Origin of the sequence: Bizionia gelidisalsuginis, from assembly GCF_008086185.1 — a bacterium.
GTDB classification, from domain to species: Bacteria; Bacteroidota; Bacteroidia; order Flavobacteriales; family Flavobacteriaceae; genus Bizionia; species Bizionia saleffrena.
This window is the reverse complement of record NZ_VSKN01000017.1, coordinates 1-57,671: the sequence shown is the minus strand read 5'-3', so window position 1 is coordinate 57,671 and position 57,671 is coordinate 1. Positions and strand designations below refer to the sequence as shown.

The 57,671-nt window shown below is 35.2% G+C and carries 62 protein-coding genes and 1 tRNA gene (1 of these 63 running past the window's edge); 42 read left to right on the top strand and 21 right to left on the bottom strand.

Annotated features, from left to right (window positions below; translation table 11 throughout):
- The 7 genes from ruvC to ES677_RS11705 all read left to right on the top strand — a co-directional run.
- On the top strand, positions 1-335 hold the 3' portion of the coding sequence (gene ruvC / locus ES677_RS11730) for a crossover junction endodeoxyribonuclease RuvC (RefSeq protein WP_148381359.1). 220 nt of this gene lie to the left of the window's left edge; 335 of the gene's 555 nt are visible here — the last part of the coding sequence; its start codon lies off the left edge, out of view; it ends in the stop codon at positions 333-335.
- A 117-nt stretch (positions 336-452) separates the two neighbouring features.
- Positions 453-1,583 (top strand): radical SAM family heme chaperone HemW, encoded by a 1,131-nt coding sequence (gene hemW / locus ES677_RS11725; protein WP_148381358.1) that lies wholly within the window; start codon positions 453-455, stop codon positions 1,581-1,583.
- Positions 1,583-2,329, top strand: a complete 747-nt coding sequence (locus tag ES677_RS11720) for a cyclase family protein (RefSeq protein WP_211357878.1) — start codon at positions 1,583-1,585, stop codon at positions 2,327-2,329. The genes hemW and ES677_RS11720 overlap by 1 nt, the downstream gene beginning before the upstream one ends.
- Positions 2,330-3,024: 695 nt before the next feature.
- Positions 3,025-3,330, top strand: a complete 306-nt coding sequence (locus tag ES677_RS15320; RefSeq protein ID WP_170235064.1) for a hypothetical protein — start codon at positions 3,025-3,027, stop codon at positions 3,328-3,330.
- Positions 3,288-3,641 (top strand): T9SS type A sorting domain-containing protein, encoded by a 354-nt coding sequence (locus ES677_RS11715; RefSeq protein WP_170235063.1) that lies wholly within the window; start codon positions 3,288-3,290, stop codon positions 3,639-3,641. The genes ES677_RS15320 and ES677_RS11715 overlap by 43 nt, the downstream gene beginning before the upstream one ends.
- 47 nt (positions 3,642-3,688) lie before the next feature.
- Complete coding sequence (locus ES677_RS11710; protein WP_148368529.1) at positions 3,689-4,054, top strand: MmcQ/YjbR family DNA-binding protein; 366 nt, start codon at positions 3,689-3,691, stop codon at positions 4,052-4,054.
- A gap of 63 nt (positions 4,055-4,117) precedes the next feature.
- Positions 4,118-4,696 carry a PhnA domain-containing protein gene (locus ES677_RS11705; RefSeq protein ID WP_148368528.1) on the top strand — a complete coding sequence of 193 codons (579 nt, stop codon included), beginning with the start codon at positions 4,118-4,120 and terminating at the stop codon, positions 4,694-4,696.
- Between the two features lie 106 nt (positions 4,697-4,802).
- Here the strand turns inward: ES677_RS11705 and ES677_RS11700 are convergent, their stop codons facing one another.
- From ES677_RS11700 to ES677_RS11690, 3 genes are all read right to left on the bottom strand, one after another.
- Positions 4,803-6,653, bottom strand: coding sequence for a M56 family metallopeptidase (locus ES677_RS11700; RefSeq protein WP_148381356.1), 1,851 nt, complete (start codon positions 6,651-6,653; stop codon positions 4,803-4,805).
- Between the two features lie 9 nt (positions 6,654-6,662).
- On the bottom strand, positions 6,663-7,028 hold the full coding sequence (locus tag ES677_RS11695) for a BlaI/MecI/CopY family transcriptional regulator (RefSeq protein ID WP_211357877.1): 366 nt from the start codon (positions 7,026-7,028) through the stop codon (positions 6,663-6,665).
- Between the two features lie 259 nt (positions 7,029-7,287).
- The gene (locus ES677_RS11690; RefSeq protein ID WP_148381355.1) at positions 7,288-8,676 is read right to left on the bottom strand and encodes a dipeptidase; all 1,389 of its coding nucleotides are present in this window, start codon (positions 8,674-8,676) and stop codon (positions 7,288-7,290) included.
- 198 nt (positions 8,677-8,874) lie between these two features.
- Here ES677_RS11690 and ES677_RS11685 point away from each other — a divergent pair.
- The 3 genes from ES677_RS11685 (at position 8,875) to ES677_RS11675 (ending at position 12,240) form a co-directional block, all read left to right on the top strand.
- Positions 8,875-8,956: transfer RNA gene (locus tag ES677_RS11685), tRNA-Leu, on the top strand.
- A gap of 385 nt (positions 8,957-9,341) precedes the next feature.
- Complete coding sequence (locus ES677_RS11680) at positions 9,342-11,138, top strand: ParB/RepB/Spo0J family partition protein (RefSeq protein WP_148381354.1); 1,797 nt, start codon at positions 9,342-9,344, stop codon at positions 11,136-11,138.
- A gap of 265 nt (positions 11,139-11,403) precedes the next feature.
- The gene (locus tag ES677_RS11675) at positions 11,404-12,240 is read left to right on the top strand and encodes a DUF932 domain-containing protein (protein ID WP_148381353.1); all 837 of its coding nucleotides are present in this window, start codon (positions 11,404-11,406) and stop codon (positions 12,238-12,240) included.
- A 73-nt stretch (positions 12,241-12,313) separates the two neighbouring features.
- Here the strand turns inward: ES677_RS11675 and ES677_RS11670 are convergent, their stop codons facing one another.
- Positions 12,314-13,375, bottom strand: coding sequence for a DUF4238 domain-containing protein (locus ES677_RS11670; protein ID WP_148381352.1), 1,062 nt, complete (start codon positions 13,373-13,375; stop codon positions 12,314-12,316).
- Between the two features lie 141 nt (positions 13,376-13,516).
- Here ES677_RS11670 and ES677_RS11665 point away from each other — a divergent pair, with 141 nt between their 5' ends.
- The 29 genes from ES677_RS11665 (at position 13,517) to ES677_RS11525 (ending at position 40,328) form a co-directional block, all read left to right on the top strand.
- A complete protein-coding gene (locus ES677_RS11665; protein WP_148381351.1) occupies positions 13,517-14,287 on the top strand; it encodes a DUF6577 family protein in 771 nt (256 codons plus the stop codon).
- Positions 14,288-14,560: 273 nt separating this feature from the next.
- The gene (locus ES677_RS15810) at positions 14,561-14,689 is read left to right on the top strand and encodes a hypothetical protein (RefSeq protein ID WP_262712724.1); all 129 of its coding nucleotides are present in this window, start codon (positions 14,561-14,563) and stop codon (positions 14,687-14,689) included.
- A 359-nt stretch (positions 14,690-15,048) separates the two neighbouring features.
- Positions 15,049-15,507: a hypothetical protein gene (locus tag ES677_RS11655; RefSeq protein ID WP_148381350.1), complete on the top strand. Its 459-nt coding sequence runs from the start codon at positions 15,049-15,051 to the stop codon at positions 15,505-15,507.
- A 20-nt stretch (positions 15,508-15,527) separates the two neighbouring features.
- Positions 15,528-15,749 (top strand): hypothetical protein, encoded by a 222-nt coding sequence (locus tag ES677_RS11650; RefSeq protein ID WP_148381349.1) that lies wholly within the window; start codon positions 15,528-15,530, stop codon positions 15,747-15,749.
- The gene (locus ES677_RS11645; RefSeq protein WP_246124515.1) at positions 15,742-16,119 is read left to right on the top strand and encodes an arsenate reductase family protein; all 378 of its coding nucleotides are present in this window, start codon (positions 15,742-15,744) and stop codon (positions 16,117-16,119) included. Before ES677_RS11650 ends, ES677_RS11645 begins: the two co-directional genes overlap by 8 nt.
- A gap of 88 nt (positions 16,120-16,207) precedes the next feature.
- Positions 16,208-16,594, top strand: coding sequence for a hypothetical protein (locus ES677_RS11640; protein ID WP_148381348.1), 387 nt, complete (start codon positions 16,208-16,210; stop codon positions 16,592-16,594).
- Between the two features lie 3 nt (positions 16,595-16,597).
- On the top strand, positions 16,598-17,881 hold the full coding sequence (locus ES677_RS11635) for an MgtC/SapB family protein (protein WP_148381347.1): 1,284 nt from the start codon (positions 16,598-16,600) through the stop codon (positions 17,879-17,881).
- Between the two features lie 300 nt (positions 17,882-18,181).
- Positions 18,182-18,691: a ferritin gene (locus ES677_RS11630; protein WP_148381346.1), complete on the top strand. Its 510-nt coding sequence runs from the start codon at positions 18,182-18,184 to the stop codon at positions 18,689-18,691.
- A 65-nt stretch (positions 18,692-18,756) separates the two neighbouring features.
- Entirely contained in the window at positions 18,757-20,457 is a 1,701-nt protein-coding gene (locus ES677_RS11625; protein WP_148381345.1) for an alpha-keto acid decarboxylase family protein, read from the top strand.
- Between the two features lie 68 nt (positions 20,458-20,525).
- On the top strand, positions 20,526-21,854 hold the full coding sequence (locus ES677_RS11620; RefSeq protein WP_148381344.1) for an MFS transporter: 1,329 nt from the start codon (positions 20,526-20,528) through the stop codon (positions 21,852-21,854).
- Between the two features lie 46 nt (positions 21,855-21,900).
- Positions 21,901-23,082: a porin gene (locus ES677_RS11615; RefSeq protein ID WP_148381343.1), complete on the top strand. Its 1,182-nt coding sequence runs from the start codon at positions 21,901-21,903 to the stop codon at positions 23,080-23,082.
- Between the two features lie 257 nt (positions 23,083-23,339).
- Positions 23,340-24,158, top strand: a complete 819-nt coding sequence (locus ES677_RS11610) for a DUF1269 domain-containing protein (RefSeq protein WP_148381342.1) — start codon at positions 23,340-23,342, stop codon at positions 24,156-24,158.
- 36 nt (positions 24,159-24,194) lie between these two features.
- The gene (locus tag ES677_RS11605) at positions 24,195-24,905 is read left to right on the top strand and encodes a 2,3-bisphosphoglycerate-dependent phosphoglycerate mutase (RefSeq protein ID WP_148381341.1); all 711 of its coding nucleotides are present in this window, start codon (positions 24,195-24,197) and stop codon (positions 24,903-24,905) included.
- 13 nt (positions 24,906-24,918) lie between these two features.
- A complete protein-coding gene (locus tag ES677_RS11600; protein WP_148381340.1) occupies positions 24,919-25,419 on the top strand; it encodes a hypothetical protein in 501 nt (166 codons plus the stop codon).
- Between the two features lie 20 nt (positions 25,420-25,439).
- A complete protein-coding gene (locus tag ES677_RS11595; protein WP_148381339.1) occupies positions 25,440-26,009 on the top strand; it encodes an HdeD family acid-resistance protein in 570 nt (189 codons plus the stop codon).
- A 171-nt stretch (positions 26,010-26,180) separates the two neighbouring features.
- The gene (locus ES677_RS11590) at positions 26,181-27,446 is read left to right on the top strand and encodes an NAD(P)/FAD-dependent oxidoreductase (RefSeq protein ID WP_148381338.1); all 1,266 of its coding nucleotides are present in this window, start codon (positions 26,181-26,183) and stop codon (positions 27,444-27,446) included.
- Positions 27,447-27,469: 23 nt separating this feature from the next.
- Entirely contained in the window at positions 27,470-28,108 is a 639-nt protein-coding gene (locus ES677_RS11585; protein ID WP_148381337.1) for a DUF2238 domain-containing protein, read from the top strand.
- 36 nt (positions 28,109-28,144) lie between these two features.
- Positions 28,145-28,603 carry a TspO/MBR family protein gene (locus ES677_RS11580; protein WP_148381336.1) on the top strand — a complete coding sequence of 153 codons (459 nt, stop codon included), beginning with the start codon at positions 28,145-28,147 and terminating at the stop codon, positions 28,601-28,603.
- 107 nt (positions 28,604-28,710) lie between these two features.
- Positions 28,711-29,379: a BON domain-containing protein gene (locus ES677_RS11575; RefSeq protein ID WP_148381335.1), complete on the top strand. Its 669-nt coding sequence runs from the start codon at positions 28,711-28,713 to the stop codon at positions 29,377-29,379.
- A gap of 186 nt (positions 29,380-29,565) precedes the next feature.
- Positions 29,566-30,219, top strand: a complete 654-nt coding sequence (locus ES677_RS11570) for a BON domain-containing protein (protein WP_148381334.1) — start codon at positions 29,566-29,568, stop codon at positions 30,217-30,219.
- 172 nt (positions 30,220-30,391) lie between these two features.
- Positions 30,392-31,060: a BON domain-containing protein gene (locus ES677_RS11565; protein WP_148381333.1), complete on the top strand. Its 669-nt coding sequence runs from the start codon at positions 30,392-30,394 to the stop codon at positions 31,058-31,060.
- A 12-nt stretch (positions 31,061-31,072) separates the two neighbouring features.
- The gene (locus ES677_RS11560; RefSeq protein ID WP_148381332.1) at positions 31,073-31,705 is read left to right on the top strand and encodes an NAD(P)H-dependent oxidoreductase; all 633 of its coding nucleotides are present in this window, start codon (positions 31,073-31,075) and stop codon (positions 31,703-31,705) included.
- 42 nt (positions 31,706-31,747) lie between these two features.
- A complete protein-coding gene (locus tag ES677_RS11555; RefSeq protein WP_148381331.1) occupies positions 31,748-32,647 on the top strand; it encodes a 3-hydroxyacyl-CoA dehydrogenase in 900 nt (299 codons plus the stop codon).
- A gap of 94 nt (positions 32,648-32,741) precedes the next feature.
- Positions 32,742-33,797, top strand: coding sequence for an ArsO family NAD(P)H-dependent flavin-containing monooxygenase (locus ES677_RS11550; RefSeq protein WP_148381330.1), 1,056 nt, complete (start codon positions 32,742-32,744; stop codon positions 33,795-33,797).
- Between the two features lie 324 nt (positions 33,798-34,121).
- On the top strand, positions 34,122-36,632 hold the full coding sequence (locus tag ES677_RS11545) for a cation-translocating P-type ATPase (protein WP_148381329.1): 2,511 nt from the start codon (positions 34,122-34,124) through the stop codon (positions 36,630-36,632).
- Between the two features lie 84 nt (positions 36,633-36,716).
- Positions 36,717-37,370 carry a BON domain-containing protein gene (locus ES677_RS11540; RefSeq protein ID WP_148381328.1) on the top strand — a complete coding sequence of 218 codons (654 nt, stop codon included), beginning with the start codon at positions 36,717-36,719 and terminating at the stop codon, positions 37,368-37,370.
- An 85-nt stretch (positions 37,371-37,455) separates the two neighbouring features.
- Complete coding sequence (locus ES677_RS11535) at positions 37,456-38,076, top strand: MarC family protein (protein ID WP_148381327.1); 621 nt, start codon at positions 37,456-37,458, stop codon at positions 38,074-38,076.
- Positions 38,073-39,395: an APC family permease gene (locus ES677_RS11530; protein WP_148381326.1), complete on the top strand. Its 1,323-nt coding sequence runs from the start codon at positions 38,073-38,075 to the stop codon at positions 39,393-39,395. The genes ES677_RS11535 and ES677_RS11530 overlap by 4 nt, the downstream gene beginning before the upstream one ends.
- A 51-nt stretch (positions 39,396-39,446) precedes the next feature.
- Positions 39,447-40,328 carry an NmrA family NAD(P)-binding protein gene (locus tag ES677_RS11525; RefSeq protein WP_148381325.1) on the top strand — a complete coding sequence of 294 codons (882 nt, stop codon included), beginning with the start codon at positions 39,447-39,449 and terminating at the stop codon, positions 40,326-40,328.
- A 45-nt stretch (positions 40,329-40,373) separates the two neighbouring features.
- Here the strand turns inward: ES677_RS11525 and ES677_RS11520 are convergent, their stop codons facing one another.
- The 6 genes from ES677_RS11520 to ES677_RS11495 form a co-directional block, all read right to left on the bottom strand.
- Complete coding sequence (locus tag ES677_RS11520) at positions 40,374-40,733, bottom strand: hypothetical protein (protein ID WP_148381324.1); 360 nt, start codon at positions 40,731-40,733, stop codon at positions 40,374-40,376.
- A gap of 36 nt (positions 40,734-40,769) precedes the next feature.
- On the bottom strand, positions 40,770-41,069 hold the full coding sequence (gene trxA, locus ES677_RS11515; RefSeq protein WP_148381323.1) for a thioredoxin: 300 nt from the start codon (positions 41,067-41,069) through the stop codon (positions 40,770-40,772).
- A gap of 72 nt (positions 41,070-41,141) precedes the next feature.
- Positions 41,142-41,552, bottom strand: coding sequence for a hypothetical protein (locus ES677_RS11510; RefSeq protein ID WP_148381322.1), 411 nt, complete (start codon positions 41,550-41,552; stop codon positions 41,142-41,144).
- A 42-nt stretch (positions 41,553-41,594) separates the two neighbouring features.
- Positions 41,595-41,864 (bottom strand): heavy-metal-associated domain-containing protein, encoded by a 270-nt coding sequence (locus ES677_RS11505; RefSeq protein ID WP_148381321.1) that lies wholly within the window; start codon positions 41,862-41,864, stop codon positions 41,595-41,597.
- Between the two features lie 12 nt (positions 41,865-41,876).
- Positions 41,877-42,824: a DnaJ C-terminal domain-containing protein gene (locus ES677_RS11500; protein ID WP_148381320.1), complete on the bottom strand. Its 948-nt coding sequence runs from the start codon at positions 42,822-42,824 to the stop codon at positions 41,877-41,879.
- A gap of 15 nt (positions 42,825-42,839) precedes the next feature.
- On the bottom strand, positions 42,840-43,610 hold the full coding sequence (locus tag ES677_RS11495; protein ID WP_148381319.1) for an RNA polymerase sigma factor: 771 nt from the start codon (positions 43,608-43,610) through the stop codon (positions 42,840-42,842).
- 172 nt (positions 43,611-43,782) lie between these two features.
- Here ES677_RS11495 and ES677_RS11490 point away from each other — a divergent pair, with 172 nt between their 5' ends.
- Positions 43,783-44,433, top strand: coding sequence for a BON domain-containing protein (locus ES677_RS11490; RefSeq protein ID WP_148381318.1), 651 nt, complete (start codon positions 43,783-43,785; stop codon positions 44,431-44,433).
- 207 nt (positions 44,434-44,640) lie between these two features.
- Here ES677_RS11490 and ES677_RS11485 read toward each other — a convergent pair whose 3' ends face one another.
- The 8 genes from ES677_RS11485 to ES677_RS11455 form a co-directional block, all read right to left on the bottom strand.
- Positions 44,641-45,093 carry a hypothetical protein gene (locus ES677_RS11485; protein WP_148381317.1) on the bottom strand — a complete coding sequence of 151 codons (453 nt, stop codon included), beginning with the start codon at positions 45,091-45,093 and terminating at the stop codon, positions 44,641-44,643.
- 90 nt (positions 45,094-45,183) lie between these two features.
- Entirely contained in the window at positions 45,184-46,254 is a 1,071-nt protein-coding gene (locus ES677_RS11480) for a response regulator (protein WP_148381316.1), read from the bottom strand.
- Entirely contained in the window at positions 46,232-48,607 is a 2,376-nt protein-coding gene (locus ES677_RS11475) for a PAS domain-containing sensor histidine kinase (RefSeq protein WP_148381315.1), read from the bottom strand. Before ES677_RS11475 ends, ES677_RS11480 begins: the two co-directional genes overlap by 23 nt.
- 41 nt (positions 48,608-48,648) lie before the next feature.
- Positions 48,649-49,710 (bottom strand): mechanosensitive ion channel family protein, encoded by a 1,062-nt coding sequence (locus ES677_RS11470; protein WP_148381314.1) that lies wholly within the window; start codon positions 49,708-49,710, stop codon positions 48,649-48,651.
- Between the two features lie 137 nt (positions 49,711-49,847).
- Positions 49,848-50,612, bottom strand: a complete 765-nt coding sequence (locus tag ES677_RS11465; RefSeq protein WP_148381313.1) for a patatin-like phospholipase family protein — start codon at positions 50,610-50,612, stop codon at positions 49,848-49,850.
- Positions 50,613-50,677: 65 nt separating this feature from the next.
- On the bottom strand, positions 50,678-51,232 hold the full coding sequence (locus tag ES677_RS15680) for a phospholipase D-like domain-containing protein (protein WP_246124513.1): 555 nt from the start codon (positions 51,230-51,232) through the stop codon (positions 50,678-50,680).
- Positions 51,233-51,235: 3 nt separating this feature from the next.
- Entirely contained in the window at positions 51,236-52,114 is an 879-nt protein-coding gene (locus tag ES677_RS15675) for a phospholipase D-like domain-containing protein (RefSeq protein WP_246124511.1), read from the bottom strand.
- 24 nt (positions 52,115-52,138) lie between these two features.
- Positions 52,139-53,392, bottom strand: a complete 1,254-nt coding sequence (locus ES677_RS11455) for a cation:proton antiporter (protein WP_148381312.1) — start codon at positions 53,390-53,392, stop codon at positions 52,139-52,141.
- A gap of 318 nt (positions 53,393-53,710) precedes the next feature.
- Between ES677_RS11455 and ES677_RS11450 the strand changes: the two genes are divergently transcribed.
- Both ES677_RS11450 and ES677_RS11445 read left to right on the top strand, forming a co-directional pair.
- Positions 53,711-54,430 (top strand): peroxiredoxin, encoded by a 720-nt coding sequence (locus ES677_RS11450; protein ID WP_148381311.1) that lies wholly within the window; start codon positions 53,711-53,713, stop codon positions 54,428-54,430.
- Positions 54,431-54,435: 5 nt separating this feature from the next.
- Complete coding sequence (locus ES677_RS11445; protein WP_317130613.1) at positions 54,436-55,161, top strand: superoxide dismutase; 726 nt, start codon at positions 54,436-54,438, stop codon at positions 55,159-55,161.
- Between the two features lie 110 nt (positions 55,162-55,271).
- On the opposite strand, the gene ES677_RS11440 is transcribed toward ES677_RS11445, so the two are convergent.
- The 3 genes from ES677_RS11440 to ES677_RS11430 form a co-directional block, all read right to left on the bottom strand.
- The gene (locus tag ES677_RS11440; protein ID WP_148381310.1) at positions 55,272-55,706 is read right to left on the bottom strand and encodes an Hsp20/alpha crystallin family protein; all 435 of its coding nucleotides are present in this window, start codon (positions 55,704-55,706) and stop codon (positions 55,272-55,274) included.
- A gap of 138 nt (positions 55,707-55,844) precedes the next feature.
- Positions 55,845-57,059: a site-specific integrase gene (locus tag ES677_RS11435; RefSeq protein WP_148381309.1), complete on the bottom strand. Its 1,215-nt coding sequence runs from the start codon at positions 57,057-57,059 to the stop codon at positions 55,845-55,847.
- A 384-nt stretch (positions 57,060-57,443) separates the two neighbouring features.
- A partial coding sequence (locus ES677_RS11430; RefSeq protein ID WP_148381308.1) for a transposase occupies positions 57,444-57,671 on the bottom strand: 228 nt, incomplete at its 5' end.

Here is a 57,671-nt window from a genome sequence, read left to right as displayed (position 1 = left end):
TTTTTGGTAAAAACGTACAGAGTATGCTTAAGTTAGGTCGCGCTCAAGGGGTCGCTATGGCGGCTGGATTATCGCGAGAAGTGCCTATTACCGAGTATGCGCCTAAGAAAATAAAGATGGCGATTACCGGTAACGGAAACGCCAGTAAAGAGCAAGTGGCGAAAATGTTGCAAGGTATGTTAGGATTAAAAACGTTGCCTAAAAATCTAGATTCTATGGATGGTTTAGCCGCAGCCGTCTGTCATTTCTATAATTATGGTCGTGTGGAAATTGGTAAAAGTTATAGCGGTTGGAATGCTTTTGTAAAGCAAAACGAAAAGCGCGTAAAAAAGTAGTCTTAAGCCGATAAACCTCAGAAGTAACTAAAAGTAACAGTCCATTTTGGTCTGTCATTAAAGCATCACTAAAGAATTAATCTTCAGTTGAAGCACAACACACACACACACACACTTATGTCGGGTATTTATATTCATATTCCTTTTTGCAAACAAGCCTGTCACTATTGCGATTTTCATTTTTCGACCTCACTGAAAAAAAAAGGTGAACTGGTGGCGGCTTTAATGCATGAAATCGCAATGCGAAAGACTGAAATGGTTTCGAAACCTGTGGAAACTATTTACTTTGGAGGTGGCACGCCGTCGTTATTAACTAATGCCGAAATAGAAGCGATTATTGCAGCCGTTTATAAAAACTATACCGTTGCGCCCAACCCTGAAATTACACTTGAAGCGAATCCTGACGATTTAACACCGGCACGTATTTTAGAACTAAAAGCGACGCCTATTAACCGTTTAAGTATTGGTATACAATCGTTTTTTGCCGCTGATTTAAAACTGATGAATCGCGCACACAACGCGCAAGAGGCAAGCGATTGTTTAACATTTGCAACACAACATTTCGATAATATTTCGTTGGATTTAATTTACGGAGTTCCGGGCGCAAGCAATGCACAATGGGAAGCCAATATCGATCAAGCTTTAGCTTTTGGTGTGAATCATATTTCGAGTTACGCCTTAACGGTCGAGCCGAAAACGGCTTTGGCGTCTTTTATAAAAAAAGGCGTTATCGAAAATGTAGATGATGAGATGGCACAACAGCAGTTTTTTATTTTAACCGATAAGCTGGAAGCCGCAGATTTTGAACACTATGAATTATCAAACTTTGGAAAGTCGGGCTATTTTAGTCGGAATAATTCTGCGTATTGGCAAGGTAAAACCTATTTAGGTATTGGGCCTTCGGCACATTCTTTTAATGGAGAGCAGCGCAGTTGGAATATAAAAAATAACACCAAATATATTCAGGCAATTACAGAAGACAGATTGCCGCAAGAGGTTGAAACACTAAGTACAACCGATAAATACAATGAGTACGTAATGACGGGACTCCGCACCATATGGGGTGTGTCGTTAGAGAGGATCAGAACAGATTTCGGTGCGACTTTTGAAACTTACCTTTTAAAACAGAGTGATAAGCATATAAAAGAACAATTATTGTATATTGAAAATGAGAAATTAAAAGTAACCAAAAAAGGTAAATTTTTAAGCGATGGCATCGCATCAGATTTATTTAAAATTAATATATAGTGAAGGCAACAATTCAAGTAAATAGTAAAAGGTATAAAGTTGATTTAAATAAACCTCTGGATATTTCTATGCCGCTGCGTGCTTCTAAAAGCAATGCGAATGCGTGGTATGTAGATGCTCCAGAAATAAAACCTGTGGTGGTGAACAAATGGGTAGCGAGTGTGAAAAAAGGGGCTTCTGTCAATTTTAATAACATTAATTTCAATCCCCACGCACACGGCACGCACACCGAATGTGTTGGCCATATTACCGAGAAAGTATATAGCATTAATAAGTGTTTAAAACGGTTCTTTTTTGTGGCAGAACTTATTACCGTAGCCCCCGAGTTACAGGGTAAAGATTATGTCATTGGGAAGCAACAAATTCAGTTTTTATTAAAACGAAAAGTGCCACAAGCTATAGTGATTCGTACTATGCCGAATACAATCGAAAAGAAATCGCGACAGTATTCTAATACCAATTGGGCATATCTTACGGAAGAAGCAGCCGAATATCTGAAGACAAAGAATATACAGCATTTATTAATCGATTTACCAAGCGTGGATAAAGAGAAAGATAATGGCGCATTATTAGCGCATAAAGCCTTTTGGGATTATAACGGGACATTGAGAAAAGAAGCCACTATTACCGAATTTATTTATGTACCCAATACCATTGCTGATGGCGCATATATTTTAAATCTGCAAATAGCCCCTTTTGAAAACGATGCATCGCCCAGTAAACCCGTTTTGTATAAGATAGAATAGGGGAGATTCGTGGTGTTTTACTGTTGGAAGACATTTAATTAACGACTTCCCTAACATTCCATCTTTATGGAAAATAATAGGCGCGATTTTTGACACGAAAACTTGCGGTGCGTTGCTTGAAATTGAGTATAAAAAGGCGTTACTGGGTAGGCAAAACCAAGAACTCTAAGGTGGCGATAAAAGAGTTTTGGAGATATTATAACTTTGTCATTTAAAAGTATAACACCTTTGTTTGCTGCGTTCTTTACTGGCGTAAGGCTTAGGTTAAGAGAATACGTTAGGGAACATTTTAACAAAATGAAAGTTGCAGAATGTTTTGTTATTGCCGTCCACGATTACGAAAACGTGATTTATTTGGACGCTGGTATTGCTTACTTGTAAAACGGATTTTCGAAAGACAGTAATGGCAGGAGTGCGATGGTAGCATTAGGGTTATTTAATCAAAACATTTTAGAATGTCCTTTTGTAACCTATATGAAAAATAGCGTGATTAGAGTTTTAAGTCTAAAAAGCGTCTTGTAACCGAGAAACCGAGTTGTGCACTCATAAAAATAGAGCTTATAATATAAACGTATATTTATTACAGAGGCGCGCTTAACCGTTGTACCATGAAAAACAGAATTGTAATCCTGTTTTTATTCATATGTTTTGCTACGTCTTCTCAAGATCCACAGCTGATAAATAGCACCTGGTATTTGCAAGATGTAATTATTAACGAACAGGAGAATGTGCTGCCTATAAATTATGAGGTATTAACTATTAGTGCCGATTTTACCGATTCAGCCGAATTACAAACTGTTGTTTGCGATGGACTATGCGGCGATATTACGTACTTAGCGTCGCAGTTTACCTTTAACTCTTACGCCTTGACCTTAGGTGGTTGCGAAGCGGCAGTGAATTCAAATTTTCAAAATGTTTATTTCTCAGGTTTTTTGAAAATGATATTACCTCTCCCTTTTTGTATGCTATTACAGATGAAATTAACGGGAGTAAAACTTTAGTTGTAACGAATGCATCGGGAGATGAAGCTATTTATGGGAGTGTGTTATTATCTAGACAAGCGTTTGCAACACCTTTAGTATCTACGTATCCAAACCCAGTTAAAGAGACTCTTTTCGTTACCACGAACCCAAATTCAGGTTATGTTACTATAGCTATATTAAATAATCTAGGGAAACACGTACTGTCTTTAAAAAGTTCTGAATTGAACCAGACAGTGATTAATGTTGAGTCGTTAACAAGTGGACTCTATTTTTTGCGCCTTACAAATGATAACGGAGACGTTGAAGTCAGTAAATTTTTAAAACTATAAATTCATTTTTTTTACTATCTCACATAATATAAAAGCAACTTCTATTTATGAATATCGAAGACATTAGACGTTATTGTCTAGAAAAACCTCAGGTTACGGAGCATTTTCCGTTTGATGCGTCGACTTTAGTCTTTAAAGTTGCGGGTAAAATGTTTCTGTTAACCAGTTTAGAGACTTGGGAAAAAGGCGCTCCTTTTTTAAATTTAAAATGTAATCCCGACTATGCCGAAACGCTAAGAGCAGACTACGAGAGTATAACGCCAGGCTACCATATGAGTAAAAAGCATTGGAATTCGGTATCCCTCAATAACAACGATTTGCAACCGCAATTTATATTTGAGCTTATCGATAATTCCTACGATTTAATACTAAGGGGTCTCACTAAAAAAGTGCGACACGAATTTGGCTTATAGCTTCTAGCTTAGAGGTGTAGCCATTCAATAAATATGCTTACTTTTACCCAATAATATACGACTATGAGTTTAGATAGAGAATTAAGTAAAAGAGCAGATAATAAGTGTGAATTATGTGGCAACACAGAGCATTTAGAAATCTATACGCTAGAACCAATAAAAGATAAAAGTTTAGAACATTCGTTAACGGTTTGTAAAACTTGTTTAACTCAAATTGAAGATCCGGAGCAAACCGAAGCGAACCATTGGAGATGTTTAAACGATAGTATGTGGAGTGAACACCAACCGGTGCAAGCGATGGCTTGGAGAATGTTGTCAAGATTACGAAAAGAAGGTTGGCCTCAAGATTTATTAGACATGATGTATCTTGAAGATGAGGTTTTAAAATTGGCACAAGCTACGGGTGAAGGCGAAGATGACGCTGATAAAATAATACACCGCGATGTTAATGGTGTGATTTTAGAAACAGGAGATTCTGTCGTTTTAATTAAAGATTTAAAAGTAAAAGGCTCAAGTATAGTTGCGAAACAAGGAACTGCGGTGAGACGTATTTCTTTAGATCATGAAAATGCCGAATATATTGAAGGAAAAGTAGACGGGCAACAAATTGTAATTATTACCCAATATGTTAAGAAACTCTAATGGAGTTGTAAATGTCCTTAAATTATAAAACGTCAGTTTGAAGTATTGTTCTTTAAACTGACGTTTATTAATAGAGGCCTCTTCTGTGGTTCTGTTTTTGAGTAGTTTAATTTTTGTCTTCAATCATCTCGCCATTTATAATCGTCATCGCTGTATTTGATAAATGTACCACAGATACCCCGTTATTAGTTTGCGACGACATATTAATATTACGTTGTGCTGTTACAATTTCTATTGCTTTTTCAGCAGTTATTGGGGCGCCGTTAAAGTAAAAAGAGGCGTTTTTATCGGCCATTTCTTTTATGTTTTCTTCTGGCGATTTTAGTTTTGGCATCTCAGGAAAATCCATTTTGTGGTCTCGCCACGTTTTTTTAAATTCACTCACTACCTTATCGTTTTTATATATTTTTGTTAAGTATTGACCTGGCACCACTTTATCGCCAGAAACACGACGAGAACCGTTTACTTCATCGCCTTTATCATCCACTTCTATTCCCCAGCGGTTGTAGTACTTTGTTTTGTTGTTAAGGGTTACGAAATAGTGCTCTTCTCCCTTAATCTTTAAAAAGCCTGTTTTATAATGCGCTGGTGGTGGCGGTGGCGAAATATTAGAAACCGCGCCTTTTTTTACTTTTGGAGGCATCGGTGGTGCAGGCGGTGGAAGAATAGAATGTTCTCCTTTTTTTACTTTTGGTGAAGGTGTGTGATTGGGATCATTTTTATCTACAATAGTGATGATTACGGGCGGAAACACTTTTTTACCAGCCCTGATATCGAAAATCTGTACCATTTTACCAATCATTGCCTCTTCTAGATATTCTTTTGCTACCTTATTTATTGTTCTTGATCTTTTTACTGTCTCTGTCGGTTTTCCGGAAAACTTTATTCTAAAACTCGTTATTTTGTCGTTTGTCGTTGTGCCGATAAGGATGTTTTTGATAGCCTTTTTTGAAAAATTAAAAAGGCATTCGTCACAAGCAATACCGTTTATGGTGATTAAAGTTTCTTGATTTGCATTTAAGCTTGTTGCCTTATTTTCTGTCTTACTATTGATTTGCGCAGTACTCGCCACGGGTACAAGGCTTTCTTTTTTAATCGTTTTGGTACTGCTGAAGCTAAAGAGTAAACCGCCCAATAACGGCAGCATTAAAAGGCTTTTTAGCCATTTTGCGTGTTGTGGTGTTTGTGTTTTCATAACTGTAAATCGTTTTTTGATTAATGAATAGTTTATGGCATTTGCCAACGGGTTATAATGCGCACCTGATGAGAATGCGAGTAATAAGTTTTGATAAGTTAATGCGGGGACGCCGCGTTTTAAAACGCCTGCATCGGCTAGGAATTCGTGATTGAGTTTAATGGCTCTTTTAATACTGTACAACAACGGATTAAACCAAAAGAAGACTAAAAGCAACTCAATGCATAAAATATCGATAGTGTGTTTTTGTAGGGCGTGCGTTTCTTCGTGTAATTTTATTTCTTGAGGAATCCCGTTGTTTTCGAAAGTCGTTTTATTAAAGAAAATATAATTTAAAAAGGTGTGTGGGGTAACGGCATCTTCTACAAGCACATTGGTAATGTGTTTTGTTTTGTGTTTTGGGTTGTTGGCAATACGTTGTCTTATTTTAAACAAGTTGACACTAAACTTTAATCCGAATACCAAAACACCTACTCCGTAGAGTATCCAGAGAATATAGGGGATATAGTTTATAGATTCTATGGTGTTTTGATCTTGAAATCCCACTGCATTTTTTAGCCCTGTAGTGGTGAGTGCAGGAACTATGGTCTCGACAGTTAGATATTCTGTAAAGGTTATAAAAGGAATAGCTATAGACAATGCCAAAGCGCCTAATAAATAAAAGCGTTTAAAGGTGTGCATTGTTTCTTTTTCTAAAACCAATGTATAGAATACGATAAAAATGGCTAGACAGGCTGTAGATTTTAAAAGTAATAGTACCATAATATTTGACTATTTGTTTTGTATTTCGCTATCGATAATGGCGCGTAATTCTTGTAATTCTTGCTTTGATAGGTTTGTTTCTTTGGTAAAAAAAGAAGCAAATTGCGCACTGCTTTCGTTAAAAAAGTTTTTAATTAAGGTGTTTACCTGTTTCGAAAAATAATCTTTCTTTTTAACCAGTGGGTAATATTCTCTAGAATTCCCGAGGCGTTTATAATGTATAAATTTTTTGTCGGTCATTCGTTTTAAAAGGGTTGCTATTGTGGTGGTGGCAGGTTTTGGTTCTGGGTAGGCCTCTAGCAAATCTTTCATAAAGGCGGTGTCTAATCTCCAGAGATGGTTCATTAATTCTTCTTCGGTCTTGGTAAGTTGCATGATTCTACACGTTTAGAATGTTCTCTACAAATGTAGAACAAATAATACTATTCTACAAATGTAGAGTCTGTTTTTTAAGAATTAAACTGCGTTAGGGGTTGAGCGATCTGTTTGAGCTCTCCCGATTTTTTTTCGGGAAGCGAGTCGTGAAGACCCGACCCGATAGGGGAACGCCCAACTTATTATGAAGGATTTTAAACTAAAAGACATAAAAAAAGCCGCTTAAAAATTAAGCGGCTTAGTGTACTAATGTCTGTAATTACTTGTGTAATTCTGTAAAATGTTTAAAGAAAAACGGTATGGTTTCGATACCTTTTAAGTAGTTCCAAACCCCAAAATGTTCGTTTGGTGAGTGTATGGCATCGCTATCTAAACCGAAGCCCATTAAAATAGTTTTACTTTTTAACTCTTGTTCGAAAAGCGCAACAATTGGAATACTACCCCCACTGCGTTGTGGAATTGGGGTTTTTCCGAATGTCGCCTCGTACGCTTTACTGGCTGCTTGGTAGCCCACGCTATCGATTGGCGTAACATAACCTTGCCCCCCGTGATGCGGCGTTACTTTTACTTTAACACCTTCTGGCGCTATGCTTTCGAAGTGTTTTTTAAACAATTCAGTAATGTTTTCCCAATCTTGGTTTGGTACTAAACGCATAGAGATTTTTGCATACGCTTTACTTGCGATAACTGTTTTCGCTCCTTCGCCAGTGTAACCTCCCCAAATACCGTTAACGTCTAGCGTTGGGCGAATAGAGTTACGCTCGTTGGTGGTGTAACCGGCTTCACCATAAACAGCGTCGATATCTAGTGCTTTTTTATAATTGTCTAAAGAAAACGGTGCTTTAGCCATTTGTGAGCGCTCGGCTTTAGAGAGCTCTTCGACATTATCGTAAAACCCAGGAATGGTAATATGATTGTTTTCGTCTTGTAACTGGGCAATCATTTTAGTTAATACATTTATTGGATTTGCTACGGCACCACCATAAAGACCAGAATGTAAATCTCTGTTTGGTCCGGTAACTTCAACTTCTACATAACTTAAGCCACGTAACCCAGTTGTAATAGACGGTACATCTTTAGCGATCATTCCGGTATCACTAATAAGGATAACATCGTTTTTAAGTTTTTCTTGGTTCGTTTTTACAAATTTAGCAAGGTTTACACTCCCCACCTCCTCTTCACCTTCTATCATAAACTTTACGTTACAAGGTAATTGGTTGGTACGCGTCATGAATTCCATCGCCTTAACGTGCATGTACATTTGTCCTTTATCGTCGCAAGCTCCACGAGCGAAAATAGCACCTTCGGGATGTATATCGGTTTTTTTAATAACCGGCTCGAATGGTGGGGACGTCCATAAGTCGATAGGATCTGGTGGTTGCACATCGTAATGACCGTACACTAAAACCGTTGGCAAATTTTTATCTATTATTTTTTCTCCGTAAATAATAGGGTAGCCTTCGGTTTCGCAAAGTTCTACGGTATCGCAACCTGCTTCTTTTAAGCTTTTTAAAACGCTATTTGCTGTGGTAATGACGTCTTTTTTATAAGCAGAATCGGCACTAATAGATGGCATTTTAAGTAATTCGATGAGTTCTGATAAGAATCTATCTTTATGCTCGGCCACATAAGATTTTATATTTTGCATACTATATTTTTTGGATTTACGTAAAAGTACAAAAAGAGATGCAATTTTATTATAAACTCTTGTTTGAATATTGAAACATTTGTTTATATTTGCACTCGCTTACCGAATAGGTAGGTTATCTTTTGCGGGCGTGGTGGAATTGGTAGACACGCTAGACTTAGGATTTAACCTAATAAGTAATGTTAAAATATTGAAAAAGCGGGAGTGGTGGAATTGGTAGACACGCCAGACTTAGGATCTGGTGCCGCGAGGTGTGAGAGTTCGAGTCTCTTCTCCCGCACTTTTTCAACTGCAAATTAGCAGTCTTAAAACCTCTCAGAAATGGGGGGTTTTTTTGTTTAGGTACAACATAGGTACAACATTTTACTTTTTTTCAAGCTTACATTAATATCCTTATCAAAACCTTTCATTTTTCTTTAAATTTTATTTGCGAGTTTAGGAAATAATAAATTCTGCGAAAGAGTAACCCTAACCTTAGTAATAGGGGGAGTTTATTATCATACAATATAACCGCAATTTAAACTCGTAAAATACTTCCATCAAAAGACTACGGCATAAAGCCATCGCTTCTTCCTACGCTTATTTATTCCGTTTCCTTTTGAGCCAAGATTTTATCTTCCGTTTGGTTCCTGCTTAAATATTGTTTAATCTAAAATTTAAGTATTATGACAACAAAAGCTAGTACAACAAGAAGGAACGGTAAAGCAAATGCGACCGTTAAGAAAGAGGTCAAAGAGAAATTGACCCAAAGTGCAATCGGGCTTCAAGTTCAAAATCTGAATATCGAAAAGGTCGTTCCCGACACGATGCAACCCAGAAAGACTTTCAATGAATTACTTCTAACAGAGCTTTCAGAAAGTATCAAAAAATACGGAGTACTTCAACCTATCACAGTCCGAAAGTCTGGATGCGAACACATCATCGTTATGGGAGAACGTCGCTACCGTGCTAGTAAATTGGCAGGTATGAAGACTATACCCAGTATTGTAAGGGATTATGAAAGTAACGACATCTTAGAAGTTCAAATCATCGAGAATCTACAAAGACAGGATGTTGAGCCTACAGAGGAAGCGGATGCGATTGCCTATCTCAGCGAAAAGTATTCAGCTACAGAAATTTCAAAACGATTGGGCAGAAGCGATAACTTTATAAGACAACGCTTAAAATTGGCTGGACTAATTGAGGGTTTTAAGGCCTTCGTCCAAAATGGAGAAATGACTATTTCCTTGGGTGTCGGTGTCGCACTTTTTGAGCCGGAAGAACAGCAAATGATGTTGGAAACGATGGGCAAGGATTTTAGTGCGCATCAGATAAATAGGATGATTAAAGACCAGACCTATGATTTGGAAAATGCGTCTTTTGATGGAGAAGACGAAAAACTGGTAGCAAAAGCTGGAGCTTGTAATGTGTGTCCTTTCAATGCCGCAAATCAAGGTAATCTATTTGGGGACGGTAAAATGGTCTGTACAAAATCAGCTTGCTACGAGACCAAGAAAAGCAAGTCTTTCGTGAACTTGATAGAGAAATCAAAGAAAGAGAATACGCTTCTGATTCCTGAGATTAGAAAGTACTGGGCAGATGACGAAAGTAATCAACTGGTTATATCGCAATTGGAAAAAGCTGGATTGAAAATTTATCTTCTGGATGATGTCGAATTAATTGAAGAACCGATTAAGCCAACAATAGAAACCATTAAGATAGAATACCAGCATTATGATTATTCGGAAGATGAGCTGAATGCTGAACTTGAAGAAGCAATTCAGAGTTATAATGAAGAATTGGAAACATACAATTCAGCAAACAGAAATGGATTCGTAAATGGCATCGTGTTCCATCCTGAAACGCACAGGCACAAGGAAGTGTTTTTAAAGATTGTTGAAAATTCGAAAGACAAATTGACAACATATTCAGCACCATTGGCAGAAAGAAAAATGGCAGATTGTTCCCCTGAAGAACAAATAGTTAAAATCAAAGAAAGGGAAATTCGTAAGATGCAGATTGAGAACAACAAGCAGTTTGAAGAAGTTGTCCAGATGATTAGAGAAACGAAATATATTGATACCAGAAAAGCACTTTCGGTAGATGAAATGGTAGCTTTCTCATTAACGTTATATGAGAACAATGTGGATTATGTTGGACGACAAAGATTTTTCTCAGAATTATTGGGCAATACGTCCAAGATGAAAGATGTGAAAATTGTCGAAAATTTCAAAAAGAAGTTCAAAAAAGAAATCTTTTATAAGCTGATAAGGTACATACTCACAAAGCAAGTGCATTTTGGCGAGAGCAATCACGTAAATAACTTGACAAACATTTCATTCTACAATGCAATGCAAGGATATTATAAAACCAAAATTGCCAAGGTTGAAGAACAATATGCCGAAAAGAGAAACAAGCGCGAAGAACGTTTGAAAGAGCGAATAGAAAGTCTTGAAAAGCAAATTCAGGAATTGAACGATTAACTTTTGTTGTTGGAAGGAAGGGTCAGCATTCGTGCTGGCTCTTCTTTTTTTTAGACAACCCTTCAATTGAAAAAGGTTATAGAACAGGAAAAAATAATCAATCAATAGTAGCGCAAAGGTAAACTCGTAAAATACACCCATCAAAAGACTACGGCATAAAGCCATCGCAACATCCCTCGCTTATTTATTCCGTTTCCTTTTGAGCTGAGATTTTAGCTTCCGTTTGGGTTCTGCTCAAATATTGTTTAATCTAAATTGAAAAGTTATGTATTTACAAAAGTTACAGCAAGATGACATTTTCGTTTCCAATGAAATGAAGTCACTAGAAAGTATTACAGGAATGAAATCCCGAAAGGGACTTGAAAACGCCATTATATCCAATGGCAAAATCGTGAATGTAGTGTCGAAAAGTTACGGACACATTCCGAATGAACTGTTTTTTACTGAAGCAGAGAGAATGCTGGTAGAATCAAACTTGAAGTATCGTAAACGTACTATCAATAAAAACGATAGGTCATTTATTACGGATTTTATTATCGATGATGAAAATCAGTTTTCACTTAAGAATAAAGAAGACCGCATCCTACCAATGCTTCGATTTAAAAATTCTTATGATAGTAGCGAAAAAACCTCTGGTCACTTTGGATTTTATCGTGAGGTATGCACAAATGGGCTTCACATATCTAAAACTGAAGTAGACTTTTCTATAAGACATACTAAAAATGGGCTTAATTTGTTAATGCCCAAATTGAACAGATTATTCGATAAATTCTTGGAAAACGAATATTACGAGGTTACTCAAAAATTCAATGACTTAATAGAGGTTGAAATAACAAATACAGAAAAGTTTGTCGAAGAAGTTCTAGAACGCACCAATTTATTTAAATATGAAAGTGGTCGTAAAAACAAAAAACCTTCTAACAAATCCATAGAGGTTTTACAAATACTTCATAATGAACCGCTTCCAGCCTATGAAAAATCAAATCTTTGGTTGGGTTATAATGCCTTCAATTGGGTACTTCATAATACATTGAAAAAGACATTTAGCCAACAAGAACGATTGGATAAGAAATTATTCGATGAAGTCTATGAAATGGTATAAAGCCATAAGGTTTATCCAGTACCAAAAACTGGATTTTTTATCTCAAACATAAAACTAAAATAAACTAAGGTATTCAATGTTGCCTGTTTTTCCTACTTCGATAACGCTCATCCCTTATTTCCGCAAAATAACCTGAGAGCTTATATGATTTTGCGTGTTGTGATTGTTTTATAAAGGATAAGTTGGGATGAAGCATAAAAGGTGTTTTATGATGTTGAACAATAACAGATTCGGTTTCATTGTCATTTGCTACAGGTTCAAATTGTTTTAATTCTAACTTTTTTTGATTCTGATGCTTTTTCGAACGTTCGAGTATTTTTTCAAATTGAAAGTCAGTCACGTTAGAAGTACTATAAAGAGCCTTATTTGCATAAAGACAAGTTAAATTATTAAAAAACTCAACATCAGTTTCATTTATTTGAATTCTACTAAACTGTTTTCTATTACCCACCTTGTATACTTTAGGGTCGTACATTACCAAAATCAAGTCGGGTGCAAGAGGATAAAATATTTGTAAACCTTTACTAGCCATACCGCAATGTCCATATGGATAATTACGTGATTCTAAAAACTGATTATATTTTGAAACAGGGTTATCGCTTGTTATTAATTTCTTAGAAGTATCATTATAAAGAAGCTTAATTTGCATATCCATCATCATTGGAAGACTATTAAGCAATATGTCTAATGTCTTTTCGATAGCGTCATCATATGCAAAAAAATGAGTGTCAAAATCGAAGTCTTTGAACTTAGGTTCAAATTTCATAACTGTCTTTAATGATTTATCAACCATATCATTAAACTCATCAGCATTTGCCCTGGTACGATATGCTTGTAGAAGTATAAAAAGCCATATCCAATAATAGTCATCAGACTTATTTTTAGGCAAAAATTTTGTCTTAACGACTTCTTTCAGAACAACAGATGTTGTGTCTTCAATATTTCCAAACCATTCTTCTCTTTCTAAATCTTTTCCATAAAAATAATCTTCTTGCGCTTGACCTTCTAAATCTGCATTCTGAATAATTTTACCAGTTCTCTTTAAACAAACCTTTATTTTTTTTTGGTTTTGAGAAGTACTGAAAAATCTCAGATAAAACTTAGGAACATAATGTTGTTTCTTTTTTTCTGGCATAAACTTATTAGTGAATCAACAATTTAATAATCTTATTAGTTTATTTCAAATATTTACCACTTTAATTATTTAGTGGCAATAATTAGATTTCAAATATTTACCACTTTTTTGTATATTTGGCAAAGTTTTGATACGACAGTTATGCCAAAAGTTATTGAAAATAGGCTTATAGAAGCGTTTAAGGGACGTAGTTCGTTTGATAGGGATGAACTATTTCATTTCTATTCGGATTATGAACCAGACTTGAAGGAAAGCACTTTTAGTTGGCGGATATATGACCTAAAGAAAAAGGATATTATTAAGACTATAGGTCGTGGACTTTATGTGATTTCATATAAACCAAAATACAAACCCAATATAGCAGAAAGTACCCTTAAAATAATCCGAAAGATAAATGACAGATATGAGGATATCACATATTGTGTCTGGGAAAACCAATGGCTCAATGAATTTACACAGCACCAGACATCCAATCGAATGATTGTTGTAGAAGTGGAAAAGGAATTTACAGAATCACTTTATTATTATCTCAATGATTCTTTGCGAATGGATTTTTTCTTGAATCCAGATGAAAAAGAAATTGAGTATTACATTTCTGAAAGTGAAGTTCCAGTAGTTATAAAACGTCTAGTTACAAGAGCACCAATAAGTAAACTAAGGGATAAAAAAAATACAGTTCCTGTTGCCACGCTAGAAAAAATAATGGTGGACTTGTTTGCAGATGAAAACCTATTTCATTTTTACCAAGGTTCTGAACTTGTCAATATCTATGAAAAGATTCTTGAACGATACAGCATTAATTTTACAAAACTCTTTAGTTATGCGAAAAGGCGGAAAAAAGAGCAAGAAATAAAGCAATTTATGAATAACCACATACCGAATATTTTAGAGGACATCCACTTGATGCTTTAATACCATTATCTTCAAAATAATCTATACCTTCAATCGTACCGCCCGTTGTAAAAATATGAATCATAAATATTGACTTTTATAAGTGTTTTGTAAAGATAAAAGTAATCACATTTCACTTATAGTTTAATTCATCGTATTCGAGGTTTTATCTTAAAAAGATATTGCAAAGTAAATGGTTCATTATCAAATTCTAAATGACCCAAGTCATTTTACAGACCTATACTTCCGCTTAATTTTACACAATTAATTTTTAAGAAATAAATACAAATCACTATGGAAAAGCATAGCTATAACGTTAATGTCAAATGGACACAAGACAGAAAAGGGATAATGTGTTCCCCTGAATTAAAGAATAATGAAGCTAATGAAACCAATTGTATAGAGGTTGCAACACCGCCATAATTTTCTGGTGGAATGCCACATATTTGGTCGCCTGAACATTTATTTACCGCAGCTGTAAGTAGTTGCCTAATGACTACTTTTTTGGCAATTGCTGAATTTTCTAAGTTAGATTATGTAAGTTTTAATTGCGATTCAAAATGAATTTTAGAAAAAGTAGATGGTAAGTTCGTTGTAAGTGAAGTTTTATTGTTTCCTGAAGTTGTTATCACAGACGCATCAAAAAGTGAGCGTATGATACGTGTTGTAGAAAAAGCTAAAAAAGCCTGTTTAATTTCAAATTCCATTACTTCTAAAATCACGATGGACGTTAAAATAACCATTCAAAATTAAAATAGTACAACCCAATAAATTTTTTAAAAATGAACAATTTCAGAAACAGACCAAAAGACAATTACATCCAAGAAGCCACTTGGGAACAACTCTATGTCCTTACAGAACATTGGAAATCTGACCTGCTATTTTATAAAGACGATTTAAGATTTCTACATCATTTAATTGACAAGTATTTTATGTGGATTTCAAAAAAAGAAAATATTGATAGGGTAAGCGAGATAGAAGAAGGATTGATAGAAATGGATAAAAAATGTGATGCATTATTAAATACCATCGATACACATTTACATCATCTCGCTCAGTTGATAGATGACCCTTTCATATTTGTAGCAGACACATTTAGAAACGAACACGAAGGTTTAGAAGACCACCTCGCTCAATTTCTAAAAGACTTTCGTAAGAATAGAAAAGAAGTTTTTGCCATTACAGAACATATTATTGATGGAGAAGAAATGGTGCGGCAACTTAATGTTGTATCTAAATAATTTTTATAACGGTATACATAATGAAAGATTTACACAACATATTACAAGAGATTACAAAAGTCACAACCAACATTGAAACCAACTATCCAGAGCTGTATCGCACGCTGGATGAAAACCCAATGACCTTACCCGTAAGCCAACATCCGCATATGGACAAAGTTGTGTTACAGGAATATCTAGCAAGCTTAAAGGAATTATTAGAACATTATGTTGAAGAAGAAACCATAAAAAACAATGGATAATACTATGGGAGAAATAGCCACATCAAACAGACAAATCACATTGTTTTACAGCTCTAAATCCGTAAGAGCAAAACAAACTTTAGCCTATGCTAAAGCTGAAGGATTAGCAATAGAAGAAATCGATATTTTAAAAACTAAACTTACTGGGTTTCAAATTGTAGAGCTTGCGGAAAAGTTACATATTGAGGTTGCCGATTTGGTAAACCAAGACCATCCTGCCTATACTTCACATTTTGAGCACCATAATCTTTCAACAGATGATTGGATTAAAATGATACAGCACAATCCAGAGATTATGAAACAACCTATTGCCTTGCGAGGCAATATTACTATTCTGGTGGAAACACCTACGGATATCATTAAGATTTAAGTAATACGTACCCAATACTGACCCAAGTCATTTTATATAATTGGGTAAAACTAAATCTTTGTAGAATATAATCTTAAAAATTAGTACAATGGAAAAAGAAGTTTTATACAACGACAATATGCATTTTGAACACCAGCTTTGGAAAGGAGAACTTGCCTTTTGGAAAGATGAATTAAAATCATTTAATAACAGGTTAAGTGAACTGGCAACACGCTGGACAAATAAGGAGGTACTTGCCCAATTAGAGCATTACCAAAACGAATTTGTGCTTCACGGTGGTGTCATCGAAGATTTACAAGAAACCATTGAAAAACACGAAACGCGTATCGCTGGGCAAAGTATAGAAGGAGAAGATGCCATAGATACGCAATTAGCAAAAAAGCATATAGAATTTAGAAATCGCATAGAAACGCAACGGCATATCTACGCAGAACTTAAAAAGGAATTTTTTAGATTCTTAGAGAAGTATATGTAATCAATGCAATTAAATACAGAAATAAGCGAACTCGTCGGAACCTATATTCTAGGAGTCCTCATCAGTTTAGGCATTGGTCTTATACTTGGTTTAGAAAGAGAATACGACAAACTTAAAGAAGAAAAAGGATTTGCAGGCATACGTACCTTTCCTATTGTTGCTATTCTAGGTTTTTCATTAGCGCATCTTACGGCACTTTTCACACCGTGGCTATTGATACTTAGTTTGAGTTCGTTTATTTTGTTTTTGGCATTCAATCATTTTAGACAAAAACAAGAGGAATATGGACAAGGTTTAACAACCAATTTAGCCCTTGTTACAACCTTTGTTTTAGGCATAATGGTTTCGGCAGAATATTATAGAGATGCGGTCGCCACAGCGGTTATAATCGTTACGTTACTTTCTCTTAAAACACGCTTTAGAACAATTATAACCAATATTACTTCCGAAGAACTTTTCGCTTTTATAAAATTTGCCATCATTGCTTTATTAATACTTCCCTTTCTACCTAATAAAGAATATGGTCCCGATAGCTTGTTGAATCCTTTTGAAATTGGTTCCATTATCGTAATCGTTTCTTTTTTAAATTTTATAGGCTATTTTTTAGTCAAATTTATAGGCTCAAAAAGAGGAATTATTCTAACAGCCATCCTTGGCGGTCTCATATCTAGTACTGCAGTTGCCTGGAATTATGCGTCCAGAAGTAAAGAATCACCAGAACTTTCAAAAAAATATAGTGCAGGTATCATTGTAGCTTCCGCCATAATGTTTCCACGACTTGCCTTATTAGCCTATATTTTTAACAGTACCATCTTAATTCATTTAGCACTACCCTTTGGTCTGTTAACACTAGTCTGTGTAATAGCAACACTTCTACTAATGCGCAAAGACGATAACGTACCAGATACAAATATTAAATTAGGCAATCCATTAAATATGCTCAATGCCATTGGCTTTGGGGTAATGTATGTTGTCATTATTTTTGCAGTTTTTTACAGCAATCAGTTCTTTGGAGAAAGCGGTTTGTACTATTCAGCACTCATCGCTGGTTTGGCAGATACGGATGCTATTACCATAAGTATGGCAAAATTTTCTCTAGATGGTCAGAAGCTCAACCTCGCATCATCGGTCATTATTGCAGCTACCATAAGCAATATGTTGGTCAAGCTTGGGATTACCTATTTTAAAGGCTCAAAAATGGCTGGAAAACTTGTGGGTTACGCCTTTGGAAGTGTCATTCTCATTGGCATCATTTATATTCTTGTTAGTAGCAACTATTATTTATAGATACAGGCTTTCGGTAAAGCAGATTAAAATCTAATACCATTCAACTATTATAATTCGGGCGTGACCACAAGGGTCAGGCTTTCCATTACAATTCCTCGCACTTCCTTGCAGTCAGGCTGTGGGATTTCCATTGCAATCCTTCACGCAAAAAAACCACTCAAAAATAAAATTCACTTTTCTTCATCACGCTGACCCAGGTCATTTTATAACGCTCGGTAACTATCTAATTTTGAACTTTAAAATGATTCCATTGGCATTAGTTGAAGGAACAATAAATAAAGATTTTAAATCAAAAAAAAGATGAAAACGAAATCAGAATTTTTAAGCGAAGCAATGATAAAATTGCTCAATTACAGAGTAGAACAAGAAGAATTTTCTTCAAGATTATACCTAGCAATGTCTACTTGGTTAGACGATAAAGGATTTGCAGGAGCATCTAAATTATTCAAGCAATATAGTGATGAAGAAACCATACACGCAACAAAAGCAAAAAATATGCTTTCGGCAAATGGCATAAGGCCTATTACGCCAGCTTTAAAACAGCCAAAACAAGATTTTTTAAGTCTTGCCGATGTTATCATAGCAGCAATGGAACACGAAAAAGAAATCACCAGACAATGTTACGCACTTACAAAAATGGCGCATATAGAAGAAAATTATATGGTGGTAGAATTAGGCTTATGGTATTCAAAAGAACAGGCAGAAGAACTCAATAAAGTACAATACCTCTTAGATAGATTAGAAGCTTTTGGAGAGGAACCTAGTATGCTAAGAGAACTCGATGAAGAAATGGGCGAATTAGCAGCATAAAAGTGTCTAAGCATTAAACACTACCAAATAAAAAAGTAAAGTAATAATTTAAAAAAATTATCAAAATGAAATCTAAAACAGAATATACCGTAGGCACTTATCTCGCAAAACGATTGCAGGACATAGGATTAAAGCATCATTTTGCTGTGGCAGGAGATTACAACCTTGTCCTGCTCGACCAGCTTTTGAAAAGTAAAGATATGGAGCAAGTGTATTGTTCTAACGAATTGAATTGTGGTTTTAGCGCAGAAGGTTATGCTCGCGAAAATGGTGCAGCAGCAGCAATTGTAACCTTTAGCGTTGGTGCATTATCTGCTTTGAATGCCATTGGTGGTGCTTATGCAGAAAATCTTCCTGTGATATTAATTTCAGGCTCACCTAATAGTAATGATTATGCCACAGAACACTTACTTCACCATACCATCGGTACACGTGATTTTGGTTATCAACTTGAAATGGCAAAGCAGGTAACTTGTGCAGCAGTCTCTGTGACTTCAGCCATAGATGCACCATCACAGATTGACTATGCCATTCGCACGGCAATGCGTGAGAAAAAACCAGCATATATAGAGATAGCTTGCAACGTTGCTGGACTTCCCTGTGCAGCGCCTGGCCCTGCAAGTGGTGTCCTTAGTGAAGTGCCAAGCGACCAGGAAACCCTAAATGCAGCTGTTGAGGCTACTATTGAATTTTTGGAGTCTAAAGAAAAGCCAGTTATCTTAATAGGTAGCAAGTTACGTGCTGCGGGAGCTGAAAAAGAAGCCATACAGCTTGCAGAAGCATTGGGATGTTCCGTTGCTGTAATGGCAGCTGCAAAAAGCTTTTTTCCAGAAGAGCATCCGCAATACGTGGGAGTATATTGGGGACAAGTTAGCTCGCCAGCCGCACAGGAAATTGTGGATTGGTCAGATAGTATGATTTGTCTCGCCCCAGTTTTTAATGATTATTCAACCGTTGGCTGGACTGCCTTACCAGAAGGCGCAAACGTGCTCATTGCTGACCAAAAACACATTAGTCTGCAAGGGTATGACTTCTCTAACCTTCACTTGCGTGATTTCCTTTCTGCATTAGCTGCCAAGGTTGAAAAAAAGACTGCAACGATGGTCGAATATGACCGTATCAAATACCAACGTGCACCTGTAGAAGAAGCAGTTCCAGATGCAAAATTAATGCGAACGGAACTATTTAGACAAGTCCAAAAAATCGTAACACCAGATACTACTGTATTTGCTGAAACTGGGGATTCTTGGTTCAATGGTCTTGCGCTGCATCTTCCAGACGGTGCTCGTTTTGAAGTGGAAATGCAATGGGGTCATATTGGTTGGTCTATCCCTTCTGTTTTTGGTTATGCGGTTTCAGCCAGTAAGGGTCGTCGCGTTATTTCGTTAACAGGCGATGGTTCATTTCAATTAACGGCACAAGAAGTTGCTCAAATGATACGACGTAAGCTGCCAATAATCATTTTTCTAATCAATAACGGTGGTTATACTATTGAGGTTGAAATCCACGATGGTCCTTACAATAACATTAAGAACTGGGATTATGCAGGACTCGTAAATGTGTTTAATGCAGAAGATGGTCAAGGACTTGGTTTAAAAGCTGAGACTGGAGGAGAACTCGCTGATGCTATTAAGCAGGCACTTGCCAACCAAGATGGGCCAACGCTCATAGAATGTGTGATTGACCGTGATGATTGTTCTGCTGACCTTATTTCTTGGGGACATCAAGTTGCCAAAGCAAACGGCAGACCACCACGTTTACAGTAGCATCAAATCGTCGATAGCATATCAACAATTGACGCTAGTTAAACTATAATTTATTAAAAATCAATATTATGAACGTTCATAAAACAACAGCTGATGCTAAGATTGTACACACGACTGTATCAACTTCGCAACCAAAAAATCTAAAGACCGTTTACCTTGTTGCTTGGTTTCTTTGTGCACTCTTTTATTTTTATCAGTATGCAGTTAGGTCTGCACCTGGAGTGATGCAGTCAGAATTGACAGCAGCTTGGGGAGAAAATGACATTGGGTCTATAATTTCAGCTTATTACTTGACCTACGCAATAATGGCACTTGTCGCAGGTGTTTTGTTAGACCGCTACGGTGCTCATCGCACCATTCCTGTGGGTATTATTGTGGTGGGTATTGGATGCTTCATATTTGCACAAGGGAGTGAAACCGCTGGAATGATAGGATTTGTGCTTCAAGCTGTTGGTGCAATATTCGGATTCATAGGTGCTTCTTATGTCGCTGCCAGATACCTTCCTGCAAGAATGTTAGCTATATTCATTGGGCTAACGCAATGCTTAGGTATGGCAGGTGCAGCATTTGGTTCCAAACCTGTGCATATGGCGATTGACCCAAGTGGAAGTTTTCAGATGTCGTGGCAAACCGTTTGGATTACATTCGGTGTTATAGGCTTAGTACTGGCCATTGCAACTTGGTTTGTAATGCCTAAGGATTCAGGAGATAGCGCAACGCATCACGGAGCACTTTCTGTTTCCAGTTTAATTTCGCCCTTCAAACTTGTCTTCGGAAATCGTCAATCTTGGTATGCTGGTATTATTGGTGGACTGCTCTTTGTCCCAACAACTATTGGTGCGCTGGTTTGGGCGACTTCGTTCTTACATTCTGGCGATAATTTATCAATGTCAGAAGCGGCTTCTATTGCCTCAATTGTTCCTATTGGTTGGGTTATAGGTTGTCCTTTACTTGGCTACATTTCAGACAAGTTAGGTAAGCGTAAGCCAGTTTTAATTGGTGGAGCCCTTGTGATGTTGGTCGCAGCAATTATAGCGGTTTACGTTCCCGCTGGAGGAAGTGCTATCCCTCGTTATGCAGTAGCATTAACGCTTGGTATTGCATCTGGGGCAGCTATGATTCCTTTTTCGATGATTAAAGAAGCAAACCCACCAGAAGTAAAAGGTACGGCAGCAGGTAGTATGAATTTTATGGTTTTTGGGATAAGTGGAATAATTTCCCCTTTGATATCCAAATTAATGGGACCAACACCAGATAAATCTTTGGATTTACATCAGTTTCAGGATGCGCTTCTTCCGCTTATTGGCGCCATAGCCGTAGCCATTATTCTCAGTTTCTTCATTCGTGAAACTGGACTTGGTAAACAAGAAAATAAAGTGATGACCAGCACCAAATAACAGTCACAAAAAGGTCACTTTTTTAAAAATTAAAAGCTGTACTCAAATGAAACAAATTATACTATCGTTAGGCTTAATGTTACTGTTTACAACAATTGTTTCTGCACAAATGCATAAGCAGACCGACACGGTAAGTAATGCATACAAGCCTTTAGTTTCGGCGGATAGACTCAAACTTTTAGAACATATTGATTTTATTGCCAATATGCAGTATGCCAATTCTACTGCTTTTGAGAATGGAACGTACACAGGCAGTAGTTTCGCTATGAATCAATTTCGACTAGAAATTAAAGGGTATGTTTTGGATAGTACTGTATTCTTTCGATTTCGTAACAGATATACGCGTACCCCAACCGTTCAATCTGTGGATAAGCTTGATAGTTCTGTAGATATGGCTTTTGTGGGCTTTCATTTATCCGATAAACTCAGCTTAGCATTTGGTAAAATGATTGCAGATTATGGCGGTTATGAATTTGATACCAACCCTATTAATATCTATCAATACAATACAATCATAGCAAATGCCGATGATTTTTTGACGGGTGCACATTTTGCTTGGAATGCACCAAAAAATCAACAGTTTATGTTTCAAGTTCTCAACGCCAGGACCAAATCTTTTTCTGAATTATATGATGATATTCCTGAGATTACCGAAGCGAAATTCCCAGCTGCATTTGTTGGTAACTGGAGAGGAAGTTTTGCTGATGGATTGTTTTCAACCTTTTGGAGTTATTCCTATATCCAAGAAACAAAGGGAAAAAATGTGCAGTACATCGCCTTGGGTAATCAAATAAAACTAAAGAAAACAGTAATTCAATACGACTTTAAATATATGGCGGGCCAAATTGATAGGCTGGGCGTTATAAGTGATTTAGTGGCTGATGACTTTAGTTCCTTTATCGCATTTGATACTGACTATATAGAACATTGGCTGCGAGTACAACACAGTTTTGTACCACAATGGAATGTTTCCTTGACCGCTATGGTAAGTGATGCCTATTGGAACGGCAACCCAGAGACAATTAGTGATAATCACATTCGCACAGCTTGGGGAATAATTCCAGCTTTGGAATATGCGCCCTTTGAGAAATTGAATCTTAAATTTTTTATAGCATACGTTGGCAGAAAATATAAGTACAGCTCTGATGCTAAAGCAAATTTTGGATTAACAGATTCAAATACTGGTCAATTATTGCTTGGTTTTAGCTCGCCTCTAAAATTTTTATAATACTTGATATAGCATCCATCATAGCTATTTACTGCGATAAAGCTAAAACTATAAAATTTTTCATCACGCTGACCCAAGTCATTTTATAATGTTAAGTAACTATCTAATTTTGAAGTATAAATAGATTATTTAAAAATTGAAAAAAGCATTTGGAAAAATGCCAACTATGCAAAGATAACTCGATGAAAAAATGGACGAATTAGCAAAATAATAAGTCAAAGAAAACAGAAAATAATAACATTTAAAAACTAGAAAAAATGGCAAATATAATCGTCATTCCTTTTAAGGATAAGACAAAAGCAATAGATGCTTTACACAAAATTAAAGAGCTGGATGCGTATGGAGACATCACGCTGTACGAACACATATTAATTCGTAAAGATGATAACAACCACTACGAAGTATTAGATAACAAGACAGACGGAGAAGGCTGGAGAACGTTTACAGGAATGGCGCTTGGTGGTCTTGTAGGCGCATTTGCAGGGCCTATCGGTTTCGTTATCGGTCTTTACTCAGGTACAGCAGCAGGTGCTATTTGGGACATCAACCACTTTGATTTTGAAAATAATTTTATTAGAAAAGTGAGTAATACAATGACTGTAGGTACCATCGCTATTATTGCTGAAGTAGCAGAAGACAGTTCTGTATTTATTGATGATGCACTCAAATCGTATAGTTCAGAAATTATAAGAAGCGAGGCAGGCATAGACTTCGATGATTATATAGATGAGCAGATTGAAGATATAGAAGAAGAGATTGAAGACGAACGTCAAAAGCTAAAAAAGGCTACGGAAAATGAAAAAGCAAAAATCAAAGCTAAAATAGCGGATTTAAAAGCAAAACGAAAAGCTAAAATTGCAACGCTAGACGCAAAAAGAAAATCTGTTTTAAAGGAAGTTAAGGATAAGACAACATCTCAAATTAACAAATTGGAAAAACGTCTTAAAGGGTATGAACAGTCTGTCGCTAGCACTTTTAGAAAAGCGCGTAAAAACAGGTTAGAAAAACGCATTAAAAGAGAAGAAGAAAAACTGTACCAATTGCATAATGCCTTGGGCGAAGATATTGTGGATTAATACACAGTAGTTCTATAGTTTTAAAAAGAAGGAATAATGGGAAAGCTCATACTAGTACGACACGGAAAAAGCTTCTGGAATATAGAAAACATCTTTACGGGATGGACAGATATAGACCTCGCACCAGAAGGTGTTGATGAAGCAAAAATTGCAGGTAAACTAATTAGAGACGAAAACATAGCGATAGATATTTGCTTCTCATCTTATTTAAAAAGAGCCATTAAAACGGCTTCAATTATTTTGGAAACCGCAGATATAACGCAAATAGATTTCATTAAAAGTTGGAAGCTCAACGAACGAAATTATGGTGCTTGGCAAGGCAGAAATAAAGATGAAGTAAGAAAAGAAGTGGGCGAAGACCCTTTTTGGGACGTAAGACGAGGCTATAGCGCTTCTGCACCAGCATTATCAACAGATGATAAGAGATGCCCTAAATTCGACCCAAAATACAAGAAGCTGAATAGCGCAGATTTACCATTAACCGAATCTTTAGAAGACACAAAACAAAGAGCGGTTCAGTATTATTTTGAAGCTATTGTACCAGAATTGGTAAAAGGTAAAACAGTACTTGTTTCTGCTCACGGAAATTCCATTAGAGCATTAATGACACAGATTTTAAATATTCCTGCTACCGAAATTTCAAAAGTCGAAGTACAAACCGGAGTCCTAAATATTTATGATTTTGATAGTACAATGACTTTAAAAGACAATTACAGATTAAAACAAAAACGAGAATTAACAATTTAAATAATTAGAAAAGATGAAAACAAATATTTTATCCCTTGCGATAATAATTTTTATAGCAGGAATCACACTAACAAGTTGTGGAGAAGCATCAAAAAAGGATGCAAAAGCAGTAAAACAAGATACAAAAGAACTCAGTAAAGACCTTAAGCAAGGTGCAAAAGACACTAGTGAAGAGATTAAAATGACGATGACATCAGACTGGCAACAATTTAAAACCGCTTCAGAAACTGCCATTGATAATGCAGAAAACCAAATTGAAGAACTGCGCACAAAAATTGCAAAAGCCAACAAGAATGAAAAAGAAAAGTTAACAAAAGCCCTTGATAAACTAGAAGAAAAAAACAACGCGCTTAAAGCTAAATTAGCAGAAAAAGGCAAAGCATTTAAAGAGGATATGATTGATTTTAGTGAAGCAGCAAAGGCAAATGAAAAAAGCTTTAAACGTGAGTTTAACCACGATATGGATGAGCTGGGTACAGCCTTAAAAGACCTTTTTAAAAACAACGTAGAGTAACAATCTAAAACGATACAATTATGGCAACTACAATTTTAAGTTCAGCAAAATCTGCGGTAAAAAATTGGTGGATTTCCCTATTGATTGGAATTATTTACATTATCGCAGGGATTTGGGTGTTTCAAACACCATTAGCGAGTTATGTATCATTAAGCATTTTATTTAGTGCTTTCATCTTTGTGTCTGGCATCTTTCAGATATTCTTTTCAATTTCAAATAGAAAAAATATGCAAAGTTGGGGTTGGTATCTGGCAGGCGGAATCCTAGATTTAATTATAGGGTTATTACTAATGACACATCCGTTACTAACGATGACGATTCTACCATTGTATGTCGGTTTTTGGTTAGTATTTCAAGGGATTATGGCAATTGGTCTATCATTTCAGATAAAATCTGCTGATGTGCCTAATTGGGGCTGGTTATTATTTTTAGGAATCCTCACATTGGTGTTTTCATTTCTAGTACTTTCCAATCCTATTTTTGCAGGTTTAAGTATTGTATATATGACAGCTATGGCACTAATTACAGCTGGTATATTCAGAATAATTCTAGCCTTTGGCTTAAAAAAAATGAAGAACAGTTTCGATTAACGAAACAATTTAAAGCAGTGTTAAAACAGTAAATGGGCATAAGTTTTTTTTGATTCAGTATCTTAATTGGTACCGTTTGGGCTTATTCTTTAATGAGCACCACAGACGTTAAAAATTAGCTTATAGGAAATACATAAACAGTTATAGCACTGCTTTTTTGGATAAAAAATTATGAAAAACAAGAAAAGAGTTTTAGTCCTTGGATGCAATTTTGCCGGACTTACCATAGCGCGTTATCTTCATAAAGATGCAGGTAAACATATAGAAATTACAGTCATTGACCGTAAAAACTATATTAATTTCATTCCTAATATTCCTATTGAAGTTTTTAATAATCATAATCCAGCAGATACTTTAGAATTTCAATTTCAAAAATTCTTAAAATCAGATGGAAGTACATTTATTCAAGCTGAAGTAGAACATATCGATGCACCTAATAAAAAAGTGTATTTCACGCCTAATGAAAGACACGGTTCTGCTCAAGAGCATATAACCTACGATTATCTGGTCATCGCATTAGGGTGTAAATTGGCTTACGATAAAATTGAAGGCTTTGCCGAATTTGGACACACATTTTCAGATACGTTCTACGGAAATGAAGTACGTAACTATTTGTATAACGATTATAAAGGCGGTCACATTGCTATAGGCTCAGACCGTTTTATTCAAGGTAAAAGCCCAAAAACACCTAAAATACCTACCGCATTTGCTGCTTGTGAAGGGCCACCAGTAGAATTGGCATTTTCTATGGCAGATTGGTTAGAAACACATAAAAAAGGAAGTGCAAAAAACATCACACTATTCACACCTGCTGATGTTATTGCAGAAGATGCTGGCGAAACTATTCTCAATCAATTACTTCCAATGTTTTCAGAAATGGGCTATGGATATAGAAATAATACGGTTGGGATAAAAAGGCTTTACAAAGAAGGTATAGAATTTAAGGACGGTACTAGTTTAGAAGCCGAAATGAAAATTGTTTTCCCTAATTGGGAACCACATCATTTTTTAAAGGGACTTCCATTTGTAGATGACCAAGGCTTTGTTGTTACCGATTTGTTTATGAGAAATCCTGATTATCCTGAAATTTTTGCAGTAGGCGATGCAGCTGCTATTACCGTACCTAAATTAGGCTCTTTAGGGCATATGGAATGTGAAATTGCGTCAAAAGTTATTTCAAACGAGATTCTTAAAAAAGAAGAACACATAGACCCACTAAGCCCAATGCTATTGTGCTACGGAGATATGGGAAATCACAAAGGGTTTTATATGCACACAGATGAGTGGTGGGGCGGAAATACAAGCATTTTAAAAATGGGATACACACCTTACATTCTAAAAATGGGTTTTAAAACAATGTATCAAACCTTAGGTGGAAAAATACCAAGTTGGGGATTACCATTGTCTGAAATCGTTGGCGACCATTCCATCGTGTGACAATAGATAGGAAATTATTAAAAATGAAATTATCCAGCAGTGTTAAAACCGTGAATGGACATACCCTTTTTTGGTTTAGTATCATATTTTGTACCGTTTGGGCTAATTCTTTAATTGGCACTACAGATGTCAAAAATTGGCTTATAGAAAATACATTAACTCTTATAGGACTGCTTTTTTTGATTGGTACGAATAAAAAACACAGATTCAGCAATTTTAGTTACTTGCTTATTTGTGTTTTTTTATGCTTGCACGTCTATGGTTCTAAATATACCTATGCCGATAATACCTTTGGTTTCTGGCTTCAGGATGTGCTACACTCTTCAAGAAATCAATATGATAGAATCGTACATTTTTCTTTTGGCTTGCTACTTTACTATCCATTACAAGAATGTTTTTCGCAATGGCTCAAAATTCCGAAGCGTTTAGCGCTTACACTTCCTGTCTTAACCATTCTTTCAGCAAGTGCCCTATATGAAATTATAGAATGGTTGGTTGCAGATGTTTTTTTTGTAGAAGAAGGTGTTTCTTATTTAGGGACCCAAGGCGACGTTTGGGATGCTCAAAAAGATATGGCAGTCACCTTTTTAGGAGTGGTACTGGCGGCTGTGTTTTACTATCTATATTCATTATTTAAACCGCAAAAATCAACAGCGAAATAACTTCATAACTTCTCTTAAAATTAAAATAAACTAAAAATGATTTACAGACTCATCATATTTTTAGTCCTCAACTTTACAGCACTTGGCGTAGGAGGATTATTGGCAGGCAAAGGCGCATCATCCGTTTGGTATGCAAGTATTAACAAAGCACCTTGGACACCGCCAGGTTGGGTTTTTGGTGCAGCGTGGGTAACTATTATGATTTGTTTTAGCATCTACCTAGCCTATTTATGGCCAACTACCGAAAATAAAACCCTACTTATTGGTTTATTGGTCATTCAATACTTATTCAATATTGCTTGGAATCCAATCTTTTTTCGATATCATAACATCTCGTTAGGATTATTTGTCATTATTGGTCTTACCCTAATTGTTGGTTTCATTCTTTTCTATTATTGGTCAATTTTAAAATTGAAATCAATACTGCTACTTCCTTATTTTATATGGCTACTTATTGCTACGTCGCTCAATATGTATGCTTTTCTAAAAAATTAAAGGTTCTGTTAAAATCCTCAAAAATTATCCCTACCTGATGTAGGTCATTTTCAACAGCTTACAACCATAATATCTTTGGGGTATTATTAATTAAAATATATAATATTATGAAAACAAATGCAGAATTACAGACAGATGTCGAAAATGCCATCAAATGGGAGCCTTTATTACACGCTGCTGAAATAGGTGTTACAGTTAAGGATGGTGTCGTAACACTTACCGGAGAAGTAAGCAACTATGCTAAAAAAATGGAAGCCGAAAATGCTGCCAAAAAGGTAATAGGTGTTAAATCTTTAATAGAACATATTGAAGTTAAATATCCAAGTTCCTTTTCAAAAACAGATTCAGAAATTGTCGATGAGGTTGTAAAAGCTCTGAAACATAGTTGGTCTGTGCCAGAAAGTAAAGTTAAAGTAAAAGTTGAGAATGGCTGGGTCACTTTAGAAGGAGAACTTCCTTGGAATTACCAAAGAGAAGATGCCAAAAAAGCGGTTCACAATCTTTCTGGTGTCAAGGGTGTATCCAATAATATCAAAATTAAATCAGAGTCTCACGATGCTATTGAAAAACGAGATGTTGAAAACGCTCTAAGATGGAGTTCTATTGACGATTCTGATATCAATGTAGCGGTTTCTGGTACAACGGTAACGCTTACTGGAACAGTAAATTCTTGGTATCAAAAAGAAGAAGCAGAACGTATAGCTTGGAAAACACGTGGAATCTGGCACGTTAAGAATGAATTAGAAGTAGATTATTACTACTTTCTAGTTGATTAACAAATCTTAACTATGAATAGTATTTATTAGAGGCATCTTTTTCAAAGATGCCTCTTTATTTTTCACCGATTTTTAAATTTCGGCCTGTTAAAATTTCAAAAAAACATTCCAATCTGATGTAGGTCATTTTCAACAGCTTACATCCACAATATCTTTGGGGTATTATTAATTAAAATATATAATATTATGAGAACAGATTTAAGTATCAAAGAAGATGTGTTGGACGAGCTACAATGGCAACCACACATCGATGAGACCCAAATTGGGGTTGTAGTAAAAGATGGTATTGTTACACTATCCGGAACGGTAGATAGCTACGTAAAAAAACGCGAAGCAGAAAAGGCAGCCAAAAGCGTCGTTGGTGTTAAAGCAGTAGCCGAAGATATTGAAGTTCAATATGGTAACAGCTTCAAAAAATCGGACACAGAAATTGCAACAGCAGCAGTAAATGCTTTAAAGTGGAATATTTCTGTACCTCAAAATAAAGTAGAAGTTAAAGTCGAAGATGGTTGGATTTACCTTTCTGGCGAAGTAATGTGGGCTTTTGAGCAGAACGCTGCAAAAAAAGCGGTAGAAAACCTGCCTGGTGTAAAATATGTCGCAAACAATATTACACTTAAAAACACCGTAGATGCTGGAGATATTAAAACCAAAATTAAAAAAGCATTTGAACGTTCGGCAGATATTGATGCAAAAGACATTACCGTTAAGACTGATGGTCATACTGTAACCTTAACAGGTAAAGTCCACTCTTTAAAAGAAAAAGATGATGCGCGCAGAACTGCTTATTACTCACCAGGCGTATGGACTGTAGAGAATGAGTTAGAGGTTGTTTATTAATTTTTTTAAAACCAGATAAGAAATCGATACGTTAATTTCTTATTGAAAATTGCCCTAATCCCTTAAGTGGATTAGGGCAATTTTTTTCATACTGACCCAGGTCATTATTCATCAAACTTCGGTAGGTTAATTTTGCATTGAACATTCATCATCTCATTTAAAAAACAGCATAATGAAAACAGATATAGCAATAAAAGAAGATGTATTAGAAGAACTTAATTGGCTACCTAATATAGATGAAACGCAAATAGGAGTCATAGTTAAAGACGGAGTTGTAACCCTAACCGGAACCGTAAGTGATTATCCTAAAAAAGGCATCATTGACAGAGCTATTAAACGTATAAATGGAGTAAAAGCAGTTGCAGAAGAAATTAAAGTGAAATATGGAGACCGTGATAAATATTCAGACGAAGGAATTGCAAAAGCAGCGGTCAATGCCTTAGAATGGAATGCCTCTGTGCCTTCAGAACATATTATTATAAATGTTGAAAATGGAACAGTCCATTTAACAGGAGAATTAGAATGGGCTTTTCAAAAAGAGTTTGCAAAAAGAACCATTGAACATTTATTAGGCGTCAAAGAAGTAATCAATAACATACAGCTAAAACCAAAAGCAACACCTGCTAATGTAGAAGTTACTATTAAAAAGGCTTTTGAGCGTTCGGCAATTATAGATGCTAAAAATATAAACGTAACTATTAACGGAAATACGGCAACCCTAACAGGAACGGTACATTCAATTCAGGAAAAAGATAATGCGTTAAGAGCTGCTTATTTAGCTGATGGCATTACTGATGTGAAAAATAAAATTGAAGTAGCTTATGATGCTATTTACCTTTAAATAAAACGAACTATGGAATTATTAGAAAAATTGAAATGGCGCTATGCCACAAAAGCAATGAACGGTAAAAAAGTGCCGCAAACTACAATTGATGAAATAATTGAAGCTGCAAGACTTGCACCAACCTCAAGCGGATTGCAACCTTTTGAAATCATAGAAATTACCAATCCAGAAACTAAAAAAGAAATCAGAAAAATAGGTTGGGATCAATCTGTGATTACAGACTGTTCGCATTTATTGGTTTTTGCAGCTTGGGATAATTATACCGCAGAGCGCATTAACAAGATGTTCGATTTGACCAATGAAATTCGTGGGTTTAAAAATGAAGGATGGGAAAATTACCGTCAAATGCTATTGAGTAGTTATCCGAAAAAAGAGGCAGAAGTCAACTTTAACCACGCTGCAAAACAAGCTTATATTGGTTTTGGAATGTCGGTTGCCGCTGCTGCTTTTGAAGCTGTGGACAGCACACCTATGGAAGGTTTTGATGCGGATGCGTTAGACAAAATATTAGGCTTGCGAGAAAAAGGACTTCGCAGTTGCGTAATGTTGGCGTTAGGGTATAGAGACGTCCAAAATGATTGGTTGGTCAAGCTGAAAAAGGTGAGAAAGAGTACTGAAGATTTTGTGACGATTATAGATTAAAACAAAATTAGAAGGAGCAGTAATTACAAAAAAAATATAACAATGAATTATAAAAATATAACCATAGCAGGAAGCGGAGTTTTAGGCTACCAAATTGCATTTCAAAGTGCGTTTCACGGATTTAATGTAACTGTATATGACATTACTGATGAAAATTTAGAAAAGGCAAAAGCAAAATTCAGCAGTTTGAGTCTAGATTATAAAAATGATTTAAACGCAACACAACAACAAATAGAAAAAACACGCCAAAACTTGAACTACACTTCAAATTTAGCTGATGCTTTAAAAGATGCCGATTTGCTTATCGAAGCAGTACCTGAAAACCCAACCATAAAAATTGATTTTTATAAAAAGGTAGCAAAAGTAGCCCCTGAAAAAACTGTTTTTGTCACGAATTCATCCACCTTGTTACCAAGTCATTTTGCTGAATACACAGGAAGACCATCAAAATTTTTAGCCTTACACTTTGCTAATACAATTTGGATTCACAATACGGCAGAAATTATGGGACACGATACCACAGACCCAAACGTATTTAAAGATGTTGTTGCCTTTGCCAAAGCTATTGGTATGCTGGCGTTACCACTAAAAAAAGAACAGCCAGGATATATTCTCAATTCACTATTAGTACCATTATTAAGTGCCGCAACTAATTTATTAGTGAGTGAAGTTGCAGACCCCAAAACCATAGATAAAACGTGGATGAAAGCAACAGGAGCGCCTTTAGGACCTTTTGGTATTTTAGATGTGGTAGGTATTAAAACTGCTTACAATATTAATAAAATAGCGGCAGAAGAAACCCAAGATGCTTTAAAAATAAAAACAGTAGCATACTTAAAAGATAACTATATTGACAAAAATAAGTTAGGAGTTTCAACAGGAGAAGGGTTTTATAAATACCCTAACCCAGCGTATAAAAATTCAGATTTTTTAGAGGTGTAAACATTTGTCTTCTAGATTTATACACATAGTTATGAATTGACCTATTCCTCTGGGGCGTATTCTAAATAGAGATTAGTAAATAGTCAATCAATAAATGAAAATATACGATGTACTTATAATAGGTGGCGGACAAGCTGGATTATCAATTGCTTATTTTTTAAGGAGAAGTTCATTGACCTATTTAATAGTAGATAATCAACAAGAAGCAGGCGGTTCTTGGAGTCAAACTTGGGATAGTTTAAAATTATTTTCGCCATCTACCTATAGTTCATTATCGGGTTGGGCAATGCCTAAAAGTAAAGAGGAATATCCTACTAAATCAGAATTCATAAACTACTTGTCAGCCTATGAAAAACGGTACGGTTTTACGATACAAAGGCAAACAGAAGTTATTAAAGTGGAGAAAGAAAGCGGACTTTTCAAAACCGAGACAAATAGGGGTGCGTTATATTCCAAAACTGTAGTGAGTGCAACCGGAACAGCTGGACATTCTTTTATTCCAGAATATTCTAAAAAAGCTATTTTTTCTGGAATTCAAATACATTCCGCAGACTATAAAAATTCAGATAATCTTCAAAATAAAAAAGTGCTAATTATTGGTGGTGGAAATTCTGGAGCACAAATTTTAGCAGAAGTGTCCAAAGTTGCAAAGACCAAATGGGTCACTTTAGAAGAACCGCTGTTTCTACTTGATGATATTGATGGACGTTATCTTTTTAACGATGCAACTCAAAAATTCTTAGGAAATCCAAAAGTGAAATCCAAAGGAGATTTCAGTATTTCCTTATCCAATATTGTAATGATAGAAAGTGTCAAAGAAGCACGAATTCGTAATGTTTTAAATACAGTTAGACCCTTTAAAGAATTTTACGAAGATGGCGTTGTCTGGCAAGATGGTACTAAAGAAGCATTTGATGCTGTTATTTGGTGTACAGGTTTTAGGGCTAATCTTAAACATTTAGAATCTTTAGGTATTGTTGAAAACGGAAAAATAGCGACTAAAAATACACGTTCGTTACAAGAGCCTAATTTATGGCTTGTTGGCTACGGAAATTGGACTGGTTTTGCCTCTGCTACAATATATGGCGTTGGTAAAACTGCCAGACAAACCGTAAAGGAAATTACTGAAACATTATCGATAAACAAGTAGCATAAACTTGAATAGAGATAGAATAGTGCCCAAATTCAGTAAGACGAATTTGGGCATTTTTTACTGACCCAAGTCATTTCTATCAGCGTTTTCTAAAACTACCTTTATGCCTAATAAATAAAGGTTGAGTTTAATAATAGCAGTAATGAAAACAGATGCAAAAAAATAGCACGTTCTCAACATTTTTGAGAAAAAATAGACCATAAAAATCTTTTTCCGAAGTCTTCAAATAAGGTATAAAAGTGTTACTTTAAAATCTTAAAACAAATAATTAAAAAATAATCTCACAATCAGTATCTTTAAAATGTACAATACATAGCAACTATGTCCATAGAAAATTTCAATATTAAAGGATTAACTTCAGAGCAAGTACGGCAATCTAGAGCAAAATATGGAGAGAATAAATTAAAGAGCAAAAAAAAATCGTATTTTATTGAAGCCATTATAAGTCTAGCAAAAGAACCAATGATTTTGCTATTATTAGTGGCTTCTGTTATTTATTTCAGTACTGGAAATATTGGCGATGGTCTTTTTCTAATGTCAGCTACTGTATTAGTCGCTACTATTTCTTTATACCAAGATTCCAAAAGTCGTAATGCTTTAGAAAAATTAAAAAGCTACACGCAACCCAAATGCAAAGTGATTCGTAATGGCGCGTTGGTTGAAATTAGGTCTGAAGAAATTGTGGTTGGCGACAGTCTAATGATTGAAGAAGGCAACACTATTTCGGCTGATGGCATCATTATACATTCCAATGATTTTTCGGTCAATGAATCCATTCTTACAGGCGAATCATTTTCAGTTTTTAAAGATGAAACAAAAAAGGATACATTAATTTACAAAGGCACTTTGGTTTCCAGCGGACTGGCTATTGCAACGGTTACCGCTATTGGCAACGAAACCCAATTAGGAAAAATAGGAAAAAGTCTTGAAGACATACAGAAAGAAAAAACACCTTTAGAAATACAAATCAACAATTTTGTAAAAAAAATGGTGGTTGCAGGCGCAGTTATATTTCTAATTGTGTGGGCAATCAACTATTTTAATTCTTACGATATATTAGACAGCTTACTCAAAGCCTTAACGTTAGCAATGAGTATTTTACCAGAAGAAATTCCTGTGGCATTCACCACCTTTATGGCTTTGGGAACGTGGCGTTTGATGAAAATGGGTATTATTGTAAAACAACTAAAAACAGTTGAAACTTTAGGTAGTGCCACCATAATCTGCACCGATAAAACAGGCACTATTACCGAAAACAGGATGAGTCTTGCCAGACTTTACACATTAGCTTCAAACACCATTTGTAAGGCAGATGATGTATTGGGCAATGCCGAAAAAGAACTCATAAGAACTGCTATGTGGGCAAGCGAACCCATACCTTTTGATGCTATGGAAATTGCACTACACGATTCTTATAAAGCATTTTCAGAAAAAGACGAAAGACCAGACTACAAAATGATTCACGAATACCCATTGGAAGGAAAACCACCAATGATGACACACCTTTTTGAAAACAAACAAGGCCACAGAATCATTGCAGCAAAAGGCGCACCTGAAGCTTTGATGACGATTTCAAATCTTTCAACTATTGAAAAACAACAAATAATCGATGCCATACAAACAATTACAGCCCAAGGCTATCGTGTATTAGGTGTTGCCGAAGCTTATTTTGAAGGTAGTGATTATCCAAAAAAACAACAAGAGTTTCAATTTAATTTTAAAGGCATTGTTGCATTCTACGACCCACCAAAAAAGAATATAACTTCAGTTTTGAAAGCTTTTTATTCGGCAGGTATCAACGTAAAAATTATTACTGGAGATAATGCGTTAACTACGCTTGCCATTGCAAAAGAAATAGGTTTTAAAGATGCTGAAAAAAGCATTTCTGGAGAAGACTTACTTCATCTTGAAGGGACTGAATTACAACAAAAAGTAGCAGAAGCCACTATTTTTACAAGAATGTTTCCCGAAGCAAAACTAAAAGTTATTAATGCCTTAAAAGCTACTAACGAAATTGTAGCAATGACAGGAGATGGTGTTAACGATGCACCAGCACTCAAAGCTGCACATATTGGTATTGCAATGGGTAAAAAAGGCACCGAAATTGCCAAGCAGGCAGCATCACTAATTTTATTGGACGATGATTTATCAAAAATGGTAGATGCCATTGCTATGGGCAGACGCATTTATACCAATCTAAAAAAAGCAATTCAATATATCATATCCATTCACATCCCTATTATTTTGACGGTTTTTATTCCCTTAGCTTTGGGTTGGGTCTATCCAAATATTTTTTCGCCAGTACATATCATTCTTCTCGAATTGATTATGGGACCAACCTGTTCCATAATTTACGAGAATGAGCCTATGGAAAAAAACACGATGCTTCAAAAACCACGACCAGTAACTTTAGATTTTTTTAACTGGAAAGAATTAACAACAAGTATTATACAAGGCATATTAATTACCTTAGGAACACTAACAATATACCAATTTGCCATACATCAAGAATTCAATGAAGCAATAACACGTACTATGGTTTTTACCACGCTTATTTCGGCTAATATCATCCTCACTTTGGTCAATCGTTCATTTTATTATTCCATTTTTACGACTTTAAGATATAAGAATAAACTTGTTCCTCTTATTATTGGTATTACAATTACCTTAATGGCATTATTACTTTTTGTAAAACCCTTATCCCTATTTTTTAAATTTGAAAGCCTAAGTATTACCCAAATTGGCATTAGTATTAGTATTGGTTTTCTATCTGTAATCTGGTATGAATTTGTAAAATGGTTCAAACGTAAAAAAGAGACAAACACCTATTAGAAATGACCTACATCATTTCTATCAGCGTTTTCTAAAACTACCTTTATATATTACTAAAGAAGTCTCACTTTAAAAAGATATATAATGAAAACAGATATAGAAATTAAAAACGATGTACTCGATGAACTCGCGTGGCAACCCAATGTGGATGAAAACGAAATAGGCGTAGTGGTCGAAAATGGAACAGTTATGCTTACTGGTGTTTTGGATAATTACCGCAAAAAAGTCGCTGCTGAAGAAGCTGTAAAACGAGTAAAAGGCGTTAAGGCCTTGGCTGGAGATATTCAAGTGAGATATGGAACAAGTTTTCAAAAAACGGATGTAGAAATTGCAAAAGCCATTGTAAAAGCTTTCGAATGGAACACCGCAGTACCAGAAGATAAAGTTTCTATAGAAGTCCGTGATGGTTGGGTTAATTTATCTGGCGAAGTAGATTCAGCCTTTCAAAAAGATGCAGCAGCACGCGTGGTAAAAAATATCACAGGTTTAAAATGGGTAAATAATGTGATTACCATTAAACAAGCCATACTTCCTGTTGATGTCAAAGAGCAAATTGCCAAAGCTTTTAAACGTTCTGCTGATATTGAAGCGGATGGTATTACAGTTGAAGTACACGAGGATGTTGTAAAACTCAAAGGAAAAGTGCATTCGTTAACAGAAAAGAAAGCAGCTCAAAAAACAGCCTATTTTTCACCTGGAGTTTATAGAATTGAGAACGAACTGGAAGTAGTGGATTAATTCCATAACCCATTAATATACTAAATCTGCTTAATTCATTTTAAAATTGACGATTAAGGTATCTAAAAAGTAATTCTAGTATCTAATGGACAGTCTAATCACATTCTCAATAACGGTTTTTACCGCATTTTTTGCCATAATGAACCCCATTGCTGGTATTCCTGTATTTGTAGCTATGACTGAAGGTGCTGATGTAGCAACCAAAGAACGCATTAACAGAAAAGCAACGGTAACTGCATTTTTAATTGTAGCTATATTTGTTGTTCTCGGTAAATTTATTTTTGACCTCTTTGGCATTACCATTCCTGCCTTCAAAATTACTGGTGGCATTTTAGTATTTTATATCGGTTTTGAAATGTTGCAATCTGCCAAATCAACAATTAAGCACCTGAAAAATGTAGCGATTGATGAACAAATAGCAATTTCCCCATTAGCTATTCCCTTACTTGCTGGTCCAGGTGCCATCGTAACAGCAATGAATTTTGTGACTGATGTAAATTTAATTCACATTGTAATTGTAATATTTATTTTTGGGTTGATGTGTTTTCTTACTTATCTTTCTTTTCGATTAAGCGATTTTATTGTAGCTAAAATAGGAAAGAATATTATTGAAGTCCTAAATAAGATTATGGGTTTAATCATCGCTATTATAGGAACCAATATGGTTATTGAAGGTATTAAAATTGCGTTTAATTTGAATTTATGACCATACACAGAAAAAGAAATAAAAGCCTAGGCCTGGCAGAACTTATAGCCATTGCGCTGGGCGGAATGGTAGGTGGCGGAATTTTTACTATTTTAGGCATTGCAGTATCTATTATTGGTAATATGGCACCTATTGCCATTATCATTGGTGGTTGTATTGCAGCTTTAGCGGCCTATTCTTATGTAAAATTAGGGCTGTATTATAAAGACGAAGGCGCCACCTATTCCTTTTATAAACGCACATATACTAGTTCGCCATTCTCAGCATCAGTTGTAGGATGGTTTGTTATTTTCGGCTACATCAGTACGTTAGCGTTATATGCCTACACCTTTTCATCGTATGCGATAAGTAGTACCGATTTTGCCAATGTCGTTTGGATTCGCAAAGCCATTGCTATTGCAGTCATTGCCATTTTTACTTTTATCAACGTTTGGAGCGTCAACGGAATGGGTAAAATTGAAGATGCTATGGTTTATACCAAATTGGTATTACTGACTATTATATCAGTCGTCCTCATTCAGCACGGAACAACGGATTTTGGGACATTTTTAGATAATATGGTCTTAGATGCCGAAAAATCAAATGTGTTTTCTATTCTAATTGTGGCATCACTCACTTTTGTAGCCTATGAAGGTTTTCAGCTCGTCATTAATGCGGTTAATGAAATGCAAAATCCAGAAAAGAATATTCCAAGAGCCATTTATGCTGCTATTATTTTAGCCATACTTATTTATGTGGTCATTTCCATAGGTGCTTTATTTGCAATACCAACTGAAGAAATTATAAAAAACAAAGAATTTGCATTGGCAGCTGGTGCAGGAAATGTATTGGGAAGTTTAGGAACTAATATTGTCATTTTGGGTGCTATTCTTGCTACCAGTAGCGCCATTAGCGGAACGGTGTTTGGGTCTTCACGACAAATGGCGGTTATTGCAAAGGACGGATTCTTTCCGCATTGGTTATCCCTTCGGAAAAATAATGTCCCTCAAAATGCCATTATTGCAATGGCTTGTATGGCAAGTATATTAGTTTTGCTAGGTGGTCTTGAATTGATATTGGAATTTGGCAGTATTACTTTTTTATTGGTATCATTACTTATGGCGATTGCCAATTACAAAATAAGAGATAAAACAAATTCTTCAAAAGCGATAACACTCTTATCTATTTTAGGACTCGGAATGGGTGGGATATTGATTCTGTATTATGAATTTACCAATGAATGGGAACAGATGCTAGCCATTATCATTTTGTATCTAGTTCTGGCTATTTTTGCTTGGTTCTATTCAAAGAAAGTAAATAAAGATAAAAGTAGTATGTAATTGCTAGGTTTGAAACCAATAAAATCTTAAGCAAATCAAAATAGTAAATAAATGACTAAAGTTTTAATTACAGGAGCCACAGGCAACGTCGGAACTGAAATTCTAAAGGCTTTGGGTAATATTCACCATACGTTAGAGATATATGCTGGTGTAAGAAAAACTAATACAAACCAACGAGAGCCTCTAGTCTTTGAGCAAAATGAAATTTACTTTGATTTTACAAAAATCGATACATTTTGGCCTGCCCTATTGAATATTGATATTTTATTTTTATTGAGACCGCCCAACATATCTGACGTAGCTAAATATTTTAAACCACTTATCGATACTGCAAAAAAATCAAGCATTCAACACATCATTTTTTTATCTGTGCAAGGCGTAGAAAAAAGCAAAATTATTCCGCATCATAAAATTGAAAAATTAATTGTTGATAGTAAAATTTCATATACATTTTTACGACCAGCCTATTTTATGCAAAACTTTACAACAACGTTGCGATATGACCTAGTTCATAATCATAGAATTTACTTGCCAGCAGGACAAGCAAGATTTACTCTAATTGACCTAAAAGATATCGGTTGTGTTACAGCAGAAGTTCTTATTAACCCTCAAAAATATTGTAATAAAAGCTATGAGTTGACTAATAATGAAACTTTGACTTTTGCTGAAATGGCTAAAAAAATTAGTGAGGGAATTGGAAAAAATATAAGCTATATTTCGCCAAGTCTGCTACAGTTTTTTATTACAAAACGAAAAGAAGAAATGCCGATAATGCTAATCCTTGTAATGATTATGTTGCACTACTTTCCAAGATTTCAACAGACGCCTAAATTAACTCAGTGGGTAAAAATTATTACGAAAAAAGAACCTAAAACTTTTGAAGAATTTATTCAAACCAACTTAAAAAAAATTGGAAAGAACAAAAGTTCTTAGAAACAGCCTTACTTGTAATATAAAAATATCATAGTTGCACTTTTTCTAAATAGCTATATTTAGGTATTTTTTCAACATATCTAGCTTAAAGTTACTGACCACAGCTAAACTAGAATCGGCATTCATCAATACCAAACCGTAACCCAATTCGGATAGTTTACAATCTTTAATAACACCTTCTCTTAATGCACTAAAAACAGGCATAAAATGTTTGTGCGTTTCAATACCTGAAGCATTGGCTGCCTTAATAGCTGCGGAAACTGCATCTGTAATTTGATTGGGTGTTAAGCCTTGTTCCAATAAGTCGCTTGCCAAATGTTTCATTTGTATGGAATAGTAAAAATCCATAAAATTCTGAACGCTGTCAGCTATATCATATTCTCTAACATATATTGATACTTCCATAATGTGTAATTTCTAAATTATTAAACAATTCTTCATTTAAGTATGCTGTGTGATAACAGCCATCAATTGCGCTTTACTTTGAACACCAGATTGTCGCCAAACAATCTGTCCTTCTTTAAATAAAGCCAATGTAGGCACGCCTTTAACATTGTAACGCTGTGCAACGGGTTGGTTTTTGTCAATATCTATTTTAATAATGCGCACTTTACCATTGACCTCTTTTGCTAAATCATCTATAATGGGCGATTGCGCTTTGCAAGGGCCACACCATTCTGCGTGAAAATCTACGAGTACCGGTGTTTTACCATTTACTATTTTACTAAAATCCCCTTTCATTGGTCTATTTTTTTAAAACGAACTATTAACGTGCTTCATCATTATTACAAATTAATAGTCCGTTATTTTATGTTACTTTAAATCTTTCGCATACCCAAAAACAATTCTTTTAAACGTTTTAAAATCATTGGTAAAAGTTGCTACTCGCTTAGATATTTGGCCGTGCTTTTCTCGATAATCGCTATCTGATAATCCTTTTTCATTTTGCATAAGTCGTGATAGGAACTGCTCGTGCTTGATAATGCTGTCTTCTAAATCGTTAAACAAATCAGAATGAATTTCATCTAGATTTTTAAGCATTTTTTCATACTCAGGATTGTTGTTTTTTGAAGTTTCTTTCTTCTTTAATAGGTCATCAAAAAAGCGCACTTCGTCTTTGTAAAAATCAATGGTATCTAACCATTCTCTACTTTCAAAGTGTAACACGTCTAATCCTGCACCTAATAATAATGCTGCTTTTGGGTTTGAAATTGCTGTATTCATAATATTATGTTTTAATTTTTAGTATTTATAGTTTGCTGAAAGTTATAGATTTGAGAGTTTGAAAACACCTTTTGGTATGGCGTGAAAACCTGTCGATTTTACTTTTTCTTCTACGTCTTTTATATCTATTAATTTGGAAGTGTGAATCGTAAATTCTTTAGGAAACACATCATTATTGATTAGGACGTTTTCAATGCCATCTAATTCTAATATTCTATTTTTAATAACTTCAAGTTCTCTCGATTCTTCGGCATTTGTGCTAAATACTTTTCCGTGGAATCCTGGTATTATGTTTTCGTTTAATAAGCTCATAAGTCCTCTGTTCTAATTTGCGTTGGCAGTTTTGGTTTCTCTTAAATCTTGTAATTGTTTAAATAAGTCTTCCTCTTCTTTTGTTAACTTTGTAGGTAAGGTTACGTTTAGTTTGACTAACAAATCGCCGTGGGTTGTTGGTTTGCTGTATTTTGGCATTCCTTTGCCTCTTAATCTCAATGTTTTTCCTGTTTCACTACCTTTAGGAACGGTTACTTTTACGGTTCCTGTAAGCGTTGGAACTTCTATTTTACCACCCAAAATGGCGGTATATAAATCTACTGGCGCATTGTGTAGAAGATTATCTGCACTTCGTTTAAAACGAGCATCTGGTTGTACGCGTAAAATGATATACAAATCGCCTCGATTGCCACCTTGAACGCCTTGTTGTCCTTTGCCTTTTATTTTTAATTGTTGCCCATCATAAGCCCCTTTCTTAATCGTTATGCGTAACTTTTCATTATGTATCTCAAAGGTGCGTTTGCTTCCTTCATACGCTTCTAGAAGTGTAATAGGCATTTCGGCTTGGGTGTCGCCACCAGAATATGCTGCTCGCTGTCCTCTTGCGCCTTGTCCGCCTGCGCCAAAAAAGCTTTCAAAAAAACTCGAAAAATCCTCGCCACCTTGTCCACTAAATCCTGAGGGGTTTCCTTGATAGGAATACGAGTTTCTTTGGTTTTGTCTTTGATTCGCTTGATTTGCATAGTCTCGCCAATCATCACCTGTGTTTTGATACGCTTCCCAATTAGAGCCTATCGTATCATATTTTTCACGCTTTTCTTTATCGCTTAATACTTCATTTGCCTCGTTGATTTCTTTAAACTTTTCTTCAGCAGTTTTGTCATCCGGATTTTTATCTGGATGGTACTTGGCCGCTAATTTTCGATAGGCTTTTTTAATATCTTTTGCGGTAGCGTCTTTTGAGACACCTAATGTTTTATAATAATCTTTGTAATTCATCTATGATGAAGTTTATTAATTAAGCGGATATCTATTGAAAAAGCTCACTTGCAATGCTTTTTTCGCATCTGTTAAAAGTTTTTCAACGTCATTGAGTGGGCTATTTCTTAATTGGGCAATTTCGGCTAGTTCTAAATGTTGTTGGGTAGCCAACTCAAAAACGGTACGCATAGGCGATGGTAAATTGTACAGTACCATCGCGATATGATGTTGAATAGCTTCAGCCGTTAAATCTTTATCAATTTTTTTAATCCAGTCGTTTTCATCATTCTCTATAAATACGTGGTTTAGGGTATAGTCATTGTGGTTGTAAGAGCTATCATCTAGTTCTTCAATCATCAATAAATCGCCACCACCATCTGTACTATATTTTTCCTGCATTTCATCCCATTCAGGCTTCGTATAATCATCAATATTTTTAAAGAAAAATTCATCAAATTCTTCTTCTACGATAATATCGTCTAGCAAGTCATTGGTCTTTTTGAATAACCACAGATAGAAATCTTCTGCTTGCTTCACTTCATCAATATGGTCATATATTTCGATAAAAAGCTGGTCTATAATATCATCTGCTTTGAATTTGTTTTTAGAAAAATGTCCTTTTTTAATGGCAACATTGAGTTGTGTATTCACATACTGCCGTATTTGAGGCATTATTTTAAGCACTAATTCATTAAAAGAGGTTTGGTTTTCTTCCTTTTTGAGCTGAACGAGATTTGTATAAGTTTCTGTCACAAATAGTCGAAACTCTTTTTTGTTTTGGTAATAAGAAACATTGGTTTGCATAAGGCGCGCGTTTAAATATTATAGTGTAAAGGTGCAAACTTGATGGCGTTGACAAAATGACTTGGGTCAGTATTAGAAAATTATACGAGGCTGACTTGCATCATTTTAAACCTGAGTGTTCTCAACTACTTTTGGATTAGTTAATTAGTGTTTAATCAAAAATAAAATAGTTATGAGAGCAGATTCAAGTATTAAAGAAGATGTCCTTGCCGAGTTAGACTGGCAACAAAACATCGATGAGAGCCAAATAGGGGTTATTGTAAACAATGGTGTTGTTACACTTACTGGCGTGGTAGATAGTTACAGTAAAAAAGTAGCTGTAGAAAAAGCCGTAAATAGTGTAGCTGGCGTAAAAGCTGTAGCCGAAGAAATAAAAGTAGATTATGGAAACAATCTTAAAAAGACGGATGCTGAAATTGCCACAGCTGCTGTTAGTGCATTAAAATGGCATTCTTCCGTTCCTATTAACACCGTTGATGTTAAAGTAGAAGATGGTTGGGTATATTTATCTGGTGCCGTGGGATGGGACTACAAAAAAACATCTGCAAAAAAAGCAGTAGAGCACCTATTAGGCGTTCACGGTGTAAGTAACACCATAGATATTAAGCCAGCGGTAAAACCAATAGATATTAAGGCAAAAATTAAAAAAGCTTTTGAGCGTATGGCAACGCTTGATGCCAATAAAATCGATGTTGAAGTGGAAGGACATACGGTAAAATTACGTGGCAAAGTAGGTTCTATTTCAGAAAAAAATGAAGCAAGAAAGACCGCTTATTTTGCGCCAGGTGTGTATGAAGTTAAGAATGAGTTAGAAGTAGAATAACAGATATTTTTTTAATATTTAAACAATAGCCCTAGTGTATAAGACATACTTAGGGCTATTTTTTGTGCTTCTTTTTATGCCAATCCCAAATAGTGGTAACTAATAAGATATCTTACTTTTTTTAAAATGAAGATTTTAGAGTGGTTCGCTTTCGCGAAAGCGAGAATAAAACATAGTACCAAAAAACATAACAGCGTATCCTATAAGCTAATCAAGAAATGGTTTTAATTCATCTTCAGAACCTCTAAGAATGAGAATATAACTACCACTTATTAGTTTTTTTAAATGATGGTTTACACTATCTTGATGCACGCCTAGACCACGTAAAATACTATATGGCCCCATAGACATAGCACCTATTTTTTTACCATTAACTTCTTGTAAAAACATAGTTGCAAATGCACCTGCAACAAAAAAATCGCCAATCTCTGGATTAGAAATAATCCCAAAATTTGATATTGGTTCAAACAAGGTGTTACATCTTAATTCCATTGCAACTGTGCTGTTGTTTAGGTCTTGTTGAGTTACCTTACCAAGTATAGCGACTTGTAAACTGGTATCGCTCTTATTAATAGTGTGCACCAAATTTTCAATTTGCTTAAATTCTGAGTATGATTGTAAGAATATTATCTTTTGCTCTTTAATTTCAGGTTTCATCATATATAATACAAGTAGAACAATTATGCTTTGTATAGTAAAAATAGTGGGATTGAAAGCGCTATGGAATGACCTGTATCACTTTGGTTTTCTTTATCCAAATTCTGCAATATCTTTTAATTGCGATTTGTCTAACAATACCAGTTTTCTGCCAGATGCTACTTCTATTAATCCTTCGTTTTTAAACTCGGTTAACATTCTAATTGCTGTTTCTGTAGACGTACCTATCATACCAGCAAAATCTTCTCTAGGAATGCTAATACCTTGATGTTCATCATCTGTAGTAAGTCCTTTTTCGTCTAGCTCTAAAAGCGCTTTTGCAGTACGTTGTCGTACTGTTGCAAATGCCATATCTACGAGCTGTTCTTGTAAGTGTATCACGTTATTAGAGACCATTTCGATAAACTTATTTGAGACTTCTTTGTTGCCATATAATAAGCTGGTAAAATCAGATTTTGGAATTTCGCATATTTCAGCCGTTTCCAGCACTCTGGCGGTTTCTACATAGTTGCTGGTGTCGCCCAAAAGTGAGAGTTGTCCTAAAAAATCGCCTGGACCGTATAAACCAGTCACAAATTCTTTTCCAGTCTCGGTGCTTCTAAAGGTTTTTACATTTCCGCTTTGAATAAAAAATAGACGGCGCGCCAAACGTCCTTCTTTAAAAATTTCTTCTTTTACCTTATAGGTTTTTAAGGTACGGTCTTTAGAGAGCTCTTCCAAATTAAGGTATGCCGATGCTTCATTCAGAAAAGCACTAATTCCTTGAATATTTTTAGCATATTCCTTTTTTAAAAACGCAGTTCTTTTTAAGCGACTTTCTATGGCTTCAAGTAATTCATTTTCTTCAAAAGGCTTAGTTAAATAATCGTCTGCACCCAGATTCATTCCTTTTCTTACATCTGTCTTTTCAGATTTTGCAGTAAGAAATATAAAGGGAATACTGGCAGTTTCCGAGTGTTTGCTTAACTTATCAAACACGCCATAGCCATCTAATTCTGGCATCATAATATCACAGATGATGATATCTGGCAATACTTTTAGCGCTTTTTCTACGCCTATTTTTCCATTTTCGGCGGTGGTTACTTCGTAGTTTTCTATCTCAAGAATTTCAGCAGCATTTTCGCGTAGGTCTTGGCTATCTTCAATTAATAATACTTTTTTCATCTTTTCTTGTATTTAAAGGCAAAGCAACATAAAACGTAGAGCCTACTGAGACTTTACTTTTAAAAGAAATGTTGCCTTCCATTAATTCTGTGTACTGTTTTACAATATTTAATCCCAAACCTGTGCCTTGTATGTTTGCCGTGTTATTTGCGCGATAAAACCGCTGAAACATATTGTTTTGGTCTTCTAGCGGGATACCTATACCTTGGTCTGTAATGTCTATATGCAACATCTGGTTTTTAAGGGCGATGGCAAGGGTTATTGTTTTATTTTCTTCGGAATATTTAATGGCGTTAGACAATAGATTGAAAAGGATATGTCGTATCAATTTTATATCTAAAAACACATTGATTTCTAAAAGGTCAGATTGTAACGTAATCTGTTGTCCATCCTTTTTAATGCCTTCACATTCTTCTAATACTGATTTTGAAAAATCAATAATATCAAAGCTTTCTGGTTGCGCTATTACTTTGCCTTCTTCTAATTTGCTTAATGATAAAAAGTCATTGAGGATGGTGACCAGATTTTTAACATTAGACCTTATTTTAGATACGTGGTTTAATCTTCTCTCTTCCTTTCCAGGTACATTTAATTTTTCAATTAAAATAGCTGAAGATAAAATAGCACTTAAAGGTGTTCTAAACTCGTGGGACGCCATAGAAATGAAGCGAGATTTTAATTCACTTAACTCCTGCTCTTTTTTTAGCGTATTTATAATTTCAAGTTCTGCTTTCTTTTGCAGCGTGATATTGTTGTGAACTAACAAGACTTGTTTAATCTCATTTTTCTCATTTAATAATGGCGTGCTGTTAACTCGATAGATTCTGTTTTGATACGCTACTTCAAAAGTGCAATGTTGGCCTTTAAATGTCTTTAAAATTTTTCGCTTTGCTTTTTCAATGATGTCTTTAGGAACTCCCTTAACATTATCAATTAAGGTTTGTGCGTCTGCAAGTCCTTTGAAACCTAAATCTTCTACTTCCTCTCCTTCAACTAGAACAATTTTAAAATTTGAATCAAAAACGACAACAAATCCTTTCGGAAATTTTTGAGAGATATTATTTAATAAAAATTTGCTTTCTGTTGCTTTGCTTTCTGCTACTTTAGTTTCTTGTATTTGGTCTTCTAGATGTAGATTAGTCTGGGTTAGTTTTTGAACGATGTCCTGTAATTCGCTTGTGCGTTCTTTTACTTTATTTTCTAATTCAATAGCATAATTAAGTAATTTTTCATCGCTCTCTTTTATTTTTTTTGCTGCTTCTTTGTGCGCTGTAATATTGTTAGTGACCCCAATTAATCGTTCTGGTTTTCCATTACTATTTTTAAAGGCTCTTCCTTTTACTCTAAGCCAGCGAATCGATTTATTTGGTAAAACGATTCTATATTCTTTTGTTAATGGTTTGTCTAGCTTTAAAGCGATTGAGATTGCTAGTTTTAAATCTTCTTTATCATCAGGATGCACTATAGCTAAAAAAGAATCGAAGGTAGATTCTTGTTTTTCAAACTCTGGGCCAAACATCGAATAATCGTCTCTAATCACATTGTTCGTCTGTAAATTCCAATCCCAAGCAGAAAACTCTCCTGCTTTTATTGCCAGCCTGTAGCGTTCTTCGTTTTCTATGAGTTTTCTTTCTGTATTTTTCTTTTCAGTAATATACCTAACAATGGTTAACACACCGTGTTTGTTTAAGTGTATAACACGAGCTTCAAAAAAATCTTCTTTATTTTTTACGCTGTATTCTACCACTTGAAGTTCACCACTAGAAATGGCATCTTTATGTGCTTTACTAACCACTTTAAAAACGTGTGACGGTAAAACATCTTTCATATTCTTGCCTATAAATTCTTTGGCAGACATAAAAAGTTTATCCGGTGCTGGGGCAAAGGAATCTGTATAGTTCCCTTCCAAATCTTGTATGAACATCATATCTGGAATGGCTTCTAACAAGTCCGTGTTTTTTGCTTTTTCTTCTCGTAGTTGCAGTTCGGTTTCTTTCTGTTTTGTGATGTCCTGCACAAAACCTTCTATAGCAATCAATGTATTGTTAGCATCATACACAGCTTGACCTTGTTCCCAAAAATGTTTAATTATTCCATTTTTATGCGTGATGCGATATTCTATATGAAAGGTTTCTTGATTTTTTAATGCTTTTTGAATCGTTTTCCAAACCATATCGCGATCTGCTTCGAGAATTATTTCAGCAAAATGCGACTTACCACTCGTTACATTTTCAACAGAATAGCCTGTTAATTGATAAAAACCTTGACTCACGAATTCTGCCGTCCAATTCTTATCATTTTTTGCGCGGTAAAAAAAACTTGGCAGGTTATTGATGAGGTTATTTAATTTCATACAGTGAGCAGTTTATTTCAATTTTGAGCTTTTAAGATATGCTATTTTAAGTCTTCGCTCAAATTTATCTGTCGCAAAGTAGGGAAACACTCTGGATGATTTTTTTGAATAAAGGCGATTAATTGTTCTCTTACCTCGCATCGTAAATCCCAAACATCTGAGGCATTTTTTGCACTAAACGTAGCGCGCAGTTCCATTGTGGTGGCATTTGTATTCGACACAACTAGTTTTGCGATATTTTTATCCCATAGTGTATTGTTATGTAGCAGTTCTAGTAATTTTTTTCGCATTTCGGCAACAGGAAACGTATAATCTACCTGAAAAAACACCGTGCCGATAAGCTCTTGTGAATTGAATGTCCAGTTCACAAAAGAATTATCGTTAAAGTAACTGAGTGGTAGTACCAGTCTGCGCCAGTCCCATAACTTGATAACTACATAGGTTAGTGTGATATCTTCTACCGTACCAAATTCGCCCTGAATAACGACTTCGTCATCAATTTTTATAGGTTGTGTAAAGGCAATTTGAAATCCAGTAATCAAGTTTGCAATAGATTTTTGAGCGGCAACCCCTGCAATAATACCTATAACACCAGCCGAAGTTAATAAGGTAGTCCCCACTTTTTTTACCGATGGGATATTCCATAAAATTGCTGCAACAGCCAGCGTGATGATAATAACGATAGAAATACTTTTTAGAAAGCGCAGTTGCGTTAGTGCCTTTCTGTCTTTTGCCTTGTGATTGTTGTTTATGGTAAATTTTTCTTTAACGACTTCTTCAATAGCATTTAAAAATGCAATAACGAGCCAAGAAAAATTAATGATGATAAGGCTTTCTGTAATTTTTTTCCAAAAGGTAGTGACTTCTAAAAATTGAAATGAACTGTAAATAAACAGTATAGGCAATAGAAATTTGGCCGCAGTTTTTAATTGAAGAAGTAGTTGTGTTTTTAATACCGAAGGTCGTCTTTTATTTGAAAGTTTTACTATGGAAAATAATATCCATCGTATGGTAAGACCCAATAATATACAGGCTACAATTACGATGGTGTATGTAACCCAAGATTCAAAAGTATCTAAGAATTTTATTTGGCTGAAATCCATATAGTTTATAAAAGTATAGGTCTATATACTTGATTAAAATGACTTAGGTCAGTTTGGGTACTATTATAAGTAAGCTTTCGCGAAAGCGAACTAAAAACTATTATTGAGAAGATTAAAAACTTGTTGTTCGCTTCTATTTAACTGAGCACAATTTTATGTTCTGCGAGTGCCTTTAAGGTGGCTGTATAGCCTACATTAAAAATGGCGTCGATACTATTCATATCAAACGTGCCATAATTACTTAGGTCTTGTGGATTTATCATTATATCGCAGGCTGAAAATTTTGCCATAGATTCGACTGCATTTTTGATTTTGTACGCGCGTTCTATAACCGTGTAGGAATGCTTTAGGTCTTTAATGCTGATTTTTTTAAGCGGATTTACATAGACACCTATTATTTTATCACAAGTATTTTTTAAGGGTTCTATAGGGAAGTTATTGATGACGCCACCATCTACATAAAATTTTCCATTGATTTCTGTAGGTGTAAAAACACCCGGAAATGAAGCCGAAGCGATAATGGGTTTTATAAGTTGGCCTTTGCTAAAAATTTTAAGTGTACCATCAATAATATTTGAAGCAGTTATAAAGAGGGTTTTTTTTAGGGTTTCAAAATTATCATTAGGAAGATATGCTTTAAGGTCATCATAAAAATTTGCCGAGTTTATAAAACCTGGTTTATTACGTGCATATCTACTGGCTTGAAATATGGAAATGGTTTTATAGAAATTTAATATTTCAGACCAACTCACACCTGCTGCATAGAGCGCACCCACAATAGCGCCAGCACTTGTGCCTGCGATATGCGTAGGGAAAATGCTGTTTTCTTCTAAGGCTTTTATAGCGCCTATATGTGCTGCGCCTCTTGCGCCACCACCAGAAAGTACCAATCCTGTGTTCATTGTGAGATTTATATTTGTAAAGGTATTGAGTTGATTTCAAGCAGCTAATGACCTAAGTCAGTTCCTTATAAAACAGGGCTGAATACTTTTGCGACACCTTCTTTTAAGCGTTCTAGTTTGGGTCTTTTCAAGTAGTGTTGATAGTCTATTTGATTGCTTTTTTTACAATCGCTTAAAAAATCTTGTTTTAGTTGGGTTGTTATTTCTGCATCATATAGCAAAACATTGACTTCATAATTTTGCTCAAAACTTCTAATATCTAAGTTTGCAGTACCTATAGACGTTAACTTGTCGTCAGAGATGATGACCTTACTGTGTAAAAACCCATCTGGATATTGGTAGATTTTTACTCCAGCTTCCAGTAAATCTTCAAAATTTGAGCGTACTGTCCACTTGACCAAAAGACCATCAGAATTAGCAGATAGTAACAATCTTACATCTATACCGCTTAATGCTGCCACTTGCATTGCTTCCTTTAAAGCTTCTCCAGGAATGATGTACGGATTAGTGATATAAATATATTGTGTTGCACTATTAATGATTGAAAAATACAGTTGTTGGATAGAAGAAAAATCAGAATCGGGACCACTTGCCACTACTTGTGCCACAGATTTTCCCATAGTTCAATGTTTTAAGAAATAGTCGCCATTTAACAAATGGTCTGTGCCACTTGCAAAGCTCCAATCCACGGCAAAAACCGATTGTAAACTATTAACCACATTTCCTTTTAACTGCAAGTGCATATCGTACCACGTACCTAAAATAGGGTCTCCTTTTACGTACTTGTCTGCTACATTAATACCACCAGTAAACCCCACAATACCATCCACAATAACAATTTTACGGTGGTTTCTATAATTTATCGAAGATAGCAAACGCCCTAAGCGCATTGGCAAAAAAGCATACACTTCGATACCTTCAGTCTTAAGACTTTGTATGAACTTGTTGCTTAACGTTCTACTTCCTAAGGCATCGTATAGAAAACGCACTTCTACACCTTCGTTTACTTTTTTTATTAATAAAGCTTTAAACGTTTCGGCTAAATCGCCTTCTTCAAAAATGTAATATTGAATATGAATAAACTTTGTACCTTTTTCAATGGCTTCAAAAATGGCTTTAAAAGTTGCAGTTCCATTCTTTAAAGGTTTCAACTCGTTTCCAGTACTTGGTAGTAATTTAGAGCCTTTTATAATAAGCTTTGCTAACTTTTTATGCTCTAAAATAGTGTCTGGTATTACACCAGTTTTATTGCTATCCATCGCGCTGTAATATGCCTCAACTTTACTGTAGTACTCTGATATGGCTTCGGTTTTTTTGAGTTTATAAAATTTGTTTTTCCTTCTGTTACGTCCCAGAATAAAGTAGAACAACATTCCGGCTACCGGAATGGTAAAAATGGCCAACAACCAAGCTAACGTCTTTGTAGGTCTAATGCCATAGAGTAACAATCTGCCCACTAAGGCAAATGCAAAAAGGAAATAAAAAACTAAAGCTATGGTCATTATTCCGTATTGGTTTCAGCGATTTTATGGTTTTGATTTTTTAGGCAATAATCTCTTAATCACTTTTTCAATGGTAAGTCCTTGTACTAAAATTGAAAACACCACAACAATATACGTCATTACTAAAAACAATTCTCTATCCATTTCATCAGATAGGCTAAGGGCAAGTGCTATTGATATTCCACCTCTTAATCCGCCCCAAGTCATAATCAAATTGGTATAGGGCACAAAATCTAATTTCTTCTCAAAGACTTTTATAGGTAGCCATAGCGATGCATATCGGCAGAGTAAAATAATAGGGATTACTAACAGACCAGCGATAAGATAATCTACTTTGTAGGTCAGTACTAAAAGTTCCATTCCTATTAAGATGAATAAAACAGCATTCAATAAAACATCCATCAGTTCCCAAAATTTATCCAAATAAAGCTCGGTAGTTTTAGACATCGCAGCATCTCTCACTCGGTCGTGACCTACTAGTAAACCAGCCATAACCATCGCTAAGGGTGCTGATACGTGTAGTTTTTGGGCCGTAACCGTTCCTACCATAACTGCTGCTAAGGTAATAATGACTTCGATACTAAAATCGTCTATAGATTTAAGAAACCTATAGGTAAGCCAGCCTATTAGCAATCCTAATAGGATTCCCCCAAAGACCTCTATACCAAATAATTTTGCGATATCCATTGCATTAATGGCATCGCTTTTTGAAGATGCAATCTGAAAAAGTGTTAAAAACACAACCACACCTACGCCATCATTAAACAATGATTCCCCTACAATTTTTATTTCCAGCTTCTTTGGTGCATTTGCCTTTTTTAGAATAGCTAAAACCGCAATAGGGTCTGTAGGCGAAATTATGGCACCAAACAAAAGACAATACGTGTAAGGTATTTGCAATCCCAATAGTTGCAGTAAATAATACGTAGTTGTCCCAATAAGAAATGTGGAAACCAATACACCTAAAGTCGCAAAAAAGATAATAGGCCATCGCTGTTTTTTAAGCTCTTGAAAATTAGTGTGCAATGCGCCAGCAAATAATAAAAAACTTAGCATATAATCCATCAAAACCGTTTTGAAGTCTATTTGTTGAATAAGTTCAGCTTCCACTCGCAACAATCTATCATCAAAATAGCTTAGTCCCAAAACGCCTAATGTGTACAAAATGGTAATCAACATTAAACCTATGGTCGTAGGCAACTTAAAAAACCGAACATTGATGTATCCAAAAATGGCGGCTAAAAAGATTAAACCAGTAACTATTAGATAATAATTCATAAATGCAAAAAGGTGTTAAGTAGTCTCATTTGGGCGTGACCACAATCCCGATAACTATCGGGAGGGCTTGTAGTTTATCTTGAGCCTAGTCGAAAGGTTTCAATTCCTCGCTCTTCCCTGCAGTCAGGCTGCGGGATTTCCACTACAATCCCTCACGCAGAAAAAACTTTGTAAATAATTTTTTATCCATCATTACTTTATAAAAGTAAAGTGCAAAGTACCGCAATCATAATATAGAAAACGCTGACCCAGGTCATTTCAAGACTTACTACCTATTCATAATTTTGAAAAATTAATAATGATTAAATAGTTCAAAAAATGGAAACAATACAAGAAAAAGAACAGATAACAGCAATGCCAAGAATAGGGGACGAAGCACCAAAATTCCAAGCAGTTACCACACAAGGAAACATTAATTTTCCGGATGATTATGCAGGAAAATGGGTCATTTTATTTAGCCACCCAGCAGATTTTACGCCTGTGTGTACGTCAGAGTTTATAACGTTTGCACATCTGGAAGAAAAGTTTGATAATGCCAATTGCAAATTGGTTGGGCTATCGATTGATGGCTTATACAGTCATATTGCTTGGCTTAGAACCATTAGAGAAAAAATTGAATTTAATGGGATGAAAAATGTAGAGGTTAAATTTCCTTTAATAGAAGATATCACGATGGAAGTAGCCAAAAAGTATGGAATGATACAACCTAACGAAAGTAAAACACAAGCCGTACGCGCCGTATTTTTTATTGACCCAAGTGGTATTGTAAGAGCCATTATTTATTATCCTTTAAGTTTAGGAAGAAATTTTGACGAAATATACAGAGCCTTAATCGCAATGCAAACTGCCGATGAATTTGATGTAGCTACGCCAGCCGATTGGTATCCTGGGGATGATGTCATTGTTTCGCCAGCAGGTTCTTGTGGTGTTGCTGAAGAGCGAATGACAACTACTGATGATTTAGATTGTAAAGATTGGTTTTTCTGCACCAAGAAATTAGATAAGAATACCGTCTTAGATAAAATACTCAAAAAATAATAGCAATGAAAAAGCGTACATTTTTGAAGCAAGCTATGGTAGTATCAGTAGGTGCTTATATAGTGCCTTCAATATTATTATCCGCTTGTAAATCAGAACTTAAAAAAGATAAAATTATGAAAACAAGTTCAATAGCTACCAGTCCATTCAAATTACCTGAACTCTCGTATGGATATGATGCCTTTCCTGATGTTATAGACCCATTAACGATGGAAATACACTATACCAAACACCATCAAGGCTATACAGATAAACTGAACGCAGCCCTAGAAGCAGCTGATATTTCTGGAAACACCATAAAAGAAATCCTGCGTATGAAAGACCTGCCCGATGCCCTACGAAATAATGGTGGCGGTTATTATAACCATAATCTGTATTGGGACGTATTAACACCTGGTGGAAAGATGACCGATTCATTTAAGACAAAAATTTCTGAAGACTTTGGCTCAGAAGAAGCTTTTCTAAATGAATTGGCAGATGCAGGTGCAAAACGTTTTGGGTCAGGTTGGGCTTGGGTTGTGCAAGATGACGACAAAAAACTACGTATTTTCTCTACACCTAATCAAGATAATCCCTTAATGGAAGTATCTGATGTTAGTGGAACACCCATTTTAGGTATCGATGTTTGGGAACACGCTTATTACCTTAAATATCAAAATAAGCGGACTGAATACCTCAGAAAAATTCTAAACATTATTAATTGGAATAAGGTGGAAGGTAGAATGATTTAAAAATTGCTTGTACAATACCGCTAAGGATTCAAATATTTGGTCTTAAAAAGTCAAAAAAAAAGTAGGAGATGAAATTTTCATCTCCTACTTTTTTGATAGAATCTGTGTGATTACCCAATCTCAACTTTCTTTGGGGTGTGCTTCTTAGCATCTGCTTTTTTAGCAAGATTAAAACTAAGCACACCATCATTATATGTTGCCTTTACATCTTCTTCTTTTACAGAATCAGGAAGTTGTAATCTCTTTTCAAAAGAGTTATAACTAAACTCTTGACGGGTGTAGTTGTCTTCTTTTTCTTCTTTAGACTTTGAGCTTTCCGCAGCAATGTGTAGGCATCCATTATCAATGGTTACTTCAAAATCTTTTTTAGCAAACCCTGGTGCTGCTAATTCCACCTCAAAAGCATCATTGGTTTCTTTTACATTTAAGGCTGGTTCGTCCAGTTTCTTATTCCATAGACGGGTATCAAAAAAATCGTCATTATTAAAGAAATCTGATGTGATAAGATTTCTTAAGGGTCTTCTGTTAAATTTTACTAGTGACATAATTTTATAATTTAAGTTAAACATTGTTTTACAATGCTAAATTATATTGAAGACGGTTTGTATCAAATGACTTGGGTCAGTAGGGCTATGACATTATGATTTTAAATCAATCAATCGGTTTAAAAGATTAGGTTCAATTTAGAAATTTATAACACTATCCAAGGCATCATCCGCCTCTCTATGAATAAAGTTAGCTTGATAATTTAAAGTAGTTTTTAAATCACTATGTCTATATAGTTTTTGAAGCATTAAAGGGTGTATTGCATCTCCAGCAATATTACCAAATGAATGGCGTGCTATATGCATCGTTACTTTTTTACGAATCTTTGCCTTTATCGTAATGGTCTTAATATTATCATTGAATTTCTTCGTTGCAACTTTAATCTTGTTGTAAACATCTTTGGGATTGTCGAGGTCAGCTTTTTTCATTTCAGGAAAGATAAAATCATCATCAGAGTGTTTGTCAACTTCATAATCTTTTAAAAGTGCTTTTGCCTTTTCGGGAATTTTTAAGGATAGAAGCTTAGCGTTTTTCCCCATTCTATAATTAAACCTACCGTCAGTTATTTGTGACCATCTAGTAAACAAAACATCCGAAATACGCATACCAGCAAAATAGAAACTAAAGAGCCATACATTAAGGCTATGTCTTTCTATGGAAGATAAATCCTGAATAGCTTCAAATTTTCCAATTTCATCTTTAGTCAATCCAATCTTAACCGTTTCGGGAAATTTAACTTTAAACCTACCATTTCCAAATGGATAAAGCTCTTTACTTGCAACTCTATCTTTAATAGCACGATTGTAAATAAGTCTAATAAAGACCATCACATTCATTGCAGAAGTCTCGGTTAAAGAAGATTTGCCTTTTAAGAATACTTTTAGTTTACCAAGAAAACGTTCATCAATTTCTTGAAAAGTAAGTTGCTTAGATTTATGAAATCTTTCAATAAAACTAAGCCAAGCAGAATCTGTATACTTCCGATTAATTTTACCCTCAGCTTCTAAAGCCTCTATATGCTCTTTGGCATAATCAAAAAATGTTAAGGACGAGGTTGGTCTATATATTTCAGTTTTAATCTGTCTTGCAGAAGCATCTTTAGATTCGCTTTGCAAAGCGATTAATGACCTACGTGCTTCCGCAATTTTTGTAGAAATAAGGCTATTGAGGCTTTTAGAATTAGGATGTGATTTTTTTACTTTGATATTCTGCTCATCCCAATCTTCTAAATCAATATAATGCCCCAGTTGTTTGTAAATAGAACGTCGATTTTTAGTAATCCGAATAGCGAGTGGGTAAAGCCCTTTTGCATTGGGCTTTTTACGTAGAACGATTTTTGCACTTGATGACATAGCTGACCTGTTTTAGTTGCGAAAGTCAAATCAGGTACAACTTATAATGTGCCTAAAGATAGTAAATTATAAACTATTTCAGGTACAACATAGGTACAACAAATGTTGATATTAACTGATATTATTTGACTTCAAACAAAATGATTAAAACCATAAACCATTGAAAATAAGACTGTTTATGTTTCTTTGGTGCAATATATACCAAACTTAGGATCTAGTGCCGCGAGGTGTGGGAGTTCGAGTCTCCCCGCCCGCACAACAAAAGAATAAAGAGCTTTTCGTTTTTACGAGAAGCTTTTTTTGGTTTTATAATGTTTGTGATTTTGTTATTGTTAATTATGGAGTCTTCAAGGATCAAGGAATATTTTTGGGGAGTGACATAAATTAGGCATATAATTTAGTAAGTCTAAACAAGAAAAACTTAACATCTCTTACGCCTCTAAACATCGACCTGAACTCTTTGATTTTTGCATTAAAAGATTCCTCGGAAGCATTGGTGCTCCTGTTGTTAAAATAATTCAAAATTGGTTTGTAATGGATTTGTATAGACCTTGCAATGGTATTGAAGGACTTAAAATTTGAGTTTTCTACTTCGTTATACCACTGAGCCAA

Excerpts from the sequence above, each read along its gene's own strand:
- ES677_RS11445 (WP_317130613.1), top strand. The coding sequence starts at position 54,436 with ATGAAAAAGCGTACATTTTTGAAGCAAGCTATGGTAGTATCAGTAGGT.
- ES677_RS11505 (WP_148381321.1), bottom strand. The coding sequence starts at position 41,864 with ATGAGCTTATTAAACGAAAACATAATACCAGGATTCCACGGAAAAGTA.
- ES677_RS11545 (WP_148381329.1), top strand. The coding sequence starts at position 34,122 with ATGTCCATAGAAAATTTCAATATTAAAGGATTAACTTCAGAGCAAGTA.
- ES677_RS11565 (WP_148381333.1), top strand. The coding sequence starts at position 30,392 with ATGAAAACAGATATAGCAATAAAAGAAGATGTATTAGAAGAACTTAAT.
- ES677_RS11695 (WP_211357877.1), bottom strand. The coding sequence starts at position 7,028 with ATGCAACTTACCAAGACCGAAGAAGAATTAATGAACCATCTCTGGAGA.
- ES677_RS11575 (WP_148381335.1), top strand. The coding sequence starts at position 28,711 with ATGAAAACAAATGCAGAATTACAGACAGATGTCGAAAATGCCATCAAA.
- ES677_RS11670 (WP_148381352.1), bottom strand. The coding sequence starts at position 13,375 with ATGCCAGAAAAAAAGAAACAACATTATGTTCCTAAGTTTTATCTGAGA.
- ES677_RS11625 (WP_148381345.1), top strand. The coding sequence starts at position 18,757 with ATGAAATCTAAAACAGAATATACCGTAGGCACTTATCTCGCAAAACGA.
- ES677_RS11580 (WP_148381336.1), top strand. The coding sequence starts at position 28,145 with ATGATTTACAGACTCATCATATTTTTAGTCCTCAACTTTACAGCACTT.
- ES677_RS11560 (WP_148381332.1), top strand. The coding sequence starts at position 31,073 with ATGGAATTATTAGAAAAATTGAAATGGCGCTATGCCACAAAAGCAATG.
- ES677_RS11470 (WP_148381314.1), bottom strand. The coding sequence starts at position 49,710 with ATGGATTTCAGCCAAATAAAATTCTTAGATACTTTTGAATCTTGGGTT.
- ES677_RS11570 (WP_148381334.1), top strand. The coding sequence starts at position 29,566 with ATGAGAACAGATTTAAGTATCAAAGAAGATGTGTTGGACGAGCTACAA.
- ES677_RS11620 (WP_148381344.1), top strand. The coding sequence starts at position 20,526 with ATGAACGTTCATAAAACAACAGCTGATGCTAAGATTGTACACACGACT.
- ES677_RS11550 (WP_148381330.1), top strand. The coding sequence starts at position 32,742 with ATGAAAATATACGATGTACTTATAATAGGTGGCGGACAAGCTGGATTA.
- ES677_RS11600 (WP_148381340.1), top strand. The coding sequence starts at position 24,919 with ATGAAAACAAATATTTTATCCCTTGCGATAATAATTTTTATAGCAGGA.
- ES677_RS11655 (WP_148381350.1), top strand. The coding sequence starts at position 15,049 with ATGAACAATTTCAGAAACAGACCAAAAGACAATTACATCCAAGAAGCC.
- ES677_RS11680 (WP_148381354.1), top strand. The coding sequence starts at position 9,342 with ATGACAACAAAAGCTAGTACAACAAGAAGGAACGGTAAAGCAAATGCG.
- ES677_RS11525 (WP_148381325.1), top strand. The coding sequence starts at position 39,447 with ATGACTAAAGTTTTAATTACAGGAGCCACAGGCAACGTCGGAACTGAA.
- ES677_RS11710 (WP_148368529.1), top strand. The coding sequence starts at position 3,689 with ATGAATATCGAAGACATTAGACGTTATTGTCTAGAAAAACCTCAGGTT.
- ES677_RS11665 (WP_148381351.1), top strand. The coding sequence starts at position 13,517 with ATGCCAAAAGTTATTGAAAATAGGCTTATAGAAGCGTTTAAGGGACGT.
- ES677_RS11530 (WP_148381326.1), top strand. The coding sequence starts at position 38,073 with ATGACCATACACAGAAAAAGAAATAAAAGCCTAGGCCTGGCAGAACTT.
- ES677_RS11635 (WP_148381347.1), top strand. The coding sequence starts at position 16,598 with ATGCAATTAAATACAGAAATAAGCGAACTCGTCGGAACCTATATTCTA.
- ES677_RS11555 (WP_148381331.1), top strand. The coding sequence starts at position 31,748 with ATGAATTATAAAAATATAACCATAGCAGGAAGCGGAGTTTTAGGCTAC.
- trxA (WP_148381323.1), bottom strand. The coding sequence starts at position 41,069 with ATGAAAGGGGATTTTAGTAAAATAGTAAATGGTAAAACACCGGTACTC.
- ES677_RS15680 (WP_246124513.1), bottom strand. The coding sequence starts at position 51,232 with ATGGGAAAATCTGTGGCACAAGTAGTGGCAAGTGGTCCCGATTCTGAT.
- ES677_RS11590 (WP_148381338.1), top strand. The coding sequence starts at position 26,181 with ATGAAAAACAAGAAAAGAGTTTTAGTCCTTGGATGCAATTTTGCCGGA.
- ES677_RS15810 (WP_262712724.1), top strand. The coding sequence starts at position 14,561 with ATGGAAAAGCATAGCTATAACGTTAATGTCAAATGGACACAAGACAGA.
- ES677_RS11520 (WP_148381324.1), bottom strand. The coding sequence starts at position 40,733 with ATGGAAGTATCAATATATGTTAGAGAATATGATATAGCTGACAGCGTT.
- ES677_RS11610 (WP_148381342.1), top strand. The coding sequence starts at position 23,340 with ATGGCAAATATAATCGTCATTCCTTTTAAGGATAAGACAAAAGCAATA.
- ES677_RS11490 (WP_148381318.1), top strand. The coding sequence starts at position 43,783 with ATGAGAGCAGATTCAAGTATTAAAGAAGATGTCCTTGCCGAGTTAGAC.
- ES677_RS11615 (WP_148381343.1), top strand. The coding sequence starts at position 21,901 with ATGAAACAAATTATACTATCGTTAGGCTTAATGTTACTGTTTACAACA.
- ES677_RS11640 (WP_148381348.1), top strand. The coding sequence starts at position 16,208 with ATGGAAAAAGAAGTTTTATACAACGACAATATGCATTTTGAACACCAG.
- ES677_RS11450 (WP_148381311.1), top strand. The coding sequence starts at position 53,711 with ATGGAAACAATACAAGAAAAAGAACAGATAACAGCAATGCCAAGAATA.
- ES677_RS11535 (WP_148381327.1), top strand. The coding sequence starts at position 37,456 with ATGGACAGTCTAATCACATTCTCAATAACGGTTTTTACCGCATTTTTT.
- ES677_RS11500 (WP_148381320.1), bottom strand. The coding sequence starts at position 42,824 with ATGAATTACAAAGATTATTATAAAACATTAGGTGTCTCAAAAGACGCT.
- ES677_RS11690 (WP_148381355.1), bottom strand. The coding sequence starts at position 8,676 with ATGCAAAATATAAAATCTTATGTGGCCGAGCATAAAGATAGATTCTTA.
- ES677_RS11475 (WP_148381315.1), bottom strand. The coding sequence starts at position 48,607 with ATGAAATTAAATAACCTCATCAATAACCTGCCAAGTTTTTTTTACCGC.
- ES677_RS11495 (WP_148381319.1), bottom strand. The coding sequence starts at position 43,610 with ATGCAAACCAATGTTTCTTATTACCAAAACAAAAAAGAGTTTCGACTA.
- ES677_RS11605 (WP_148381341.1), top strand. The coding sequence starts at position 24,195 with ATGGGAAAGCTCATACTAGTACGACACGGAAAAAGCTTCTGGAATATA.
- ES677_RS11440 (WP_148381310.1), bottom strand. The coding sequence starts at position 55,706 with ATGTCACTAGTAAAATTTAACAGAAGACCCTTAAGAAATCTTATCACA.
- ES677_RS11595 (WP_148381339.1), top strand. The coding sequence starts at position 25,440 with ATGGCAACTACAATTTTAAGTTCAGCAAAATCTGCGGTAAAAAATTGG.
- ES677_RS11700 (WP_148381356.1), bottom strand. The coding sequence starts at position 6,653 with ATGGTACTATTACTTTTAAAATCTACAGCCTGTCTAGCCATTTTTATC.
- ES677_RS11650 (WP_148381349.1), top strand. The coding sequence starts at position 15,528 with ATGAAAGATTTACACAACATATTACAAGAGATTACAAAAGTCACAACC.
- ES677_RS11705 (WP_148368528.1), top strand. The coding sequence starts at position 4,118 with ATGAGTTTAGATAGAGAATTAAGTAAAAGAGCAGATAATAAGTGTGAA.
- ES677_RS11675 (WP_148381353.1), top strand. The coding sequence starts at position 11,404 with ATGTATTTACAAAAGTTACAGCAAGATGACATTTTCGTTTCCAATGAA.
- ES677_RS11510 (WP_148381322.1), bottom strand. The coding sequence starts at position 41,552 with ATGAATACAGCAATTTCAAACCCAAAAGCAGCATTATTATTAGGTGCA.
- ES677_RS11485 (WP_148381317.1), bottom strand. The coding sequence starts at position 45,093 with ATGATGAAACCTGAAATTAAAGAGCAAAAGATAATATTCTTACAATCA.
- ES677_RS11630 (WP_148381346.1), top strand. The coding sequence starts at position 18,182 with ATGAAAACGAAATCAGAATTTTTAAGCGAAGCAATGATAAAATTGCTC.
- ES677_RS11455 (WP_148381312.1), bottom strand. The coding sequence starts at position 53,392 with ATGAATTATTATCTAATAGTTACTGGTTTAATCTTTTTAGCCGCCATT.
- ES677_RS11465 (WP_148381313.1), bottom strand. The coding sequence starts at position 50,612 with ATGAACACAGGATTGGTACTTTCTGGTGGTGGCGCAAGAGGCGCAGCA.
- ES677_RS11585 (WP_148381337.1), top strand. The coding sequence starts at position 27,470 with ATGAAATTATCCAGCAGTGTTAAAACCGTGAATGGACATACCCTTTTT.
- ES677_RS11645 (WP_246124515.1), top strand. The coding sequence starts at position 15,742 with ATGGATAATACTATGGGAGAAATAGCCACATCAAACAGACAAATCACA.
- ES677_RS11435 (WP_148381309.1), bottom strand. The coding sequence starts at position 57,059 with ATGTCATCAAGTGCAAAAATCGTTCTACGTAAAAAGCCCAATGCAAAA.
- ES677_RS11480 (WP_148381316.1), bottom strand. The coding sequence starts at position 46,254 with ATGAAAAAAGTATTATTAATTGAAGATAGCCAAGACCTACGCGAAAAT.
- ES677_RS15675 (WP_246124511.1), bottom strand. The coding sequence starts at position 52,114 with ATGACCATAGCTTTAGTTTTTTATTTCCTTTTTGCATTTGCCTTAGTG.
- ES677_RS11540 (WP_148381328.1), top strand. The coding sequence starts at position 36,717 with ATGAAAACAGATATAGAAATTAAAAACGATGTACTCGATGAACTCGCG.
- hemW (WP_148381358.1), top strand. The coding sequence starts at position 453 with ATGTCGGGTATTTATATTCATATTCCTTTTTGCAAACAAGCCTGTCAC.